The organism is Streptomyces sp. NPDC058195 (genome assembly GCF_042883525.1).
Classification (GTDB): Bacteria; Actinomycetota; Actinomycetes; order Streptomycetales; family Streptomycetaceae; genus Streptomyces.
This window is the reverse complement of record NZ_JBHVVM010000042.1, coordinates 1-46,879: the sequence shown is the minus strand read 5'-3', so window position 1 is coordinate 46,879 and position 46,879 is coordinate 1. Positions and strand designations below refer to the sequence as shown.

33 protein-coding genes and 1 pseudogene are annotated in these 46,879 nt (G+C 70.6%); 16 read left to right on the top strand and 18 right to left on the bottom strand.

Features of this window, described 5'->3' with window-relative positions; translation table 11 throughout:
* The coding region (locus ACFVWY_RS33325) for an alpha/beta fold hydrolase (protein ID WP_389878660.1) at positions 1 to 1,715 on the top strand (1,715 nt) is incomplete at its 5' end.
* Between the two features lie 817 nt (positions 1,716 to 2,532).
* On the opposite strand, the gene ACFVWY_RS33320 is transcribed toward ACFVWY_RS33325, so the two are convergent.
* The 7 genes from ACFVWY_RS33320 to ACFVWY_RS33290 form a co-directional block, all read right to left on the bottom strand.
* On the bottom strand, positions 2,533 to 3,219 hold the full coding sequence (locus ACFVWY_RS33320; protein WP_389878659.1) for a hypothetical protein: 687 nt from the start codon (positions 3,217 to 3,219) through the stop codon (positions 2,533 to 2,535).
* Between the two features lie 404 nt (positions 3,220 to 3,623).
* Positions 3,624 to 4,631, bottom strand: coding sequence for a 2,3-diaminopropionate biosynthesis protein SbnB (sbnB, locus tag ACFVWY_RS33315; RefSeq protein WP_389878658.1), 1,008 nt, complete (start codon positions 4,629 to 4,631; stop codon positions 3,624 to 3,626).
* A 25-nt stretch (positions 4,632 to 4,656) separates the two neighbouring features.
* Positions 4,657 to 5,604 (bottom strand): 2,3-diaminopropionate biosynthesis protein SbnA, encoded by a 948-nt coding sequence (gene sbnA / locus ACFVWY_RS33310; protein ID WP_389878657.1) that lies wholly within the window; start codon positions 5,602 to 5,604, stop codon positions 4,657 to 4,659.
* Positions 5,601 to 6,827, bottom strand: a complete 1,227-nt coding sequence (locus ACFVWY_RS33305; RefSeq protein WP_389878656.1) for a glutamate synthase-related protein — start codon at positions 6,825 to 6,827, stop codon at positions 5,601 to 5,603. The genes sbnA and ACFVWY_RS33305 overlap by 4 nt, the downstream gene beginning before the upstream one ends.
* Complete coding sequence (locus ACFVWY_RS33300) at positions 6,824 to 7,837, bottom strand: asparagine synthetase A (protein ID WP_389878655.1); 1,014 nt, start codon at positions 7,835 to 7,837, stop codon at positions 6,824 to 6,826. The genes ACFVWY_RS33305 and ACFVWY_RS33300 overlap by 4 nt, the downstream gene beginning before the upstream one ends.
* A gap of 85 nt (positions 7,838 to 7,922) precedes the next feature.
* Positions 7,923 to 9,206, bottom strand: a complete 1,284-nt coding sequence (locus ACFVWY_RS33295; RefSeq protein WP_389878654.1) for a methylaspartate mutase — start codon at positions 9,204 to 9,206, stop codon at positions 7,923 to 7,925.
* Positions 9,193 to 9,663, bottom strand: coding sequence for a cobalamin-dependent protein (locus ACFVWY_RS33290; protein WP_389878653.1), 471 nt, complete (start codon positions 9,661 to 9,663; stop codon positions 9,193 to 9,195). The genes ACFVWY_RS33295 and ACFVWY_RS33290 overlap by 14 nt, the downstream gene beginning before the upstream one ends.
* Positions 9,664 to 10,037: 374 nt before the next feature.
* Between ACFVWY_RS33290 and ACFVWY_RS33285 the strand changes: the two genes are divergently transcribed.
* A complete protein-coding gene (locus ACFVWY_RS33285) occupies positions 10,038 to 18,893 on the top strand; it encodes an amino acid adenylation domain-containing protein (RefSeq protein ID WP_389878652.1) in 8,856 nt (2,951 codons plus the stop codon).
* Between the two features lie 84 nt (positions 18,894 to 18,977).
* On the opposite strand, the gene ACFVWY_RS33280 is transcribed toward ACFVWY_RS33285, so the two are convergent.
* Both ACFVWY_RS33280 and ACFVWY_RS33275 read right to left on the bottom strand, forming a co-directional pair.
* The gene (locus ACFVWY_RS33280; protein WP_389878651.1) at positions 18,978 to 19,973 is read right to left on the bottom strand and encodes a LuxR C-terminal-related transcriptional regulator; all 996 of its coding nucleotides are present in this window, start codon (positions 19,971 to 19,973) and stop codon (positions 18,978 to 18,980) included.
* 945 nt (positions 19,974 to 20,918) lie between these two features.
* Positions 20,919 to 21,902 carry a LuxR C-terminal-related transcriptional regulator gene (locus tag ACFVWY_RS33275; protein ID WP_389878650.1) on the bottom strand — a complete coding sequence of 328 codons (984 nt, stop codon included), beginning with the start codon at positions 21,900 to 21,902 and terminating at the stop codon, positions 20,919 to 20,921.
* A 291-nt stretch (positions 21,903 to 22,193) separates the two neighbouring features.
* Here ACFVWY_RS33275 and ACFVWY_RS33270 point away from each other — a divergent pair, with 291 nt between their 5' ends.
* The 8 genes from ACFVWY_RS33270 to ACFVWY_RS33235 all read left to right on the top strand — a co-directional run bounded on the left by ACFVWY_RS33270 (position 22,194) and on the right by ACFVWY_RS33235 (position 28,035).
* Positions 22,194 to 22,409, top strand: coding sequence for a hypothetical protein (locus ACFVWY_RS33270; RefSeq protein ID WP_389878649.1), 216 nt, complete (start codon positions 22,194 to 22,196; stop codon positions 22,407 to 22,409).
* A complete protein-coding gene (locus ACFVWY_RS33265; RefSeq protein ID WP_389878648.1) occupies positions 22,402 to 23,091 on the top strand; it encodes an SDR family NAD(P)-dependent oxidoreductase in 690 nt (229 codons plus the stop codon). The genes ACFVWY_RS33270 and ACFVWY_RS33265 overlap by 8 nt, the downstream gene beginning before the upstream one ends.
* A complete protein-coding gene (locus tag ACFVWY_RS33260; RefSeq protein ID WP_389878647.1) occupies positions 23,084 to 23,920 on the top strand; it encodes a helix-turn-helix domain-containing protein in 837 nt (278 codons plus the stop codon). The genes ACFVWY_RS33265 and ACFVWY_RS33260 overlap by 8 nt, the downstream gene beginning before the upstream one ends.
* Before the next feature lie 124 nt (positions 23,921 to 24,044).
* Positions 24,045 to 24,230, top strand: coding sequence for a hypothetical protein (locus ACFVWY_RS33255; RefSeq protein WP_389878646.1), 186 nt, complete (start codon positions 24,045 to 24,047; stop codon positions 24,228 to 24,230).
* Positions 24,231 to 24,516: 286 nt separating this feature from the next.
* Complete coding sequence (locus ACFVWY_RS33250) at positions 24,517 to 25,113, top strand: MauE/DoxX family redox-associated membrane protein (protein WP_389878645.1); 597 nt, start codon at positions 24,517 to 24,519, stop codon at positions 25,111 to 25,113.
* Entirely contained in the window at positions 25,101 to 25,643 is a 543-nt protein-coding gene (locus ACFVWY_RS33245; RefSeq protein ID WP_389878644.1) for a redoxin domain-containing protein, read from the top strand. Before ACFVWY_RS33250 ends, ACFVWY_RS33245 begins: the two co-directional genes overlap by 13 nt.
* Complete coding sequence (locus ACFVWY_RS33240) at positions 25,640 to 27,490, top strand: ABC transporter ATP-binding protein (RefSeq protein ID WP_389878643.1); 1,851 nt, start codon at positions 25,640 to 25,642, stop codon at positions 27,488 to 27,490. The genes ACFVWY_RS33245 and ACFVWY_RS33240 overlap by 4 nt, the downstream gene beginning before the upstream one ends.
* Positions 27,487 to 28,035 carry a S26 family signal peptidase gene (locus tag ACFVWY_RS33235; RefSeq protein ID WP_389878642.1) on the top strand — a complete coding sequence of 183 codons (549 nt, stop codon included), beginning with the start codon at positions 27,487 to 27,489 and terminating at the stop codon, positions 28,033 to 28,035. The genes ACFVWY_RS33240 and ACFVWY_RS33235 overlap by 4 nt, the downstream gene beginning before the upstream one ends.
* Positions 28,036 to 28,277: 242 nt before the next feature.
* Here the strand turns inward: ACFVWY_RS33235 and ACFVWY_RS33230 are convergent, their stop codons facing one another.
* The 5 genes from ACFVWY_RS33230 to ACFVWY_RS33210 form a co-directional block, all read right to left on the bottom strand.
* Entirely contained in the window at positions 28,278 to 30,707 is a 2,430-nt protein-coding gene (locus ACFVWY_RS33230) for an endonuclease/exonuclease/phosphatase family protein (RefSeq protein ID WP_389878641.1), read from the bottom strand.
* 510 nt (positions 30,708 to 31,217) lie between these two features.
* On the bottom strand, positions 31,218 to 31,919 hold the full coding sequence (locus tag ACFVWY_RS33225; RefSeq protein WP_389878640.1) for a sulfite exporter TauE/SafE family protein: 702 nt from the start codon (positions 31,917 to 31,919) through the stop codon (positions 31,218 to 31,220).
* A 2-nt stretch (positions 31,920 to 31,921) separates the two neighbouring features.
* Positions 31,922 to 33,259: an MFS transporter gene (locus ACFVWY_RS33220; RefSeq protein ID WP_389878639.1), complete on the bottom strand. Its 1,338-nt coding sequence runs from the start codon at positions 33,257 to 33,259 to the stop codon at positions 31,922 to 31,924.
* On the bottom strand, positions 33,256 to 34,101 hold the full coding sequence (locus tag ACFVWY_RS33215) for an SDR family NAD(P)-dependent oxidoreductase (protein ID WP_389878638.1): 846 nt from the start codon (positions 34,099 to 34,101) through the stop codon (positions 33,256 to 33,258). Before ACFVWY_RS33215 ends, ACFVWY_RS33220 begins: the two co-directional genes overlap by 4 nt.
* Positions 34,098 to 35,447 (bottom strand): flavin-containing monooxygenase, encoded by a 1,350-nt coding sequence (locus ACFVWY_RS33210; protein ID WP_389878637.1) that lies wholly within the window; start codon positions 35,445 to 35,447, stop codon positions 34,098 to 34,100. Before ACFVWY_RS33210 ends, ACFVWY_RS33215 begins: the two co-directional genes overlap by 4 nt.
* A gap of 132 nt (positions 35,448 to 35,579) precedes the next feature.
* Here ACFVWY_RS33210 and ACFVWY_RS33205 point away from each other — a divergent pair, with 132 nt between their 5' ends.
* Positions 35,580 to 36,245, top strand: a complete 666-nt coding sequence (locus tag ACFVWY_RS33205; protein ID WP_389878636.1) for a TetR/AcrR family transcriptional regulator — start codon at positions 35,580 to 35,582, stop codon at positions 36,243 to 36,245.
* 113 nt (positions 36,246 to 36,358) lie between these two features.
* Here ACFVWY_RS33205 and ACFVWY_RS33200 read toward each other — a convergent pair whose 3' ends face one another.
* Entirely contained in the window at positions 36,359 to 37,159 is an 801-nt protein-coding gene (locus ACFVWY_RS33200) for a DUF6585 family protein (RefSeq protein WP_389878635.1), read from the bottom strand.
* A gap of 449 nt (positions 37,160 to 37,608) precedes the next feature.
* Positions 37,609 to 37,998 carry a hypothetical protein gene (locus ACFVWY_RS33195; protein ID WP_389878634.1) on the bottom strand — a complete coding sequence of 130 codons (390 nt, stop codon included), beginning with the start codon at positions 37,996 to 37,998 and terminating at the stop codon, positions 37,609 to 37,611.
* A 1,606-nt stretch (positions 37,999 to 39,604) separates the two neighbouring features.
* Here ACFVWY_RS33195 and ACFVWY_RS33190 point away from each other — a divergent pair.
* Entirely contained in the window at positions 39,605 to 40,267 is a 663-nt protein-coding gene (locus ACFVWY_RS33190; RefSeq protein WP_389878633.1) for a pyridoxal 5'-phosphate synthase, read from the top strand.
* A 375-nt stretch (positions 40,268 to 40,642) separates the two neighbouring features.
* Here the strand turns inward: ACFVWY_RS33190 and ACFVWY_RS33185 are convergent, their stop codons facing one another.
* Entirely contained in the window at positions 40,643 to 42,967 is a 2,325-nt protein-coding gene (locus tag ACFVWY_RS33185) for an NACHT domain-containing protein (RefSeq protein WP_389878632.1), read from the bottom strand.
* A 600-nt stretch (positions 42,968 to 43,567) separates the two neighbouring features.
* On the opposite strand from ACFVWY_RS33185, the pseudogene ACFVWY_RS33180 reads away from it, so the two are divergent.
* From ACFVWY_RS33180 to ACFVWY_RS33170, 3 genes and pseudogenes are all read left to right on the top strand, one after another.
* A pseudogene (locus ACFVWY_RS33180) lies at positions 43,568 to 43,798 on the top strand (IS630 family transposase); the annotation flags it as partial.
* Between the two features lie 99 nt (positions 43,799 to 43,897).
* Complete coding sequence (locus ACFVWY_RS33175) at positions 43,898 to 44,257, top strand: hypothetical protein (RefSeq protein ID WP_389878631.1); 360 nt, start codon at positions 43,898 to 43,900, stop codon at positions 44,255 to 44,257.
* 83 nt (positions 44,258 to 44,340) lie between these two features.
* Positions 44,341 to 45,474 (top strand): IS630 family transposase, encoded by a 1,134-nt coding sequence (locus ACFVWY_RS33170; protein WP_389878630.1) that lies wholly within the window; start codon positions 44,341 to 44,343, stop codon positions 45,472 to 45,474.
* A 24-nt stretch (positions 45,475 to 45,498) separates the two neighbouring features.
* On the opposite strand, the gene ACFVWY_RS33165 is transcribed toward ACFVWY_RS33170, so the two are convergent.
* Positions 45,499 to 45,792: a DUF6225 family protein gene (locus tag ACFVWY_RS33165; RefSeq protein ID WP_356087207.1), complete on the bottom strand. Its 294-nt coding sequence runs from the start codon at positions 45,790 to 45,792 to the stop codon at positions 45,499 to 45,501.
* A 130-nt stretch (positions 45,793 to 45,922) separates the two neighbouring features.
* Here ACFVWY_RS33165 and ACFVWY_RS33160 point away from each other — a divergent pair.
* A protein-coding gene (locus tag ACFVWY_RS33160) for an IS5 family transposase (protein WP_389878661.1) occupies positions 45,923 to 46,773 on the top strand; the annotation gives its coding sequence in 2 pieces (ribosomal slippage) (positions 45,923 to 46,262 and positions 46,262 to 46,773; 852 coding nt in all).
* Positions 46,774 to 46,879: the final 106 nt, after the last annotated feature.

Genomic DNA, 46,879 nt, shown 5'->3' with positions numbered 1-46,879 from the left:
CCGTGGCGAATGTGATGAGCCTGACGACGGTGCCTGATCCGCATGGGGGGACGACGACGCTGGGGCGGCCGATCACGAATACGACCGCGTATGTTGTCGATCATCATAATCAGCCTGCTCCTGTCGGTGTTCCGGGGCATGCGCTGCTGGGCGGGATCTGTCTGGCCCGGAATTATCACAACCGGCCTGATCTGACGGAGCAGCGTTTCACTCCCAATCCTCTTTCTCCGCCGTTTCCTGATCCGCGTACGTATCACACGGGGGATCTGGTCAAGTGGCGGGCTGACGGCACGCTTGAGTTCATCGGCCGGATCGACAACCAGGTCAAGCTGCGGGGCTACCGGATCGAGCTCGGAGAGATCGAGGCCGCTCTCGGTACCCACCCCCATGTCCACGCCACCACCGTCACCACCCGCGAAGACACCCCCGGGGACAAGCGCCTGGTCGCCTACGTCGTGCCCACGGCGGGACACAGCCCCGCCACGCACGAACTGCGTGCTCATCTGAAGCGGCAGCTTCCCGACTACATGGTTCCCAGCACCTACGTCCCTCTCAGCCAGCTGCCGCTGACCCCCAACGGGAAGGTCGACACCAAGGCACTCCCCGCACCGGACCACCACCGTCCCGAACTCGCCACCACCTACACCGCCCCCCGGAACTCGACGGAAGAGACCATCGCCGGTGTGTGGTCCGACGTCCTCGGCATCGACACCGTCGGCATCCACGACAACTTCTTCGACCTGGGCGGACAGTCGATCAGTTCGGTGCGCGTGGTCTCCCGGCTGCGGGAAGCCGGACTGGGCGTCTCCCTCCAGCAGTTCGTGCGGCACCCGACGGTCGCCCAGCTGGCGGCCGAGCTGGACGTCCCGCAGTCGGCGTCGGCCGGGCTGGTCGTGCTCCTGTCGTCCGTGGCGGACCCGGAGCTGCCCGTCCTCTTCTGTGTGCATCCGGGCGGCGGCAGCACTCACCCGTACCGGGCTCTCGCGCAATGCCTGAAGGGCAGGTTCACCGTGTACGGCGTCCAGGCGCCGGGACTGAACGCGGATGAGGTGCCGCTCGTCGGGATCGAGTCGATCGCGGACCGGTACTGGCGGGAGATCCGCCGCGTGCGGCCCGCGGGCCCGTGCGCCATCCTCGGATGGTCGACCGGCGCGGTGATAGCACACGCGATGGGTGCGCAGGCCCCGGAGGAGGTGGCCGGTCTGTATCTGCTGGAGCCGGCGGTGACCGGCGACGGTCAGCGGGACCGCTTCCAGCGGCACGCCGAGGTGTACCACCGGGTGAACGAGCTGTGGCGCCGGGGCCAGAACGAGCGCGGCGCCGAACGGGCCGCGACGGAGCGGGAGCTGCGGCGTCTGGCCCCGGAGATGAACCTCGACGAGAGCCTGGTCACGCTCGACGAGTGGCTTCCCTTCGCGGTGCTGGAGGCCGAGGTGCGCTCGCTCGCCGCCTACCGGCCCGGCCGCTCGGCAGCCAGGGCGACGCTGTTCGTCAGCGACACCGTGCGCGACGGCAGCGGCGACGAAGTACCGGAAGCCCAGTACCTCGCCCACTGGCGCGGGCTGTACCCGGCAGGTCTGGCCCAGCGGGCGATGCCGGGACGCCACCAGGAGATGGTCAGGGGCGCCGAGCAGCTCAATGCCGTGCTGTCCGTGTTGAAGGAATCGGCGACGGCCGACGCCACCTCCCGGAAAGGGGCGTTGCTGCAGGTCTGACCGTAGCTCGCCGCTGGAGCACGGGAGGCGACAGAGCCGACGAGGGGCCCACCACTGGAACCCAGGAAACGTGGTGGGCCCCTCGTCATGTGCGTGGGGCCCCGGCAGTCTTGCCGAAAGTGCAACGCCACGGGCTGAGCCGCAGGTCAGAGCATGGATTCCATGGAGCAAGCGGCTGTCTGATCGTCCTGCTTGCGCAGCGTGCGCGTCTGCGTGACGGTGGCGGGGCGAAGGGTGCTCGCCCTCGTACGTGCCGGTGGCGATGACAAGCCGCTCGGCGACGCCGCGCAGGCTCACCTCCTTGCCGCTCAGATGGTGGGCCATGGACAGCATGGAAGCGCTGGTGGCTCCGTCCGCGCCGCCGATGGTTCTGCCGCGCTTGCGGGCGGACTCGTGGCTTCGGGGGTGTGGCCGCGGATGGTCCTCACGCACCATCCCGGGCATGGCCGCCAGCACGGTGCACACGATGCCGGACGGGGCGGTGCGAGCCCATCGCTCCCGGTGCGGAAACTCCGGGACGACGCCGCTCGCCTTGAGCTCCCCGGCGGTCAGGGTGAGTTCGATGCCGGGGCTGAGTCGCGTGCGCTCGTGGACGACGAGGGAGACGGCCATGCCGGAGACCCGTTCTCCCCGGCGAGCGTCACGGCGGCCTCCAGCTCGGGACGTTGGGGCGCGGGTGGAGACCTTCTCCGAGAAGACGCGGGTGACTCCCGGCGCCGCTGAGGTGGTCGGGCGGTGCGCCGGAGGACTCCCGGGCGGCCGAGGAGCGGGCGCAGCCGAGTGGTGTCAGTCGTCCGGTCGCGTGACGTGTCATCAGTCAGCTCGTAGAGCGCGGCGCCATCCTGGTCCCGAACGCCGGGCGGACTGGCCGTCCCACCCGTAAGGGAAGAGGATTGCGGAGCCGGGCCACATATCGCCGGTACGCCCGCGCCTCGGCCGAAGTGCTCGTGATGAGGGCATGGTGGTCAGGGAACAGGGCACTTCCCGCGTCCAGTACGGGGGTGTTCGTTCCGAACTGGTTCCCCTGCAAACGGGTGGCTGTCAGTCGGCTCCGGCTCCGGGGAATCAACGTGCTCTGGCCGACTGTGACCGGGCCGCGGTTGACCTGGAACCAGACCTCGCGCCGGTTGCCGAACAGTACGACGCTCTCGCGAAGGTCGCGCGCGTGGGTGTACACGTCGAAGTCCCAGTCGCCCCGAACTCCCCCTGAGGCGTAGTGCGCACGAAAGTGGTGCATAAGCCGGGGCAGGTCGACCGTGGCGCCGAATGGAATCACCGCGTCACCGAAGGGCTCGCCGGCGATGAAATAGATTCTGAACTCCAAGCCGTACAGCCGCCCGCGGACCTTCCTCTTGACGTACAGCGAGAACGTGTCCGTGTCGTCATGGTTCCACCGGCTGGCTCGGACGTGCTGACGTGTGAGGTAGGCGAATGACAGGAACTCCCGATCGGCCAGCAGGCCAGGGACGTGTTCGACCGAACCATGGAGCAGATAGAGGCACATCAGGTCCACCGGATGCGTCTGGTGTGCCAGCCTCGTGAAGAATCCATCGGAAGAACTGTCCCGCAAAGGTGTCTCCAGTCGTCCGGCCCTCTGCTATTCCCTGAGTATGGGGCACATCTACGGCCTGGGGATTTTCGGAACGGCCAGTATCAACGAGATTGATCTTGGCGCCTTGGCGGCAGCGGCCCGCGGCGGGGAAGCGTTCCTCGTCGTCGGAACCTCGAGGTCTCCCTGCCGGGCGCCGACCCGGGCCCCTCGGGCGATGACGTCTGCGTCCAGTCCGCACTCCCTCTCTCTCTGCCCCGCTCGGCACACAGACCGGCGCCCCGGTCTCGTGGCCCCACCGTGTGTGCGGTGGGAGCCTGAGACCGGGGCGCCGGAGGTCGCGGCCGGTGCCGCCTGGTTCACCAGCGCTTCAACTCGGGGAAGAATCCCGGGATTTCGGTGGCGCGGCCGGTGCGCAGGGCAGTCCGGTAGATGTGGTGGCCGACGGCCAGGTCGAGGACGCCGAGGCCGAACGGGGAGAAGACGGTGGGGCGGTCGTGGGTCAGGGAGACCTCGCCGCGCAGCACGTCGGCCAGCGTGCCGTTGATGAAGTCGCGCGTGCCGTACTCCATCTCCGTCAGATGGGGCGAGGTCTGCGCGGTGAGGCAGTGGTCGATGTCGTCCAGGACGTTGTGGCACTTGATCATGACGGTGGGATGGATGTCGCGCAGGGAGAGGTTCAGGATGAGCTGGCCCGGCAGGAGGGTCTGCTGGTCCGACAGCCAGGGCGCCGACGCGGTGGTGGCGAGCACGACCAGGTCGGCGGTGGCCAGGGCCGCGTCGATCTGTGTCACGGCGCGGGCCTGCCAGCCGTGCGTGTCGGCGGTGTAGGAGGCGAAGGTCTCGGCGTACGCGTCGACGTGGTCGTGTACCAGGCATTCACGGACGTTGGTGCCGCGTGCCGCGAGGAAGTCGGAGACGGTCCGGCCGATGACACCGGCGCCGACGAAGAGCACGGTCTTCGGGCTGTCGCCGTCGGCGAGGGTCTCCGCGGCGAGCGCGGCGGACGCCGCGGTGCGGGCGGCGCTGATGCCGGACGCCTCCAGGCAGGCGAACGGGTAGCCGGTCTCGGCGTCGTTCAGCAGGAGCACGGCGGAGGCGCGCGGCAGGTTCTGGCTCACGTTCTGCGGGTAGCTGGCGATCCACTTGAGGCCGGAGACCGGTGTGTCGCCGCCGAGGTGGGCGGGCAGGGCGATGATCCGGGCGCCGGGATCGTGCGGGAAGCGCAGGAAGTGGCTGTTGGGGTTCACGGTGGCACCGCGGCTGTGCTGGAGATAGGTCTCCCGCACGAGGTCCAGGACGTCCGACGGCGCGGAGCCGATGACATCCTGGGCGACGGAGCCGTCGATCACATGGAAGGTCGACATCGGTGGTTGCCTTTCGAGGGCGGGATCAGGTGAGGATGCCGAAGTTCCGCTCGACCCAGTCGTTGTTGTAGACCGTGCCGAGGTAGCGCTCGCCGAGGTCGGGAGAGATCGCGGCGATGCGGGAGCCGGCTGGGATGGTGTCGGCGCGGCGGCGGACGGCGGCCAGGACCGAGCCGGTGGAGCCTCCGGTGAGCAGGCCGTGGGTGCGGGCGAGCAGCCGGCACTCACGTATGGCGTCCTCCTCGGCGACCAGTACGACGTCGTCGGCGAGGCTGGGTTCGAACAGTTCGGGGATGCGGCTGGCGCCCAGTCCGGGGATGCGCCGCGGGCCGGGTGCGGCGCCGAAGATGACGGAGCCGAGGGCGTCTACGGCGATGATCCGGGTGTGCGGCGAGAACTCGCGCAGGTGCTGCGCGCAGCCGACGAACGTGCCGGTGGAGCCGACACCGATGAACAGGTAGTCGAGATGCTGGACCGTCTTCAGCAGGGTGCGCGCGGTCTGTTCGTAGTGGGCGCGCGGGTTGGCCGGGTTGGCGTACTGATTGAGCCAGACCACCGTTGGGTCCGCCTCGATGTGGCGCCGGATGTGGGCGATGCGGGACTGGAGGAAGCCGCCGTTGGCGTCGACGGTGTCGACGACGACCACCTCGGCGCCCAGGGCGCGCATGTGATCGATGCTGGCGGCGTTGGTGTTCGGGTCGACGACGCAGGTGAAGCGGTAGCCCTTGGTGGCGCAGATGGAGCTGAGGGCGATGCCGAGGTTTCCGGACGAGGACTCGATGACGCGGGCACCCGGCCTGAGGACACCACGGTGCTCGGCGTCCTCGATGAGGCTCAGCGCGGTCTTCAGCTTGACGGAGCCGGCCGGGTTGAGGCCCTCGATCTTCAGGAAGAGGTCGGAGCCGGGTACCACCCGGGGCAGCAGGACGAAGAGGTCGTCGGTGACCAGCTCGTAGGTGTGCTCGTAGATCATGACCTGGGCTCCCAGAGGTCTTCGGGGCCGGTCTCCTCCGCCGCGTAGCGGCCCAGCGCGCTGACGGCCATTCGCAGTTCCAGTGCCATGGCGTCCAGCAGGCGCTCAAGGCCGTACTCGGGGTCCTCGTCGACGGCGATCAGCGCGGCGCGGCCGAGGCCGACGGCGCGGGCGCCGAGGGCGAGCAGCTTCACGGCGCGGATGCCGTCCCAGACCCGTCCGCTGGCGAGGAGAGTGTGGCCGGCGGGGTCGACGCGGCGCAGGCATTCGGCGAGGGGCAGTCCGACGTGGCCGAGGAAGCCGGTCGGTGCCCAGCCGGTGCCGCCCTCGGCACCGTCGACGGCCACGGCGTCGGCGCCGGCGTCCCAGGCGATGGCGGCGGCCTGGCCGATGTCGCGGCCGGGGAAGAGCTTCACCCAGCAGCGGGCGCGCGGGTAGTTGTTGCGCATGAGCTGGATCTGCCGACGGAAGATCTCGTCGGTGAAGGTGCCCGGACTCGCGCAGCGCAGGACCGAGGAGGAGTGGGGGCCCAGCCGTTCGACGGCGTACTGTCCGGCGAGATCGGCCGCGACCGTTTCGCTGATCATGGTGAGGCCGCCGAGGCCGGGCTTGGCGCCCTGGCCGACCTTGAGTTCGAAGCCGAGGCGGCCGGTGGTCAGGAGGCCGGTGACGGCGGGGTCGCTGTAGACATGGTTCCAGACCTCGGAGTCGGCGTCCTCGGTGCTCTGCTGGACGCAGATGCCGCCCACGCCGTCGGGGAGTTCCTCGCAGTACGCCTGGACGCGTTCCAGCAGGCCCTTGCGGTGGTCGTCGCCGCTGGAGCGGAAGCCGTTCATGGGGGCGACGTTCTCGCCGATGACCATGGGGATGCCGAGCCGTCCGGCCTGGCGGCTGAGGGCGAGGCCGGTGCCGGTGACGCGGGTGGAGCCGAGCGCCGACAGGTAGACCGGCAGCGGGGAGGTGAAGCCGCCGAGGGCGGTGTCGAGACGGACGTCGGAGTAGAGGGGTTCACGGCCGAGGTCGATGAGCTTGGCCAGGCGGCCCGGCATGAAGACGGGCGGGGCCAGGCGCAGTCCGTCGATCTCGTCGCCGGTGGATTCGAGGTCGGCGCCGAAGACGACGGTGCCGTAGCTGTTCAGGGGCGGGAAGACGGCGGCGGCGCCGTCGCGGGCCCGGACACGGACGGATTCCTCGGGCAGGCCGGGTGCAGCCAGCTGGGTCACGGCGACACGACCCCCGCGATCTTCGGGAAGGCTGTGGTCCGCCAGACGGAGTCCAGGCCGGTGACCCAGCGGGTCAGGCGCTCCAGGCCGATGCCGAATCCGGCGCTGCTGGGGATCCCGTGCCGCGCGACATCGAGGTACCAGGCGTACTTGGAGGGGTTCTCGCCGGTTTCGCGCATCCGGGTGACCAGGGCCGCGTAGTCGTACTCGCGTTCGCTGCCGCTGCACAGTTCGCCGCAGCCCTCGGGTGCGATGAGGTCGAAGTTGAGCAGGGTGCCCGGCTCGTCGGCGCTCTCCTTGTCGTAGAAGCCGCGGGAGCCCTTGGGGTAGCCGACGATGAAGAACGGGGCGTCGGCCTGGCGGGAGATGCGCTCCTCGGCTTCCCACTCGATCTCGGTGCCGGCGGCCTGCGGGTACCCGTCGCGGTGCAGGCCGTCCACGACCTCGCCGTGCGGCACGCGGGCGAACGGCCCGGCCACGCGGCGGCGCAGGGCGTCGGGGTCGCGGCCGAGGACGGCGAGGTCGTCGCCGCACTCGTCGACGACGGCGGTCACGGCGTGGCGGACCAGCCGCTCGGCGATGCCCATGGCGTCGTCCCGGGTGGCCCCCGCGTACTCGACGTCGATCTGCCGGAACTCGGTGAGGTGGCGGCGGGTGCTGCTGGTCTCGACGGGTTCGAGGCGGACGTTGGGCGTGATGAGGAAGATGCGGTCGAAGGCCAGCAGCGACGCCTGCTTGTAGAGGATGGCACTGGTCATCAGCTTGTAGCGGTGGCCGTAGTAGTCGACGTCGACCTGCTTGGCACCGCGCGAGCCCGGGTCGGTGACGGGGCCGATGACGGGGTGGGCCATCTCCACGGCGCCGTCGGAGCGCAGGAAGGAACGGGCACCGGCCATGAGCGCCTGCTGGATCCGCAAGGCCGCGTGAGTGCGCGGGTCGCGCAGGTGTTCCAGCGGTGAGGGCAGTGCGACGGCCTCGGGTGCCGACGGGAGGTCTGTCTGGAGTGTCATGTCTGTCGTGTCCTGTCCTGTCATTGCCGGTTCGGGGGCACCAGCCACCGGTGGCGGAGGGGCGCCGGGACGAGGGCCGCTCGGATCAGCTGGCCCTGTCGAGGCGGGCGGCGGGGTCGTCGTAGCGGTCCTTGACGTGGTTGAGCGCTTTCAGCAGTCCGGACGAGGTCAGCCGCCGGGACGGCTGTGCGGCGGTCGGCCGGCCGAGCGGGAGCGACCCGGTGCGGGACCACTCCAGGCGGCCGTGGTCGGAGATGAAGCTGCGGGTGCGCCCCGCGTTGTCGGGGTGCAGACAGAAGGGGACGTCGAGGTATCCGTGGGCGAAGGCACGGATCAGCGCCTGGCCGAGGTCGTCGTGCAGATGCAGGACGGCCTCGACGAGGGAGCGGGCCTCCGCCTCGACGCCGGTGGACGGCGGCGGAGCGGCCGGTCGCGTGGTGCGGGCGGCAGCGGCGGCGGCTTCCAGCGCGATGACGTTCTCCTCGACGGAGGGGATACGGGCCGACTCCGCCGGTGTCTTGACGATGAGCCGGGCGGCGCCGGTGCGCACGGCGAGCCGTGCGGCGTCCGCCCCGAGCCGCAGCGCGCCGTCCCAGGTCTCCGGGTAGACGCCCATGTACGCGTAGACGACCACATGCCAGGAGGTGTCCGGGAGATGGTCGGCGGCGAGGGCGCGCAGCGCGTGGACGGCCTCCTCGTCCTGTTCGCGGCTGGTCTGCTGGGTGTAGCTGAGGGAGACGCTGCGCAGACCGTGCTGGCGGAAGAACATGGCTTCCAGGACGGAGAGGGCGACGAGCAGGGAGGGCGGACAGAGCTGGCCCAGCATGCAGCCGCCGAAGGTCTCCAGGTGCGGTTCGGTGCCGGTCTCGCGCAGGGCGGCGAGCGTGCGGCACGCTTCGGCCCAGGCGTGGACCGAGGTGGCCAGCGGGGTGCGGCCGTAGGGCAGGCAGTAGGAGACGGGCCCGCCCTCGGTGGCGTCGAGTCCGGCGGCGATGAGGGCTTCGACGATCCGGCCGGGCTGCGCGGAGCCGTGCCGTACCTGGACGGGGAATGCGGGGCCGTGGACGCCGTCGAGGAGACCGGTGGTGGTCTCCAGGGGCATGCTGACCAGCGGATAGCCGTTGAGGTGGTGGCCCTGGGCGACGGCGCGGGCAGCGGCGGCGTGATCGCCGACGCGGGTGAAGCTGTCCAGGGTGAGCGTGCCGACGGTGGTGGCGTCGGCGGCACGGGTGGCGATCAGGCCGGTGCGCATCCGGGCGGGGTCGGCGAAGCCCATACGGGGCTGTACGACGAGGCGGCCGGTGCGGGCGGCGTCGGCGACGAAGCGGTGGAAGGAGCCGCCGGAGGGGGCGGGTTCAGCGGACGGCATCGACCTGGGGCCTTCCGTGCCGGTGCTCGGGCAGGGTGTCGAGCAGGGCGAGCAGTCCGGGGATGGCGTTCGCGCCGGTCAGGACGGCGTCGAAGCCGGCCTCGGTGAGCGAGGCGTGGACGTCCGGGGCGAGGGTGCCCGAGGTGTCCAGCTTGCCTCCGACGACGAGCGGCACCCTGACCAGCGCCGGTACGGCGCGGACCGCGCGGGCCAGGCCCGCGGCCTCCTCGGCTCCGTGTCCGTTGACCGTGCTGACGACGATGAGACCGGGCGTGCGGGCCGTGGCCTCCTCGATCAGGACGTCGACCGGGACGCACGCGCCGAGATTGGTGACCTCCCAGCCCTGTTCCTCGAGCAGGAGTTGCAGGAAGAGCAGGTTCCAGGTGTGTGAGTCCGAGGCGATGGTGGTCAGGACTGCGTGGCGCGGGCTGTCCGGGGGCTGGCGATGCGGGTACACGACCGGGCTTTTCCTCTCGACACCGATGGGGCCGCGACCGCTGCGATCGGGCCGGGTACCCGTGAAATCGCCCTCCATGGGGGCGTCCGGGCTGTGCGCTCATGACGCCGTCCATGGTGGCCAGTGGTGATCGTGGGCGGCACTGGGCAGTTGTGACCATCCCGAGGGGCGTCATTTGTGTCCACTGGGGTCGCTCGTCCCCGCGCCCTAGCCTGCTCGTCGCGGACATTCGGCGCCGACGGCCGCGGTCGTGTCGGCGGCACGGTCCCCGGCCCGCCCGGAGGCCTCCGCCCTGCCCTCGCCGCGCGCCGTACGGCGTGCCGCCCGTGAACCTCTTGTAGCGCTGACGATGTCCTGATGATGGGGAGTGAACGGTGGCTGATCACCAGCTGGGGGAGTGGCGGCACGCACTGGAGGGCCTGGAGCCGCTGGAACTGCCGTCGGACCACCGGCCCTCGGACGACGGACCGGGCCTCGCGGACCAGATCCCGTTCGACGTGCCCGCCCGCACCGCCGACGCGCTGGCCGCCCTGGCCCGCGACCGGGGCGTGGAGCTGCCCGCGGTCATGCTGACGCTGTTCCACACGCTGCTCGCGCGGCACGCGGGCCGGGGCGACGTCCCGGTGGCGGTGCCGGCGGACGGCACGCGGGACACGGAGCCGGCGGCCGTGGTGCGGGGCCCGGTCGGTGACCCGGCGTTCACCGAGGCCCTGGCGCACGTCGCGCGGGGCATGGCGGACGCCGTCGCCCGCGGGCCGGTACCGCCCGCGCTGACGGCGGACGCGGCCGACGGCACGATGGCGGCGGCGTGGTTCGCGTGGCGCACGGGCGGCGGGGAGACCGCGGCATTCCCGCCGGACGCGCACGTCACGCTGGAAGTCGTCGCGGACGGCGGGGGACTGAGCGGCGTCCTCGGCTACCGGACCGATCTGTTCGAACGGGCCACGGCGGAGCGGATGGCGGGGCACCTCGCGACGCTCGCGCGTTCCGCCGCCCACACGCCCGGGAATCCGCTCAGCGCGCTGGAGATGCTGACGGAGCCGGAACGCCACCGGATCCTGACCGAGTGGAACGGGACGCGGTCCGCGTTTCCGGACACCGCGACCGTGCACCAGCTGGTGGGGGAGCGGGCCGCGCTCCAGCCCGACGCGGTGGCCCTGGAGCACGGTGGGCAGCAGCTGACCTACCGGGAACTGGACGAGCGGTCCGAGGGGCTGGCGAGGCACCTGGCGGAGCGGGGCGTAGGCCCCGGCGCCCTGGTCGCGGTGTGCCTGGACCACGGACCGGACCTGGTGTGCGCGCTGCTCGGCGTGCTCAAGTCGGGTGCCGCCTACGTGCCGTTGGACCCGGTCTACCCGGCCGAGCGGCTGCGCTACATGGTCGAGGACAGTGCCGCCCCGGTGGTGGTGACGCAGTCCGCGCACGCGGACCTGTTCACGCCGGGCACCGCGCTGCTGCTGGCCGACCGGGAGTGGCCGACCGGCACCGGCACCGTCCCCGTCGCCGCCGCGGGACCTGACGACGTGGCGTACGTCATCTACACCTCGGGCTCGACGGGCCTCCCCAAGGGGGTGCGGGTCGGGCACCGGGGTGTCGTCAACTACCTGCACTGGTGCGACCGGAACTATCCTCCGGCGCCCGGTGCGCGGATCGGGTCGCTGCTGTGCTCGTCGGCGGCCTTCGACCTGACGGTGACCGCGCTGTTCCTGCCGCTGGTGCAGGGGCTGTGCCTGGTGGTGCCGCGGCCGGAGCCCGGACGCGGCGTGTTCGACGCGGCCGTGGACATCATCGCGACGGGTGTCCCGGTCAGCTTCCTGAAGGCGACGCCCTCGCATCTGGAGCTGCTGACCGCCCGGCTGGAGCAGGACGGCGTCCGGCACGGCATTGCCACGGTGGTCGCGGGCGGCGAGGACCTGACACCAGCGCTGGCGCACCGGGTGCTGGCCCTGGGCACCGGGGAGAGCGCGATCGTCAACGAGTACGGGCCCACCGAGGCGACCGTCGGGAACGTGGTCAGCCGGGCCGTGTCGGTGGACCCGGAAGCGGACCACGTGCCGATGGGCCGGGCGATCGACAACACCGAGGTGTACGTGGTCGGGGCGCACGGTGAGGTCCAGCCGGTGGGAGTGCCCGGCGAGCTGCTCATCGGCGGTGTCAACGTGGCTCTCGGCTATCTCGGCCGGAACGATCTGACAGCGCGGCGGTTCGTACCCCACCCGTTCTCGGCCGATCCCGAGGCACGGGTGTACCGCACCGGCGACCTGGTGAAGTGGCTGCCGGACGGGCGACTGGTCTACCTGGGCCGTATCGACGACCAGGTCAAGCTGCGTGGGCACCGGGTGGAGCTCGGAGAGATCGAGAACGCACTGCTGTCCCGGCCAGCCGTAGCGGCGGCCACGGTCGTGGTCCGCGAGGACGTCCCGGGCGACAAACGGCTGGTGGCGTACCTGGTGTCCGCCGACGGCACGGCCGTGGCCGTGGCCGGGCTGCGCGCGGCACTGGCGCGGGAGCTGCCCGCGCACATGCTCCCCGCCCGCTACGTGGTGCTGGAGCGGCTGCCGCTCACCCCGAACGGCAAGGTGGACCGGCGGTCACTGCCCGCGCCCGAGGGCCACCGCCCGGACGTGACCGCCGCGTTCGCCGCGCCGCGCACACCCACGCAGCGGGCGGTCGCCGCCATCTGGGCCGAGTTGCTGGGCGTCGGCGAGGTCGGCGCGGACGACGATTTCTTCGAGCTCGGCGGTCACTCCCTGCTGGCCGCCCGGGTCGCCTCCCGGCTTCGCCGGGACCTCGGGGTGGACGTGGCGTACCGGACGCTGTTCGACGCGCCGACCCCGGCGCTGCTGGCTGCGGCCGTGGACGCGCTGGACCCGGGGACCTGCGCCGCGATCCCGCGGGCCGACCGGTCGGCGGGCGCCCTGCCGCTGTCCTTCGCACAGCAACGCCTCTGGTTCCTCGATCAGTTGGCTCCGGGCCGGGCCGAGTACGCGATCCCGGTGGGACTGCGGGTCGAGGGGGACTTCGCGCCGGACGCGTTCGGCGCCGCGCTGACTGCCCTGGCCGCCTCGCACGAGATCCTGCGGACCCGGTTCCTCGCGGACGCCACGGGGCGTCCGTTCCAGGTCGTCGACGCGGTGCGGGAGGTGGCGGTGGACCTCCACGACGCCCGGCACCTCGGTGCCGACGCCGCGCGCGAGATGCTGCGCGAGGCGGCGGGACAGCCGTTCGACCTGGCCGCCGGGCCGCTGCTGCGGGCGATGGCGGTGCGGGTGGCCGACAGGCAGTGGCTGCTGCTGCTCACGGTGCACCACATCATCTCCGACGGATGGTCGGAGGGCATCCTGGCTAGAGAGCTGGGCGAGCTGTACCGCGTGGCGCTGGCGGGCCAGCCGTGCACCCTGGCCCCCCTCGACCTCCAGTACGCGGACTTCGCGAGCTGGCAGCGCGAGGTGCTGGACGGTCCGGCGCTGGCGGGGCAGTCGGCGTACTGGCGGGAGCGGCTCGCCGGAGTACGGCCGCTGGAGCTGCCGACCGACCACCGGCGGCCGGCCGAGCGGTCGGGCCGGGGCGGCACGGTGTCCTTCTCGGTGCCCGCCGACGTGGCCGGCGCGGCCCGGCGGCTGGCAGCGGGGCAGGGGGCGAGCCTGTTCATGTCGCTGCTGGCGGTGTTCCAGCTGCTGATGGCGAAGTACAGCGGTCAGGACGACATCGCGGTGGGCAGCCCGGTGGCGGGCCGCAACCGTGCCGAGACGGAGGACCTGATCGGGTTCTTCGTGAACACGCTCGTCCTGCGTACCGACCTGTCCGGTGACCCGGCGTTCACCGAGCTCCTGGACCGGGTCAAGGACACCGCGCTCGGCGCCTTCGACCACCAGGACCTCCCCTTCGAGCGCCTCGTGGAGGAACTCGCACCCGACCGGGACCTGTCCCGCAACCCCCTGTTCCAGACGATGTTCGCGCTCCAGAACACCCCCGACAGCCACGCCTGGCAGCTGTCCGGAGCAACGGTGGAGCCGTTCGCCGTCCGCGAGGAAGAGGCCAAGTTCGACCTGACCCTGATCCTCACCGAGCGGCCCGACGGCTCGCTCGACGGCGATCTGGTGTTCGCCCTCGACCTGTTCGCACCGGACACCGCCGAGCGGCTGGCCGGGCACTTCACCACGCTGCTGCGCGCGGCGGTCGTCGGCCCGGAGCGCCGGCTGTCCGAGCTGGAGGTGCTGGCCGGCAGCGAGCGGCGCCGGGTGCTGGCCGAGTGGAGCGGGACGGCGATCGCCGCGGACACCGGCGCCGGGGCGACGGTGCACCGGCTCGTCGAGGAGTGCGCCGCCCTGCGGCCGGACGCGACGGCGGTTGTCTCGGCCGACGGAGAGCTGACCTACCGGGAGCTGAACGCGCGGGCCAACCGGCTCGCCCGGCACCTGACCGTCCGCGGAGCCGGTCCCGGGGCCGCGGTCGCGGTCTGCCTGGAGCGCGGACCCGAGCAGATCACCGCACTGCTCGCGGTACTCAAGTCCGGCGCCGCCTACCTGCCGCTGGATCCGGAGCACCCCGCCGACCGGCTCGCCTACATGGTCGCGGACGCGCGGGCCGCGCTCGTGGTCACCGACAGCGCCCGGTCCGCACGGCTGCCCGCCGGGCCCGGCCGGTTCCTCACCGACCGGGACTGGCCGCCCCTCGCTGACCTGCCGGCCCACGACCCGGAACCTCAGGCGTCCTTCGACGACCTGGCGTACGTGATCTACACCAGCGGATCCACCGGCCGGCCCAAGGGCGTCGAGGTCGAACACCGCAGCCTGGCCGGCCTGGTCCGCTGGACGGCCGACACCTTCGGCGCGGCTCCGGGACGGCGTGTCGCGCTGCTGGCCGGGGTCGGGTTCGACGCGGCGGCGTGGGAGCTGTGGCCCGCGCTGGCGACGGGTGCCACCGTGTGCGTACCCGATGACACGGTGCGGCTGACGCCCGCGCTGCTCCAGCGCTGGCTGAGCGAGCGGCGGGTCACGGGCACCTTCGTCTCGACGCCGGTCCTGGAGTCGCTCGCGGCCCTCGACTGGTCGGAGCCGACCTCTCTGGAGTACGTGCTGACCGGCGGTGACGCACTGCGCCTGCCCGCCGGGCTGAGTCTGCCCTTCCGCGTCGTCAACAACTACGGGCCGACCGAGTCGACGGTGGTGGCGACCTCGGCCGAGGTCGTCAACGGCACGGCCGTGCCGCCGATCGGCCGCCCGGTGCGCGGCACCTTCGTGTACGTGGTGGACCGGTACGGCCGTCCGGTACCGACCGGGGTGCCGGGCGAACTGCTCGTCGGCGGCGCCGGGCTGGCGCGCGGATACCGGGGGCAGCCGGGCCAGACGGCGGAGCGGTTCGTGACCGCCGACGTCGACGGCACACCACGCCGCGTCTACCGCACCGGGGACCGGGTGCGCTGGCTGGCCGACGGACAGCTGGAGTTCCTGGGGCGGCTGGACGACCAGGTGAAGCTGCGCGGGCACCGCATCGAGCCCGGCGAGATCGAGGCGGTGCTGCTGACCGGCCCCGATGTCTCCGCGGCCACCGTCGTCGTCCGCGAGGACACCCCCGGCGACAGGCGGCTGGTCGCGTACGTCGTCCCGGCGGCGGGTGCCGCGGTGCGCGGCGAGACCCTGCGCGGGCGGCTGCGCCGTGAACTGCCCGACTTCATGGTGCCGTCCGCGTTCGTCGCACTGGAGCGGCTGCCGCTGACCCCGAACGGCAAGGTGGACCGACGGGAGCTGCCCGCGCCCGAGCCCCGCGCGTCCGGCGCGGGCGGTCCGGCCCCTCGTACCCCGGTCGAGCGCGCGATCGCGGAGGCCTGGTCCCAGGTACTGGGCACCGAGGTCACCGGCGTGGACGACAACTTCTTCGAGCTCGGCGGGCACTCCCTGCTCGCCACCCAGGTGACGTCACGGCTGCGGGACGTGCTGGGCGTGGAGGTGCCGGTGCGGGAGCTGTTCGCGGCACCCACCGTCGTCGGGCTGGCCTCGGCCGTGGCGGAGCTCTCCGCCGCCGGGAAGGCCGGTACGCAGCGGATCACGCCCGCCGACCGGACCGGTGGACCACTGCCGCTGAGCTTCGCCCAGCAGCGGCTGTGGTTCCTCGACCAGCTGGAACCCGGGAGCGCGGAGTACGTCGTGCCCTTCGCGCTGCGCGTGAGCGGTGCGCTGGACACCGATGCCCTCGACGCGGCGCTGACCCGCATGCTGGCACGGCACGAGATCCTGCGGACGAGGTTCGTCGCCGACGACGATGGTGAGCCGACGCAGGTCGTCGGTCCCCCGGCGCCGGTGCGCACGGCGCTCCACGACCTGCGGCACATCGCCGACGAGGAGGAACGCCTGGCGGCGGCCCGGAACCTGTCCCGCGCGGAGGCCGCCCGCCCCTTCGACCTGGCGGCCGGACCGCTGCTGCGCGCGCACCTGGTGCGGCTGGCCGACGAGGAGGCGCACCTGCTGCTGACGGTGCACCACATCGCCTGCGACGGCTGGTCGGAGCCGGTCATGGCGCGCGAACTGCGGGAAGGATACCGGGCGGCGACGACCGGCGTTCCGTCCCAGGAGACAGAACTTCCGGTGCAGTACGCGGACTTCTCCGTGTGGCAGCGACAGCAGCTCACCAGTGACGTGCTGGAGGAACAACTGGCGTACTGGCGGGACCGGCTCGCCGGGGCGGAACCTCTGGAACTGCCCACCGACCACCGCCGTCCGCCGGGGCGGACCGGAGGCGGCGACACCGTGACGTTCGAGGTGAGCGCGGCAGTGGCCGCCGGGCTGAGGAACGCGGCCAGAAGCGGCACCGCGAGTCTGTACATGGTGCTGCTGGCCGCCTTCCAGGTGCTGCTGGTCAAGTACACGCGCCAGGACGACGTGACCGTCGGCAGCCCGGTCGCGGGCCGCAACCGCGCCGAGACGGAGGACCTGATCGGGTTCTTCGTCAACACGCTCGCCCTGCGCACCGACCTGTCCGGTGACCCGGCCTTCACCGAACTCCTCGACCGGGTCAAGGACACCGCGCTCGGTGCCTTCGACCACCAGGACCTGCCCTTCGAGCGCCTCGTGGAGGAACTCGCCCCCGACCGCGACCCGTCCCGCAACCCGCTGTTCCAGACGATGTTCGTGTTCCAGAACACGCCGGACAAGCACGGCTGGAGCCTTCCCGGGCTGGACGTGGAGCCGTTCACGGTCACGCTGCCGGACGCCAAGTTCGACCTCACCCTGATGATGTCGGAGGACGCGGGCGGCGGACTGCGCGGCACCCTGGAGTACCGGACGGACCTCTTCGAGCGCGACACGGTCACCCGGCTGGCCGGCCACCTGGGCACACTGCTGGGGCAGGTGGCCGTTGAGCCCGCGGCACGGCTGTCCCGGCTGTGCCTGCTCACCGCCGAGGAGGGACGGCGGACGGTGGTCGAGTGGAACGGCACCGCGGCCCCCTTCCCGGACACCGCCACGGTGCACGGCCTGTTCGAGGCACGCGCCGCACAGCAGCCGGACACGGTGGCCGTCGAAGGGCCGCAGGGCACGCTGACCTACGGTCAGCTGAACGCGCGCGCCAACCGGATCGCCCATCACCTGCGCACTCGGTACGGAGTGCGGCCGGACACGCCGGTCGCGGTGTGCCTGGAGCGCGGCCCCGACCTGATCACCGCTGTGCTGGGTGTCCTGAAGGCGGGGGCGCCGTACGTGCCGATGGACCCGGACTATCCGGCGGAGCGGCTGGCGTACATGGTGCGGGACACCGAGACCCCGGTCGTCCTCACCGGCTCCGCGCACACCGGCCAGCTGCCCCCGGACGTACCGTTGCTGCTGCTCGACGAGGACACCGCGACGCTGGCCGACGAGCCGGACACCGATCCCCGGGCGGTCGCCGCACCGGACAGCCTTGCCTACCTGATCTACACCAGCGGTTCCACCGGCCACCCCAAGGGTGTGCAGGTCGAGCACCGCAGCCTGGTCAACCTGGTGGACTGGACGGCGCGTGAGTACGGGCTGGAACCCGGGCAGCGGATCGCGCTGATGGCCGGGATCGGTTTCGACCCTGCGGCGTGGGAGCTGTGGCTCGGCCTGATCCGCGGCGCGACCTGCTGCGTCACCACCGAGACCATCCGGCTCACCCCGCATCTGCTGCGGGACTGGCTGTGCGAGCAGCGCATCTACACCACGTTCCTGTCGACACCCATGCTTGAGGCCCTGGCGGCGCTGCCGTGGACGTCGGACAGCACCCTCGACTACGTGCTGACCGGCGGCGACCGGCTGCGGATGCCACCGCGGGCACGGCTGCCGTTCCGCGTGGTCAACAACTACGGACCCACCGAGAGCACGGTCATCGTCACCTCGACGGTGATCGAACCCGGCGAGGTGGTCCCGCCGATCGGACGGCCCATCGCCAACACCCTGACGTTCGTGGTGGACCAGCACGACCGGCCGGTGCCCGTCGGGGTGCCCGGGGAACTCCTCGTCGGAGGCGTTCCGGTGGCCCGCGGCTACCGCGGCAGGCCGGAGCTGACCGAGGAGAAGTTCGTCGCGTACGAGGCCGAAGGGGTGAGCACCCGGGTCTACCGCACCGGTGACCTGGTGCGGTGGCGGGCGGACGGGCAGCTCGAGTTCCTGCGGCGGATCGACAACCAGGTGAAGATCCGGGGCAACCGCATCGAACTCGGCGAGGTCGAGTCCACCTTGCTGACCCACCCCGGCATCGGCGAGGTCTGTGTGATCGTCCGCGAGGACACACCCGACGACAAACGGCTCGTGGCGTATCTCGTGGCCGCCGGAGCGGACGCGCCGAGCACCGCGGAGCTCCACGCCCATCTGGGACGCTTCCTGCCCGACTACATGATCCCGGCGGTGTTCGTCACGCTGGAGCGCCTCCCGCTCACCGCCAACGGCAAGCTGGACCGGGCGGCCCTGCCGGTGCCGGACCACCAGCGGCCGGATCTGGGGAAGGAGTACACGGCGCCGCGCAACGCCGTCGAACGGACGGTCACCGCCGTGTGGGAGGACCTGCTGGGCATCGACCGCGTCGGCGTGCACGACAACTTCTTCCAGCTGGGCGGGCATTCGCTGCTCGCCACACAGGTGGCGTCCCGGCTGCGGAAGGCGCTGCGGGTCGACGTACCGGTGCGATCCGTGTTCGACTCTCCCACCCCGGCGAAACTCGCCCAGGGCATCGCCGACCTGATGATGGCGGCGATCACAGCCCAGTTCGCGCCGTCCAGGTGACCGCACCCGGGGCCACACCGTGAAGGAGCCGGACCTCGTCGCCGAGGTCCGGCCCCTTCACGGCCCGGTGCGCCGGGGGACGGCTCAGGCCATGTCCTCGGCGCGGATGCCACCGCTGGCGAGCGCGAGGGCGCCGAGCTGGAAGCGGCTCTGGGCGCCGAACCGGTCGGTCAGCTTCTCCGAGAGCCGGCGCACCGTGCGCAGGGAGACGTCCATCCGGCGGGCCGCCGCCGCGTCCGTGAGCCCTTGGGCCCACAGCCGGAGCACGTGCTGTTCCTGGAGGGAGAGGTTGCCGCGCGTACGGGGGCGTGCTTCCGCGAGCGGCAGGGCTTCCTTCCACAGCCGGGCGAACAGGGTCGCGAAGGCTTCCGTGACCGACTCGACGCCGCACGCCATCGCACCGACCACGCTGGGGCCGCTGGTGACCGGCACGACAGCGTGCCTGCGGTCGGAGACGATCATCCACACGGGCAGCGACGGCAGGGTGCGGACGGCGCCGCCGTACTCCTCGTTCCGGCGCAGGCGCTCCGTAGCCTCGGGGTCGTTGCGCACGCTCTCCAGCACGATGGCACGGGCGGGCGTACCGCGTCGCCGCAGGATCTCGTCCAGCGAATGGCCGGCCTCGAAGGCCGCCGAGTCCGGCCGCTCGGCCGGTCCGACGGTCAGCCATTCGTTCGCGCACTCATCGGCGAGAGAGGTGACGTGCCGCCACACGGCGTCCGCGCCAGCCAGCCACTTGACATCCGGAACGCTCTGCCTGCCACCGCGCCCGCGCTCCGACAACAGCCGCGTCACCTCCAGGCGGCTGCCCTCCACCTGGAGCCGGTGGCGGGCCAGTTCGTCCTGCTGCCGGGTGAGTATCGCGGCCAGCCCGACCTCCGGATCGACCGGCCGCCAGCCGCTGGCGGAGTCCCCCGGAACGATGAGCAGCAGGGCGGACAGCCGCTCCAGCCCGTCCCGGACCGTTTCCTCGGTCTCCTCCAGTTGCGTGGCCAGTTCGGCCACTTCCGCGCTGGGCTGGTCGACCATCGAGATGTACACACTCCGTGCGACGGAGTCGATATCCAGAGAGGTCCGCATGTCGTGCGCTCCTGTATGTCTTGTCGTACGGCACCTGTTGACTGTGGGACATGAGTTGAGTGCGGACCGGCGGCGCTCCCTGCGGGGCGTCACCGCGGGAACCCGTCGGCCGGACACCAGTAGATCGGCTGCCGCAGCGACGGCGGATGCGGGGTGATCCCCCAAGTTCCTTCGGGGCACGCACCCATGGAGCGGGTGAGAACGCTCTCGCGGATGGCTTCCGGGCCTCAGTGGGCCGGTCTCCCGTGGCCGGAGCACACCGGATCGGACCGTTTCACGCACGGCGCCCTGTTCACAGGCTGCCGAAGCGTTTCCTTCCGTGCTCGTCGGCGGACGCGACCAGGCGGAGGCCGCACAGGCATAGCGGTGCGATGTGGTGTGAACGGACGGCCGGCCAGGCTTCCGGGTGTCCACGGCAGCCGGGTGACCAGCCAGGTCCCGGGCCCGCACGACAAGTGAGCGGGCAGACAGGGCCGTGCAGCGGCGGCCGGGGCGCGTGTGTCCCCCAGGGCACGTCGCGTATGCCCCCCACATGCCCGCCGAGCCCACCACCTGGGCACCCCCGTCGCCCGGACGTACCCGGCCCCGCCGTCAGCCACGTACGGCGCTGACCTGCCTCGTCGGGCGCCGCGGCCGCGACCGGTCCTCCGCTGACGCCGCCGTGCTCCGTGCACCCCGCTGCCTCACCGGCCAGGGAGCCGAGGATATGGGGGACAGTCCCCCATGCGGGAGCTGCGGCACACCTGTGCTCTCGGTTCCGTGGCCGATTCCAGCCGCACACGCGACTCCGCCGACCGTGCCACCCGGTCCCGTCGAGAGCCGTGAGCAGCTCCTGAGCCGTGACGGACTCCGCGGGGGAGACGCGGATGCCCCTGGGACATGGCCTCAAGGCATCCTGAATCCGGCCGTCGGCGCGAGGGGCGCCTCAGGAAGAGGAGTGGCCGGTCAGACCCAGTTCATCCGGGCGGCCTTGACCCCCAGCTCGAACCGGCTGCGCGCATCGAGCCGGGAGAGCATCTCGGCGACCATCCGGCGCTCGGTGCGCACGGAGATGCCGAGCTGCCGGGCGACGGCCTCGTCCTTCTCACCGTCAGCCAGCAGACGGAGCAGCTCCCGCTCCTGCGAAGTGATCCCGTCGAACGGTCTTCCAGGGGGTTCCTCGAACAGCTCGGCGTCCTTCCAGTGCGCCTCGAAGAGTGCGAGCAGGGCGCGGACCACCGGAGCGCTGCGGATGACCAGCGCGGTGGCCCGCGCCGCCACCAGATCGCCCGGGATGACGGCGATCTCACGGTCGACGACGAGGAGGCGCATGGGGAGGGCGGGGGCCAGCCGGACGTCGCTGCCGAGTTCCCGCGCCCGCCGCACGTACCGGTACGTCACACGGTCCTTGGTGACGCTCTGCAGATAGAGACTGCGGAACCTGACTCCGCGCAGCATGGCCTTCTCGTTCAGCGGCTGACCCGCCGCGATGGCCTCGGTGGGAAGAGTCCCGCCGGGGAGGAAGGAGAGGACCTCCTCGGCGCACTCGCTGGCGAGTGTCTCCAGATACGTGCGAATGCGGTCGATGCCCAGCAGCAGTTCGCTTCCCTCGTAACCGCCGCTCTCCTCGCAGGCGGAGTACTCCGCGGCCAGGGCGTCCAGGGCCGCCCGCGTCTGGCCGATGCGTTCCTGCCGTAACGCCAGTTCCTGCTGCTCACGCTGGAGCACCAGCTCCAGACCGATCCGAGGGCTCACCGCCCTGACCGTGTCCGGGTGTTCCCAGGAGGGCCTCAGCATGGAGAAGCCCACGAGCCTCTCCACCGAGGCCCGGACCTCGGCTTCGGACACGGAAAGCCTCTCCGCGAGGCGTCCCACGTCGTGCTGCCGGTGAAGCAGTATGGCGCGATAGACGGCGAGGTCCTCCGCGCTCAGTGCCGAGGGCTCTGCCATGTGGACGCGTCCTTCCCGTGCCTCCAACAGCTCCGTCTGGGCGGTCATGCTCCCACAGGGCACGGACCAGCACCTGCCAGGAATCGGACACTCCCTTCCTTGTCCGCATTCCGTCGCCCCGCCTCTTCGTCGCCCCGCCGTCCTGCCGCCCCGCTGACAGGAAACTGCATGGCATCTGTATGCCGCACACATGGGCTTACCGGCTCCGGCACCCGCTGCTTGACTCCCTTCTCGATGAAACCGGCATCACCGTGCCCCACCGTTGCCGGTCCGGTACTCCGAGGAGGACTCATGAGAGCGTTCCGTACCCGCACCGCCACCGGTGGCCTCACTCTGGTCGCTGTGCTGGTCATCGGCCTGTCCTTCGGCGAGAGGGCCTCCGCTCCCGGCTCCGGCCCGCACGACACGCGTGAGCACGTCACCCGGACGACGACGGTGGACTTCACCTGGCCGGCGCCCACACCGGCCCCCGGCACCCCGGTAGCCCCCGTCACAGCCGGTGTTTGAGCCGCTGTCCGGCCCGGCCCGCAAGGTGGCGCTGGTGGTCGGTGGCTACAGCCCGGTGGGGCGGATCCTGTGCGAGCGGCTGGTCAGCGACGGCTTCACGACCGCCGTGGCGGGGTCCACGACGGACACCGCCCGGCTGTACGGCGAGTCGCTCGCCGGTGAACAGTCACCTGTCCTTCCCTACGTCGCCGACCTGACCGAAGGCGCCAGTGTGGACAGGGCCGTTGAGGACGTCCTCACGGACCTGGGCCGTATCGATGTGGTGGTGGGCCTGACGGCCGCCGACGCAGAACCCGCGGCCACCGCCTCCAGCCCGGCCGGGCCCGAGGCCACCGGTTTCGGCATGGGGGAGACGCACTACCCCGAACTGGCCGGGATGTACCGGCTGGGCCAGACGGCCCTGCACGCCCTGCCTGCCCCGCTCCGGCCCGCCCGTATCGTGCTGCTCACCACTCCCACACACCGCCAGGGCGCCTGGTGGCCCGCGGGGGCGGTCCTCGCCGGCGGCACCAGCTCCTTGGTGGCGGGCTGGTCCGCTCTCCTCCCACCGGCCGGAACGACGGTCAACGCCGTCGTACCCGGACGGAACGCGAGGGCTGACGCCATCGCCGCGGCCATCCTGCTGCTCCTGCGCCCGGACGCGCACGGCATCACCGGTCAGTCGGTCCAGGTCCATGGTTAGCCCCTCCCGGGCCGGACCGCGCGGCGGTATCTGGGGCTACCACGACCTCCCGTACGCGGGGGCCGACAGCACTCCGCGCCTCCTGCTGCCGACGGGAGCCGTGGCCCTGGGCCTCGCCTTCACGGGAAGCATCCACCTGACCGGCGCCACGGTTCGAGGCCCCACGGCCGGGTTCACTTCCTTCGTGGCCGGTTCGCACAGCGGGGCCCTGGTGTACGACCACGACGACGCACTGACCGGGATCGGGGTGTTCCTCGCCCCCTGGGTCGCGTACACCCTGTTCGGAATCCCCATGGACGGGCTGGCCAACACGGTCGTCCCCGCCTTCGAGGTTCTCGGCCCCAGGGTCGACACGCTGGTCCGGGAGCTGCGGGAAGCACCGGACCGGCAGGCCCGGTTCCGCCACTTCGACGGGGTCCTGGCGCGGTGGATGTCCGAAGGCCCGGCACACGCGGAGCCGGTGGAACAGGTGTGGTGGCGGCTGGCCCGCAGCCGTGGTGACACCCCCATGCCCGGTCTCGCCCGCGAAGTCGGCTGGTGTCAGCGGCAGCTGGAACGACGCTTCCGTGAGCAGGTAGGACTTTCCCCCAAGGTGGTTGCCCGCATCATGCGCCTGCAGTACACCGTGCGGCTGCTCCTGGAGGGCTGGCTCGTCTGCGACGCGGCGGCAGAGGCCGGCTATCACGATCAGTCCCACCTCAGCCGCGAATTCAGGAAGATGACCGGCCTCAGCCCGCGCCGTTTCACCGCTTGCGCGAGAAAGGGCGAGAACAGCCAATCGTACGGTTTCCTCGCCGACCGGCCGGACTTGGCTGCCGCACTCCGCTGAGCAACGGGGCGATTTTTTACAAGACCGGGCCGCAAGCTTTCCAGGAGAATCGAGTCAGCGGGAAAGTCATCGGACGGGAAACTCCTCGTCCGAAGAATCCCGGAAGACCATTCGGAGGAGAAAGATGTTCAGCAAGCTGGAAGCGATAGGAAGCCGGCTCCTCACCCGTCTGGTGCCGGGCACCGAGGCATCGGCGGCCACCACGGCCTGCGGCTGGAAGTACTTCCCGCAGTGCATGGAGTGCAACTACGGTCCCTGCCGCGGCTACTGCTGCGACGGCTCGGGCTGCTCCGAGGTGCGCTGCTCCTGATCTCCGCCCTCGGTGCCGGACGGTTCCCACGGGTGCCGTCCGGCACCGGACCTGCTGCACGCGCAGCACACCTCCCGGGACAGAACCGCCAGGGCCTTTCGCCCGGACCACCGGACCAGGAAGCGGAGTCCGCTCTCCCCTGCCTGAGTGAAGCCGAGGGCTCAGGGCAGGACGACGTGGCTTCTCCGGCCCGTGCCGCGAGCGCGCGCCGGGTGACGTGACAGGAAAAAAGTTGCCGGGAGCCGCATGAGGAATGGGCTCCACGTGCGTGATTGAGGAGTAAACGGTGCTGTATCTGGCCCTGATGCTGCGGTTTCTCGTGGGGGGCGTTTTCCTGGTCTCTTTTCTCACCAAGGTAAGCCGTCGCACTTCGTTTGGGGAATTCGTTGCCTCGGTACGAGGTATGCGTATTCTGCCGGACACACGTGTCGCTCCGGTCGCCGCGGCGGTCGTCGCATCGGAATTTCTTATATGTCTGCTGCTCGCCGTTCCGGGGCAGCGCGCCACCCTCGTCGGCCTGGTGCTGGCGGCCGGGGCGCTGTTGTCGTTCGCGCTCGGCATCGCCGGAGCCGTACGCCGGGGCGCACGCGAGCCGTGCCGGTGCTTCGGCGTCTCGCGGACACCGCTCGGCCATCGGCACGTCGTACGGAACGTGACGCTTGCCGCGCTCGCTCTCGCCGGGGCCGCGGCCTGCTCCGCCGATGGCCGTATGAGCACCGGCGGAACGGCCGTGGCACTGGCGGCCGGTCTGCTGCTGGCCTGGCTGGTGGTGGCCTCCGACCCCATTCTCGACCTCTTTTGGCCCGCGCCTCCCCCACCGGGGAGTGCAGGCGGGCGCCGCCTGTCCGCCGCATCGAAGAAGGAGACGTCATGGCTGTTCTGACCGCCGTTCTGGTACTTGTGGGCTTCATCGCCTTCGTCGACCTGGTCCTCACCCTCGGCGTGGTCAAACGCCTGCGGGAGCACACCGAACTTCTGGCGGGTGCCGGCGGAATGCCCGTCACCGTGGCCGTCGGCACGGAGGTCGGCGACTTCACCGCCGCCTCGGTCGACGGTGATGTGGTGAGTTCGGAGCTGACGCCGACGGACACCGTGGTGGCCTTCTTCTCGCCCACCTGTCAGCCCTGCAAGGAGAAGCTGCCGAAGTTCACCGCGTACGCACGGTCCCGGCCCGGAGGACGAAGCCAGGTGCTCGCCGTCGTGGTGGGCAGCGCGGAGGAGGGGGCGGAGTTCATCGAGCGCCTCTCGCCGGTAGCGCGGGTCGTGGCCGAGGACCGGCAGGGCCCCCTTCACACGGCCTTCGGTACCGCCGCCTACCCGACGCTCCTGAGGGTGACGGCCGAGGATGACGGGCGGCTCGTCGTCGCGGAGAACCAGATCGACCTGGACCAGCCGTTCCCGGCGCTGACGTGAGTCCGGCTTCCCGCCCCGGGCTGGGACATGGGCTCGCCGCCTGCTCCCTCGCCCTCGCGGCGGCCCCCGGCACCCTGGCGCTCTACGCCCTCCTCACCCTGACCGCGGGCGGGCTGCCGGTGGCCCTCGCATGGCTGACGAAGGCCCTGCTGGACGGTCTGCTCCACGACGCCCCCGCCGGGGCCCTCGTGGTGATGGGTGCGGGGCTCGCCGGGGTGGGGATCGCGGCGGCCTTGATTCCGCAGGCGGCCCAGTACCTGCGGGCGGAAATGGACCGCAGGGTGGGTCTGCTCGCCCAGGACCGGCTGTTCGCCGCGGTGGAGCGGTTCTCGGGCATCGGCCGGTTCGAGGACCCCGAATTCCTGGACCACCTGCGGCTTGCCCAGCAGACGGGCCGGACGAGCCCCAGCCAGACGGTGGACGGCCTCCTGGGCGTGGCCCGTTCCCTCCTCACGGCCTTCGGCTTCGTCGGATCCCTCGTGCTGATCAGTCCGCTGATGGCGATCCTGGTGATGCTGGCGGGGCTCCCGGCGCTGACCGCGGAGATCGCGCTCGCGCGGCGGAGGGCGAGGGTCTTCTGGGACATCGGCCCCGCCGAGAGACGGGAGTTCTTCTACGCGAACCTGCTGTCCGACGTCGAGGCGGCCAAGGAGATCCGGCTGTTCGGCACCGGTGCCTTCCTGCGCGGACGCATGCTGGCGGAGCGCCGTACGACGAACGCGGCGAAACGGCGCCTGGACCGCAGGGAACTCGTGACACAGGCCGCCCTCGGCTTCCTCGCCGCCCTGATGGCGGGCGTGGGACTGCTGTGGGCCGTCCGGGAAGCACGGACGGGTGCGCTGTCCGTGGGCGATGTGACGGTCTTCATCGCGGCGGTCGCGGGCGTACAGAGCGGCCTCGTCGCCACTGCCAGGGAAATGGCCCGCTCGCACCAGGCCCTGCTCATGTTCGAGCACTATGCCGTGGTCACCTCGGCGGGCCCGGACCTGCCCCCGCCCCCCGACCCCCGTCCGCTGCCCGCCCTGGCCGAGGGGCTGCGCCTGCGGAACGTGTGGTTCCGGTACTCCGACACGCATCCGTGGGTGCTGCGCGGCGTCGACCTCCACGTTCCGCACGGCAAGACCCTGGCCCTCGTGGGCCTGAACGGAGCTGGCAAGTCCACTCTGGTCAAGCTGATCTGCCGCCTGTACGACCCCACCAAAGGGGCTGTTCTCTGGGACGGCGTGGACTTCCGGGACGTTGACGTGAAGGAGATCCGCGAACGGGTCAGCGTGGTGTTCCAGGACTACATGGAGTACGACATGACCGCGGCCGAGAACATCGCCCTCGGGGATCTGACGGCGCTGTCCGACCCCCGGCGCATCCGCGCGGCGGCGGAACGGGCCGGGATGCACGGAACACTCATGGGGCTTCCCCGGGGGTACGACACACTGCTGTCCCGGATGTTCTTCATGGAGGCGAACGGCGGGGACACGGAGACGGGCGTGCTGCTGTCGGGCGGCCAGTGGCAGCGCCTGGCCCTCGCCCGTGCGCTGCTGCGCGACAACCGGGACCTGATGATTCTCGACGAGCCCTCCGCCGGTCTCGACGCACAGGCCGAGGAGGAGATCCACAGCACGCTCGTACGGCATCGCCGAGGGCGCACCAGCGTGCTCATCTCCCACCGGCTCGGCGCCGTGCGGGACGCGGACATCATCGTCGTCCTCCGCGACGGCCGTGTCGCCGAACAGGGGGACCACGCTTCCCTGATGGCGGCCCGGGGCGAATACGCACGCCTCTTCGCGCTGCAGGCATCCGGCTACCGGCCCGCGGAGCCGGCCGCCCCCTCCGTGACGGGTGCGGCATGAGGCGCGTCCACGAAGCGCCCGCCGACGGTGTCCGCGCCCAGTGGGCCGTCGCGTGCGGCCTGCTCGCCTCACTGACCCTGGCCGGGGCGGCCCTGCACACGGTGCTCGGGCGGCGGCTGGTGGTCGTCACCGTACGCGGCGAGAGCATGGAACCGCTCTACCACGACGGCGAACGGGTGCTCGTCCACCGGCGCTCTTCCCTGACGCCGGGGCAGGTGGTGGTCGTCGAGAAACCGGTGCCCGACGCCACGAGGTTCCTCGCGCCGCCGCCCCTGGCGGCGTCCTCCCGCGTCGTCACCGGCCGCCACTGGATGATCAAACGCCTGGTCTCCCTGCCGGGCGGTCCCGTACCCGCGACTGGCTTTCCCGCGCTCGCGGGACAGACCGGAGAACCGGTGCCGCCAGGGCGAATCGTCCTGGCCGGGGACAACGCCACCGTCAGCGTCGACTCCCGGCAGCTCGGCTTCTTCCCGGCTGACCGCTTGCTCGGAAGCGTCGTGTGCAGACTCTCCCCGACGGCACGCCCCTCGCCACCGGAGGGGTGAGGGCGGCGGAGCGTTCCGGGCCCGTCGGCGGACCATCGGCACGTCCCGGGCGGAACGGTCCCCGGGAGGAGCAGAGGCCGTGGCGGCCAACTACCGGGCCCGTCCCGGTCGTAGACGGTGGCGTCCATGGGGAGCTGTGGATCGCGGTGCCGTCTCCGGACCAGGTGAAAGCACACGCCGGCGGAACAGCGAGCCCCCGCCCGGTCGGGACCGGACGGGGGAGACACGGTGCAGGGGCCGGGTCAGGGCTTGACGCGGACCACCTGCGGGTCGTGGTCGGAGGCCTGGGAGGCGAACTCGCTGTTGATGTGGACGACGTCGTAGCGAGTCTGCTGCGGCTTGAACGCGGGACTGACCAGGATGTGGTCGAGCACCTGCGAGTTGCCCTGGTAGACGTACGAGTAGCGCTCGGACGCGGGCAGTTCGTTCACCAGGTCGCGCAGGACGCCGTCCTTGGTGAGGGTCCGGAGCGCGGGTGAGAACTGGTAGTCGTTGAAGTCCCCGAGGGAGACCACCCGGGCGCCGGGGTCGGCGGCCAGGAGCCTGGCGACGAAGGCCTGCTCGACCTCGGCCTGCTGGGCGCGCTGCACCTCGGAACCGCGTGCCGGGTTCTGGAAGCGGCTGTCCAGGCCCTGGTCGCCGCCCTTGCTGTTGAAGTGGTTGGCGATCACGAAGACCGGCTTGTTGTGGAAGGTGAACTGGCCGACCAGCGGCTTGCGGCTGCTGTTCCAGGCCTCGTTGGCCGGGTCGATCCGGCCCGGGGAGGCGGTCAGGGAGGTGCGCTTGCCGGTGCCGGTCACGCCCACGGCGGTGGTGGAGTCGCCGCCGGGTATGTCGGTGAAGGAGACGCGGCCGGGGTTGAACAGGAACACCTGGCGGATGTTGCCGCCCGGCTCGCCGCCGTCCTTGCCGTTCACCGGGTCGACGGAGCGCCAGTCGTAGGCGGGGCCGCCAGCCGCCTTGATCGCCTCGACGAACGTGGCGACGGTCGCGTCGGAGGTGACCGTGCCGTCGTTGACCGGGCCGTTGTCGTCCTGGACCTCTTCCAGGGCCAGGATGTCGGGCGAGCGCAGGTTGGTGACGACACCGGCCGCCAGCTCGGCGAACTTCTCGTCCGGGTCGCCCGGGTCGAGATTCTCGACGTTGTACGTGCCGATCGTGAGCTCGCTCGGCAGGCCGGACCGGGTGACCTCCCGCTTCAGCCCGCCCGCCTGCACGGAGCCGAGCCGGGTGGCCTGCACCGCGTAACCACCGAAGCTGGTGTAGTCCAGCGGGCCTGCGGTGGCGCCGGTGAGCCGGTCGCCGACGTCGGCGACCGGGAAGTCGGCGGCCGCGCCCAGCGACTGGACCATGAGACGGCCGGAGTTCTGCTGGTCGTAGCCGAGGTACACGGAACCGCCGCGGGACGAACGCGGGTCCTGCTCCCGGGTGTTCACCCACAGCTCGTGGTACGCGTTGCTGGCCTGTGTCACCGGTACGTCGCGGACCTCGACGCTCATGCCCTCCAGCGACTCGTACAGGTCGAGCGCGTAGTTGCCGGGCCGCAGCGGGAGGGACTCGATCGAGCCGCCCGCCGCGTCCGGGACGTACGCCGCCGGGACGGCCGAACCGTCCAGCACCACCGGGGCGGGCACCGGGTTGTCCGAGGAGACCACGGTGAACTTCGGGCTGGACAGCTCGGTGAGGGACTGCGATCCGCCCGAGCTGTTCGGGTAGTACTCGGTCACCTTGGCCGTGACCAGGACCGAGTCACCGACCTTGACGGCCGGTCCGGCGCCGCCGGTGTAGACGAAGACGCCCTCGCTGGTGGCCGGGTCGGCGTCCGGGTTCGGGTCCTGGATCCAGAATCCCTTGGTGCCGTACGTGCGGACGCCGGTGACAACGCCAGGAACACCGGTGACCGTCTTGCCGGCCATCGGCGAGAGGCGGGTGGCGCCCTGGATGTCGTGGACGCGCACCGTGCCGGGCTCGGTCGGGCCAGTGTCGCCCCCACCCGGGCCGCCGGGGGTGGTCTCGCCCTTGCCGTTGACCGGGGTGGGCTCGCCGGGACGGAAGTCGGCGGCGTTGTCGTCGGTGTCAGCGAGGGACGCGGCGCGGGCCGCCGAGGCGCTGTTGGAGGCGCCGGGGGCGGCCCCGGAGCCCTCGTGGACCACGGCGGTGCCGAAGCCCACCAGGTCGACCACGCGCGGGTCGGCGGCGCAGTCCGCAGCGGTCTTGCAGGTCAGCGCGTCGGCACCCTGGACAAGCGCGACCGTGCCCGTGGTGGCGGACAGGGCCAGGCTGCCGGCGGCGTCGGCGGTCGGCAGGTCCACGGTGCCGCCCGTGCCCGCCGCCTCGGCGACCAGGTAGCGGGCGCCGGCGGCGACCGTGCCGCTCAGCGGGGTGACCCCCCACTTGCTGCTGGCGCCGGGGCTGCCCGGCAGGTACTGCACGCTGTATCCGGCCAGCCCGAAGGCGGCTCCGGACGGGTTGGCGAGCTCGATGAAGTCGTTCTTCAGCGTCGCGCCGGAGTTGCCGCCACCGCCGTACACCTCGGCGATGACCACGCCCGTGGACGGGACGGCGACCGCGCCGGGCAGCGGGACGAGCACCAGCGACGCGGTGACCGCGGCGGGCAGAGTGGCGCGCAGCAGCGTGCGGCGGGAGCGGCGGGCGGGGAGGGGACTGGGCACCGTTGCGGCACTCCTTCATGGCAGGACACAGCCCGGTCGCCGCGGCGGCGCCAAGGCCAGTGAGGGATCGTCAAAGTGGTGGCGAGGGACGCTTGAGAGCGTCTCGCACAGATCCAGTGGCTGAAGATACGCGCGTAGAAGATGGCGTATCAAGGCTTCGGACATGAACTTCCTGTCACCATTCCTGCCTGTCCGGTCGCTGTTCCCGCAGGTCGGGCCCGGCTGCGCAGCGCAGTCCTGCCATCGTCACGCGAGGCCCCCGGAATTCGGCTTCGGTGGCCAGGATGGTTTCGGACAGGATGGGGCACACGTGCGGGAGCTTCAGCTCGCGTGTGCCGACGCGATCGACGCGTCGCGAGCGGCGCCGGAGGCCGCGCGGCCGGGGCCTGGGCTCGGGGACGCGGGACGGGACCGGGCGAGGGAGAGGCCGGACCGGCAAGGATGCTGGCGGAGGCTCTGACGCGCCTCGGCCCGTCCTGATCCGGCAGCGCCGCGATCCTCCTTCAGGACTCAGGTGGTCAGAGCGCTGCCCATCAACGTCAGTCCTCCGACGCAGGACACCGTCAGGACTCCGAGACGTGCCGCCCTCGCGGGCAGCCGGGGCGCCAGCGCCACGCCCGTGACCGCGCCGCCGACGAGAGCGGCCACCGCGGGCCAGGACGGGAGGACGAAGCCCAGGACGGCGGCGGTGACCAGGTTCTGGACCAGGAAGAACGCGTGCAGCGTGGCCCGGGTCTCGCGTGCGGGCCAGTCGGCGTTGGCGGCGTACAGGCCGATCGGTGGCCCGCCCACGCCGCCGATGACGTTGAGCCCGGCGCTGCCCAGGCCGGCCAGCCAGGCGCCTGCCGGGCTGCTCAGGAACGACGAGCGCACGCCCCGGGCCAGCAGCGCCACGCCGACGAGTACCCCGCACCCGGCGGCGACGGCCAGCAGCCGCGTGTCCATCGCGCCCAGCAGCCAAGCCGCCACCGGCGTTCCCAGCACCGCGGGCACCAGCAGCCGCCCGGCGTCGCGCGGCCGGGCGTGCCGCCAGTCGCGCGACAGCGGCAGCAAGGAGGCCAGCACCGCGAGGACCAGGACCATCGGGACACCCCGGTGCGGCCCGAATGCCGCGATCAGCGCCGGAGCCGCCACCAGCGAGAAGCCCATCCCCGTCGCCGCCTGGGCGAACGCGCCGAGCGCGACCGCGGCCACGGCCACCTGCTCGGTCATGGTCACGAAGCGCCGTCCAGGGTGTAGCGCCGCTGGAGCCACAGGGCGGCGGACATCAGCACGGCCGGCACGCCGGTGAAGCCGACGAGCAGCGCGGTCAGCGCCGTGCCGGACTGCACGGCGGGCGCGCCCGCCGTGCTGGAGACGAAACCACCCATCGCGAGAACCGCCGAGTACACGTACGGGCCGACGGCGGTGCCGGTCGCCTCGGTGGCGGTCCACACCCCCGTGTACGCCCCGGCCTTCGACGATCCCGCCGACGCGATCGCATCGGGCACCATCGAGAACGCGAACAGCTGGAGCCCCGCGAACGCCACCCCCATCACCATCACCACACCGGCGGTGACCACGACACCGACCGCCCCGTCGAGAGCCGAGCCCGGCAGCAGCGCCAGGGATCCCGCCGCGAACACGCCCTGGGACAGCAGCAGCCCACGCTGCTTCCCGTGCCGCCGGGACCAGGCCGTCCACACCGGACCCGCGAAGAGCGCCGGTCCGAGGAACAGCCCCATGAACAGCGCGGTGAGCCGCGGCTCGCCGAAGACGTACTCGGTCACGTACGGCAGTGCGGCGAGGAAGAGATGCGTGGTTGTGCCCGTGAACAGATACGACAGCACCAGCGCCCGGTAGTCCCGGTCCCTCCACGCGACGCGCAGGTCGGCCAGGGGCGAGTAGCCGGCCTGCGCGTCGGGCGTCCGGAAGCCGCATTCCTCCGTGAGCCGCCGTACGCCGACCACCGCGACGACCGCCGATACGGCCATGACCGACGCGAGCAGCAGCGCCATGCGGGCGTAGTCGCCCCGACCGCCCGCCGTGGCCAGCGCCGGTGCGGCGACGCCGGCGCCCAGGAGCCCGACGGTCAGCAGGACCATGCGGAACATGAAGACCCGGGTCCGCTCGTGGTACCCGACCCGCAGGTCGGACGGTGTCGTCAGGTACGGCACCTGAAAGGCGGCGAACAGCAGGTTGCCCACCACGAACCAGCAGCCCACCCACAGCGCCGCCGCCCCGCCGGTCAGCCCCGGCGGCACGCTGAACATCGCCACCATGGCCAGGCCGAGCAGCACCCCGGCCCGCATCATCCGGCGCCGGTGCCCGGACCGGCGCGCCTCCCGGTCCGAACGCGATCCCAGCAACGGGTGGACGACGATGTCGACCACCTTGGGCAGCAGCAGAGCCAGACCGGCCGTGAACGCGGGCACACCGAGGACGTCCGTCAGGAAGTAGAGCAGCAGCAGCCCCGGCACGGTGACCCACACACCCATGCCCACCGAACCGGCCGCGTACGCGGACAGCGCTCCCCGGCCCGCCCGCGGCGAGGCGTGCTGAGCGGCCGTCATGTCCCGCTCCGGTGCCGCTCGACCACGCCTTCGGCGAGCGCGGCCCCGTCGAAGACACCCGCGCGGGCCCGTGCGGCGAGCGTGCGGGCCACGACACGGTCGGTGAGCGCGGGCAGATGGCGTGCCAGGAAGAACTCCACCGCACCCCGGCGGGTCGTGGTCACGTCCCGCCGCGGCCGTTTGGCCAGCGCCGTTCGGGAGAGCGCGTCGACCACGCCGTCCAGCGGCTCGTACACGCTCATGCCCTCCAGCGACAGGCCCGCCGCCTTCGTCGAGTCGTGGATCGGACTGCGCACCGCGGACGGGTACACGCAACTGACCGAGACATGTGTGCCGAGTTCCAGGCGCAGTGCGTCGGCGTAGGCGACCATGGCCCGCTTGGAGGCGCCGTACGCCGCGGCGAGCGGGAGCTGCATGACCGCCATCCGCGAAGCCACCATCACCACCCGGCCGCGCGCCGCGACCAACGGGCCGACGCAGGCGGCTGTCACCCGCCAGGTACCGAGCAGATTGAGCTCCAGCTGCCGGCGCACCTCGGCGCCGGGCGCGAACTCGGCCGGCGCGGGCCCGCCGGCTCCGGCGTTGTTCACCAGGACGTCGAGCCCACCGAGCACGGCGAGGGCGTCCGCGACGGCCGACGTCACACTGCCGTCGTCGGTCACATCGCAGCGGATCACGTCGAACGGCTCGTCGCCACGGGGTCGCAGGTCGAGGCCGACCACCTGCGCCCCGGCGCGCGTCAGCCGCTCGCCCAGGGCCCGGCCAAGGGTGCCGGAGGCGCCGGTGATGAGGACCCGTCGTCCACGGGCATCGTGACGGCGGTCGAGGAAGGAGATCGTCACGACGCGTGTGCCTTCGAGGTCGGAGTGTGGACGGCGGCGCCGCGAGCCGCCCGGCGGGCGCCTGCCCGGATCTCGCGGGGCAGGGCGGCGACGTACCGGTCGAAGTCGATACGCATCGCCGGGCGTCTGTCACCCCACCGTTCGACCGCCGCGGCATGGGCGCGCCGGACCGCGGTGCGCTGATCGGCCGGTGACGGCAGGGCATACCGGCCGGAAAGATGCGCGGCCACAAGCTTGGCCTGCGCCTCGACGACCGGCAGAGCTGCGCCGGTGGACTGCATCAGGCCGACGAAGGACAGCGTCGGGTCGTCCAGGTGGAAGACCCGCTGGTACAGCGGCATCGCCTCGGCGTCGTGACCGAGCCAGGTGCTGTCCAGGAAGGGCATGGTCACGTGGTAGCCGGTCGCCCACACGATCACATCGACGTCTTCGGCGGTGCCGTCGGTGAAGACCACCCGGCCTCCGTCGAGCCGTTCGACGCCAGGACGGGCGATGACCTCACCGTGGGTGAGCCGGTGCAGGATCGTGTCACTGACCGTCGGGTGATTCTGGAAGAGCCCACCGGCCGGGCGCGGCAGCCCGTAGCTCTCCGGCGTGCCGACCGCGAGACGCAGTACCGCCTCCGCGACCTTCTGCCGGACGCGCCACGGCAGTACCGCGAGTGCTCCGCCGGTCGCGTCCGCGGGGCGGCCGAAGAGGTACTTCGGGACGATGTGCGTGCCGTGCCGGGCCGACAGCAGCACGGGCCCCGAGGAGACGTACGAGACGTCCACGGCGATGTCCATCGCGGAGTTGCCCATGCCCACGACGAGCACCCGCAGCCCGGCGAACGCCTCCGGGCTGCGGTAGTCGTGGGCATGCAGCTGCGTGCCGTCGAACGCGCCCGGGTAGGCGGGCGCGGGCCATTTCGGCTCGCGGTTGTGCCCGTTGGCGACGACGACGGCGTCGTACGCCTCCGTCGTCCTGTCCGTGCCGCGCAGGGCTGTGACCTCCCACCCCGCGTCACGGTGGCGCACGGCGCTGACCGTGGAGCCGAACCGGATGCGCCCGGTGACCCCGAAGGTGTCCGCGTACTCGGCGAGATAGCCGCCCACCAGCGCGGCCGACGGGAAGTCCGGCCACCGCCTCGGCATCGGAAAGTCCGCGAACTCGGTACGGCCCTTGCTGGTGTTGAGGTGCAGGCTGTCGTACGCCGGAGACGTCCCGTCGCCGTCCGGCGCCCACAGGCCGCCGGGCCGGTCGCCCCGCTCCAGAACCGTGACGTCCAGACCGTCGTCGAGCAGCGCCTTGGCCGAGGCCAGTCCCGCCGCCCCGGCGCCGATCACCGCAACCCTCGTCGCACCCATGCCACGCCCTCCCTTCCGTGAGGGCGCTCATTCAATCGAATGATGGAGAGGAGCACAATCCCTTCTGACCTGCCCTTTCGTCATCCAGCAGTTGATTGAAACCGTTCAGGCGTGTCGGGTAGCCTCGGGCGTATGAGCACCCATGCCGACGACGGAACCAGCCGCGAACGCATCCTGGAGGCTGCCACCCGGCTCTTCGCCGAACGTGGGTACGACGCCACAAGTACCCGCGCGATCGGGGAGGCCGTCGGCCTCAACATCGCGACGGTCGCCTATCACGTGGGCGGGAAGCCTGATTTGTACCGTGCGGTGATGCGTCGCGCCCACCTCGCCCAGCGGGACGTGGCCACTGCCGCACTGGAGCAACTGCGTGCCTGCGGCCCATCGGCTGACGAGACCCGCGCCGCGCTGCTCGGCTTCGTCGACACGTATCTCTCCTTCTGCCTGAGCCACCCCGAGGTTCCCGCGCTGTGGATGCGTCGCTGGCTCTCCGAGGGGGCCGAACTGAAGGAGATCGAGACCGAGTTCGCCGGTCCACTCGTCGCCGAGGTCGCCGCCGGGGTCCGCACGGTGCTCGACCGCGCCGGTATCGGCGCCGGGGTCGACGTCGAGATGCTGGTCTTCACGATCGTCTGGACCGCTCACTCCTTCGGGCAGGCCGGAGTCATCGACCCCGCCGGACGTCGGCTCGGCCCACGCGACCTGGCCTCACTCGACCGCTTCCGCCGCCACCTGTACGCCGTCGTGACCGGGGTGCTGGACTGCGGCGGAAGCGCCCCGAGCGGGCTTCGGGGCTAAGGGCTGCGGCGTCCGGGGCCTCGGGCGTCATCGCAGGCAGCGCCACTGCGTGATGCCGTGTTCCGGTCGGGTCGTGGCACGGTTGACGTCGGCCTTCGCCGGATCAGGCCGGATCAGTCCGGGCCGTCCGGCCGCCGTCGATTTCCGGCCGCCTCCTGGCTCATCCTTGTGGCGAGGGCCAGGAAGACCGAGAGGTTCTGCACCATCTCCACGGGGAGCCTGGCCCACGGCTTACCGCGGCCGTGCTGATGGATCTCCAGCCAGCCCTTCTTCACCGTGACCCGGTCGACCTCGGGCCAGCCGAGCCGGTGGTCGAGGTGCCCGACACCGGCGGGATCGAGGTAGGCCCCGAAGAAGTCGATCCGCTCGCCCGCCTTCAGCCGGTCGCCGTCCTGCGCCAGGCGGACGCGCGTGAATGTCTTGTCCAGCTCCTCGGTGAACCGGACAGCCCCCTTGTACGCGTCAGTCACCGTGATCTCGGCGCCCTCACGGGGACGCACCCAGAGTTCGTGTGTGGTGGTGCTGGTGATCCCGGTCGTCACTTTGGTGGTGCGCCACCGGATGCCGTCGATCTCGTCCCACGAGTATGCCTCCGGCACGTGGCCGGCGACCTCCCGGACGATGCCGTGCCGGTAGTGGCCCACCCAGACCTGCGGCTGCCGCCTCGCGAGCGCGAGAAAGAGGAAGTACCCGGCTGCGGCGACAATGGCGGCCCCCAGCGCCAGCAGTGGCAGAGCGTAGTACCAGGCGCCCTGGCTTCGCTGTTGCTCCACCGCGGACGAGATGCCCAGCCAGAGCACCGGGAGACCTACCAACGCCGGCAGCAGGACCACGATCCAGGGAAACCGATGGGACTCGGTCCACACCAGCCCCTGGCGCGAACCCAGTTCGAATTCCCGCGCGACTCTGCGCATAGAGGACGGAACAGGATCGGAATGGTGATCTGACACAAGCCCCCCAAGGCCAGACAGTTGAGGACCATTGTCAGGGAGCGGAGCCCGTACGGGAAGAGCCTTCCGGCTCCGCACATCTCGCACACGGAGGATCCCGCGCCCACGGGCCGGGACAGTCTCCTGGATTCTGGCATCCGCGCGAGAGCGTTCCCCGGGCCGCCGCGGCCCCGCTCTTCCCCTTGCGGTCGTTGTGGATTCTGGCGGGCGGTCGGCTGACCACGACGATCAGGCGCGTGCCGGCGCGGGTCGCGTCTGCACCCTCGCGCCGCGGAACCGCCATGAGCTTCCCGGACTGCTGCGGACCGCTGCGGACGCGGCCCGGCGGACGGGTCTCCAGGACGGCGCCCACGCCGTGAGCACACCAGCCGTCCCAAATAATCCCCCCAGCGGCCGGTGTGCTGAAGCCCGGCTCAGGGCTCGGGGATGAAGGCGGGGTCGATGCCTAGTGCACCAACACCTGCGCGCACGGACTGCACGAACTTCCTGATCTCCTCCACCAGGAGGCTCCACGCCACGGGGGTGGTCCACACGTCCGGCTCAAGGACGGATCCCACACGCCACCCCTCGTCGGACCCCGCGATCCGGATCAGCCCGGGATCCGCGGACATCGATTCGAGCTCGAAGTCCCCTGCCCCGGCATCAGGACTCTGCAGCCACTGGGTGAGCCGGTAGGCCAGCTCGGCGACGGGGAACATGTCCTCGCACAGCAGCCGGTACTCGTCGTCCCAGAGACTCAGCTCCGCGTGGATGTCCAGGAGCAGGACCTCCAGCGGGGCCTCGCACGGTATGAGTCCACGCATCGGGAGATCGGACACACCAAAGTTCCGGCAAGCGAGTCGCATCGCGCGGCCTCCATCACAACCGAGGCCCCGCTCCATGCGCAGGCCACCCCAAGCTGATCAACCCTACCGGCAGGGTGCCGGGACTCGGCTCAGCGCAGGACTGCGGGGCAGCCCTCGCCTCTCACCGATCGCACGGCAATGGCGGAGAGGCCGACGCCGAAGAGCAGCGCCAACGCCGCATGGGGCAGATCGTGCCGCAGAGAATCAGCGTGGCCACGAGCCGCTCGACGCACACCAGCCGGTATCGGGCACCGGCTCCTGCCTCGCGCTTCCTGGCTCCGCTGCCAGCTTCGTGACGACGACCCTTGGCCCCAGACGGTCAAGGCCCCGCCAACTCCTCCACCGGGGAGGCCAGATGCCCCGTAAGACCTCTGTGAACACCTGACGCGTGAGAACCGTCCGACTGAGCGCGATCGCCACATCCGGATCGTGTCACCCACCAGCAAGAACATATCACCCGCTATCATGCACCAGCTCGTCGTGGGCGCACTTCCCGGCACCTGACCATGAGGAGCGATCACGAACATGAAAGAAGCCGATTCGGATCAGCTGGCACGGTTGTGGCGTGAGTTCAGGTCCATGGGCTTTCCCCCGGGTCTCTACCAGCGAGAGCCTGAGGGCGAATGCATGGTGATGATGGACCTGATGCTCGCTAACTGTGTCTCCTCAGTCTTGAGCGGCCCCTTGGGCGACCGGGACCAGGGCATACTGCGGAAGCGCATCGCGGTCCTCGGGAATCCTTCCGTCCATCGACGATGACGAGTACGCAACCACGTACTTCACCCACTTGCACGGGATGGCCGTGCTGGCGTCCAAGCTCGACAAGGCTCGAAGCGAGTACTGAACATTGATGGGCTGATGCCGGAGCCGTTCACCTGACGGCTCCCGGTCGGCTCCGGTAGCCCTGGACTGTGAGATACGCGAAGGGCGACATGGTGACCGACGTCGGGAGGGCCTCGCGGGAACCGGGCTGACCTTGGACGACTGACCACGATCACCCCGGCATCGCGCATTCAAGTTCAGTACAAGCGGGCATGATGCGCCTCCTGGCCTTCCACGGAGGGGGTGGCGGCGCGGCCCGAGGCACCGGTGCGTTCCCGGTGTAGGACGCCTGCGACATCGGGATCTGCATCGAGTCCGCGTTCGAGAAGGTGTACGCGGCGAAGTTCCCCCAAGGCCGTCAAGAAGATCACCGGCGAGGCCGACGCGCAGCTGGCGTTCTACGGCTTCCCCGCCAGGCACTGGATCCATCTCAGGACGACGAATCCAGCCGGGTCGGCCTTCTCCGCCGTGCAGCCTCGGACCACGGCCCCCCCGCGGCACCGGCAGCCCGGCCGCGGCCCTCGCGATCGTCTTCACACTCCTTGAGTCGGCCCAGGCCCGCTGGCGAGCGGTCACCGCACACCGCCTCGTCGCCCTCGTCCGTGCTGGAGCCCGCTTCGTCAGCGGTCACCTTGCCGAACGCCGCTGGATTGCGGTGGCGTGATCAGCCTCAATCAGCTTATGCGTGAGGCGGATTGGTAGGTTCAGGTCGACGTAGTGATCACGACTGAGGGAGTGGAACGTGACCGATGCGGCCAACTTGCGTCAGACACTGCGGGACATCGAGGTCTTCGCTGGCGAGCTTCCCGAGTTCGACCCATCGACTGCGCCAGACACGCCGTTCGAACTGTTCACCGAGTGGTTGCTCAACGCGTTGAGTGCCGGGGTGAAGGAGCCGCACGCCATGACGCTGGCCACCGCGGACGCCAGCGGTGAGCCAACCGCCCGCGTACTCATCCTCAAGGACGTGAGCCCGGAGGGCTGGCAGTTCGCCTCGGACGCGGGCAGCCCCAAGGGCCGCGACCTCGCCGCCCGCCCCTATGCGGCGCTGACCTTCTACTGGGCATCGCTTGGCCGCCAGGTCCGGGTGCGCGGACCGGTTGTACGAGCGGCCCCTGAACTGTGCGCTGCGGACTTCCTCGCCCGCAGTGCGGGTGCACGGGCGGAAGCTCTGCTCGGTCGGCAATCGCAACCACTCGCGGATCTGTCCGTGAGGGATGCGCAGGTGGAGGCATCCCTCACGCGGATCACGAGCGAGCCGGACCTCGTGGCGCCGGGTTGGACGCTGTACTCGGTGTGCCCGGAGGCGGTGGAATTCTGGCAAGGCGACAAACAGCGCCGCCACACCCGGCTCATCTACCTGTCTTCATCCGACGGGTGGACCAAGCAGACGCTGTGGCCCTGATTGCTGTCCTGTGCACGGGCAATGCGCAGGGCTGGTGGATCCGTGCGGGGCGGGAAGCGGGGGAGTACCTTCGCGAGTGATCCTCAAGGCCTCCGGGCAGGGCTTGCTCTGCTGCGGCACCGGGCGAGCGGCGAGTCCGTCGAGCCGACCCGCCCGGCCTGAACATCCCACCGGTACACGCAAGGGACAGCGCCTTTCCGCCGCCGCCATCCCGCTGGGTCGGGTCCGCCACCCCGGCGGCGGGCGAAAGAGGGCCGCCGCGGCGGATCCGGGGCCGCCGCGCACGGCTGATGAGGTGGCGGGTTCTGCAGTCCTTGAACGAGCGCGCCGCGCGGCCCGTGTGCTCGCGCAGTCAAGGGTTGGGTGAGCCGATGGTCAATGCTGTCTGCCGAGGTGGCGCTGCAGGTCGATATGGCGGAATTGGTAGACCGGGCCCACTTGGCGCAGGATGCCGCGGTTCTCGTGGGCGTCTCGCAGGAATTCCATCAGGTCGCGGGGCAGGTGTCCGCGCAGGGCCAGATAGGTGCGCGCTATCACGAAGTGGGGCCAGGTCGCTGATACGACCCCCATCACGAGGGCGGTCGCCAGTCCCGTGACAACGCCGAGGGCGATTCTCAGGCCGAGGCCGACCTCGCCCATAGCGGACCCCAGGCCGAACTCGTCCCCGATCGGGGTGTTGTACACGGACGCGAACACGGTTCCGGCCATCAGGGCAAAGGTGACGCTGACGAGAAGGAACTCGCGTCGGTCGAGCGCCAGGAGCTTCGACGCCCCCGGATTGGACGTCGGGCGAGGAGCCCGCGGTGTGATTCCGCGGCCGGGCCAGAACATGCTGACCACAAGCCCTGCCAAGGACCCGAGGGTCAGCAGCGCTTCCAGCCCTCCTCCGGTGAGGACATGGCCCACAGCCACGGCCAGGATGACCGCGAGCCCCCAGAGCCCGCCTCCGAGCACTTCGCGCAGTTGCCGAACCGTGCTCGGGACGACGAAGCGGCCAAGGGGGTGGAACGTCAGGCACCCCAGCACGACCCCGGTGACGAAACCCTCGGGCACGTACTGTGCCGTCGGTGATGCGAACACTGGGGAAAGGAAACCCAGAACAGCCCCGAGTACGAAAGCGAGGCCGCCCACCACGATGCCGATCGCCCCGAAGAGACACGTACGGATGGCGCTTCCGTACGTCCGCCATCCCATGATCGCTCCTGCGGCGCCCCCCACGACCGGGCTCAGTACCTTGAGTGCGGAATACCCTCCGATGAAACCCAGAATCCCGAACAGGATGCCCAGCAAAAGCCCGCCCAGAAGGCATGGAATGCCTTTCGGGACCGTCCCTCTCAGTTCCCACCAGGCCAGATCGGGGCTGCCCAGGCGGCGGGATTCCTGGAAGCGGGCGAGGAAGGTGAAGGCCCGTTGGGCCTCGGCGGCGCTCCAGCGGGGCGGCCGGGGCCCGTCGGGTGCGTAGGCGGCGTGAACGAACGCCTGGAACAATTGCCGGTTCACGGCGGTGCGGTCCGGGAAGTCCTGTCGTTCGCAGAGCTCGTCCGGGTGCGGTGCCGTCCCGCGGGGGCCCGGGCCGGGGCGGGGGTTGTAGATGGTGCGGGCGAGGTAGATCCCCAGCGGAGTGCTCAGTGCCTGCCCGACCGGACTCTCGGTGCCCAACTGGTCGATCACCGCGTCCCACCGGCTCGCTCCGGAGGAGTGCGGGCCACCCGCGTCCCGTCGCAGATGGGCGGCGGCATGTTCGCGGGCCAGGGGCAGAAGCTCGATGGCGGCGGCGCCGTTGAGGCGGAGCGTGGGTCCAGGGCCGTCGACCGCGGCCCGGTAGGCGGCGAGGCGCGAGGCCAGCACCAGCGGGCTGCGGGCGGGCAGGGCTCGATTGAGGGAGTCCAGGGCAGCGGCCTGGAACCGCTCGGGAAGTTCGTCGAAGCCGTCCAGCAACGGAAGGATGCGTCCGCTCTCCCACAGCGCTCCGGCGAGATCGCCGAGCGTGCCGCTGATGGGCGACCTGACGGTGTCGCGCAGTCCGGGGTAGTGGTGATGCAATTGACCGACCAGCCATGTCCGCAACGCCTGATGCGGATCCCAGGAAGCGAGGGAGAAGATGACGGGTACGGGCCCGTCCCGGTCACGGTCGGACAAGAGGTCCTGCAGAAGCCGGATCAGCAGCACGCTCTTGCCCGCGCCGGGCCCGCCGAGAACCACCAGCCGACGGGTGGGGATCTGGTCGGTGAACACCTTCTCGATCGCACCGTCCTGGCGGCCGAGAGCTGCCGGGTCCTGCGGCCAGAGCGCCGGATCCCCAGGCGGTCCACCCGGCCAGGAAAGGGCCAGCTCGCCCAACTCGTTCCAGGGCGCCACCAGTTCCTCGTCCGCGGCCCGCCAGGCGACCGGAAGGGGATACGGGTCGTTGATCCGCCGCAACGCGGACTCGGCATCCCATTGGTTGCGTACCGCTACCTTGAGCTGTTTCGCTGCCTCCTCCAGGACGGCGGTCGACTGCTCGGCCGTGCGTTCTCCCCGCCACATCAGCCACAACGCCCGCGCGGCAGGCGGGACACCGAGGAGCGCGATCAACGCACCGATCACGCTGGCCTTCTGGTCGGCCAGTTCCGGACCCGCGTACTGGAAGTAGACGAGTATGCCTGCCAGGAAAGCGATATAGACGGCAGCGACCAGTCTCTTCATTCCTCGATGACGCATCGGATCAGCATGGGGCATAACGGCGGACGGCAAGCAGTTTCAGGCCGCACACGGGGTCCGCCAATCGAGCGATGCGAGCCGCCGGGGCCGCGACCGCACAGGCCCCCTTGCCACAGAGCGTGACGACGACCCTGGTGCCCCTCCCGGGGCGCGCGGCAGCTGGCGGGGACCGCGTGGCGGCGACGTGTCGGCAACGGCCCCTCCGGACATCGCCGAAGAACGGAGGTACGACAGGCGCGGGACGCCGTTCGCTGGGGTGTGGTGCACAGTGTCGCACCGTGGCAGGAAGATCCCGCTGACGGGTTTTATCCTGACCGCATTCCGGCGTGGATTCTGCCGCGTGCGCGCGCCGGGCTGGTCAGAGCATCCACGTGTTCTTCCAGTGCTGGGCCAAGTTCCTGGACGGTCTTCAGGGGCATTCCATCCGGCTCATCAAGGAGTCGGTGCAGGAGTGGAGTTGACGCAGCGGGGACGGTAGTCCCAAGAGCTGATCCGCAATCTAGTGCCGCATCAGGCAACGTTCGCCCTGTTGTGACATGACGCGTCGCTTGAGTCCGGTCTCGTGAGGCGTGCGGCCGTCAAGCCCGTCAAGCTGAGCGGGTGGCTGAACGGGTACGCGTCCGTGAGATCGATGACGATGAGGGTCGGCGGTTGCTGCGGATCATCCGCCGTGGCACCGGTTCGGTGGTGACATGGCGCCGGGCCCAGACGGTGCTGCTCCGCGCAGGGTATGCCTGTGGCGAAGACCGCCGAGGTCACCTTCACCAGTGCGGATCGGTCCGGGACGTGAGCCACAACTTCAACACCGACGGCTTCGCATCGTTCTTCCCCGACGGCCCCTCGTGGAGCCACGAAACCCCTCCCGACTCTCGGATAAACTGAATAACATCTCTGATTGCCGCCACGGGGGGCATTGTGTACGAAAAGCAGTTGATCGAACGTATCCGGGAATCGCAGGACGGCTTCGGACTGGACGGTCGGTACTACACGACCGCCATGTTGCTGAACGGAATGAACCTGGCAATGTCGGGAGGGCTACTCCGCGGCTTCGAAGAATGGTTGTGCGTCCAGAAAAGCGAACTGTCCAGCTTCATCTGGTTCAAGGAAATCTTTCGTGAAGCCGTCCCCGAGGTACGGCCAGGCGAGTGGCGGGAACCCATGGAGTCTGAGCAGGAACAGCGAGCGGTTGACCACCTGTTCACCCAGGTCCTCGATTTTCTGGAGGTGCGCGACAGCCGAGAGGATATGGCTCGCATGTACGTGGCCTATCAGCAAATGAGACGCAGCTAGTGCCGCATCAGGCAACGTTCGCCCCGTCGTGACGTGTCGCCCGGTTGCTGCGCCGGGCGGCACCGGACGGCCAGAATGATCACGTGGCTGAACGCGTGCAGGTCCGTGAGATCGATGACGACGAGGGAAAACGGCTGCTGCGGATCGTCCGCCGGGGCACTGGGTCGGTGGTGACCTGGCGGCGGGCCCAGATGGTACTGCTGTCCGCTCAGCGCATGCCAGCGGTGAAGATCGCTGAGGTGACGTTCACCAGCGCGGATCGGGTCCGCGACGTGATCCACAACTTCAATGCCGACGGCTTCGAGTCGCTCTACCCGAAATACAGGGGCGGGCGGCCGAGGACGTTCACCCTTCCCGAGCGCCGGGAGATCAAGAAGATCGCGAAGTCCAAGCCGGCCGAGCACGGCCTGCCGTTATCGACCTGGAGCATGGCCAAGCTGGCCGACTTCCTGGTCGCCGAGGGGGTGGTCGACGACATCAGTCACGAGGGCCTTCGGGTCCTGCTCCGCGAGGAGGGCGTCTCCTTTCAAAGCGTGAAGACCTGGAAGACCTCCCGCGACCCGGACTACGCGGCCAAGAAGGCCCGTGTCGAGCACCTCTACGCGATCGCCGACGGCGAGGTCATACCCGAGGAAGGTGAGCCCGAAGTCGTCTTCTGCCTGGACGAGTTCGGGCCGCTCAATCTCCAGCCCCACCCCGGCCGGCAGTGGGCCGAACGCGGTGGACGGCACAAGGCCCCCGGACGTGAAACCCGGACCCGCCGACGGGCGACCTACACCCGCCCGCACAGGGTGAGGCACCTGTTCGCCGCCTACGACCTCGCCAAGGACCAGCTCTACGGCCACATCAAGAAGACCAAGAACCGGTCCAAGTTCCTGGAGTTCTGCCGCTACCTGCGTTCGCTGCACCCGGCAGACGTGCGCATCGCGATCGTCTGCGATAAATACTCCCCGCACCTGACCACCAAGCGGTGCCAGTGGGTGGCCACTTGGGCGGCGGCGAACAACGTCGAGATCGTCTACACCCCAACCAACAGCTCCTGGCTCAACCGGATCGAGGCACAGTTCACCGCCCTGCGCTACTTTGCCCTCGACGGCACCGACCACCTCAGCCACAAGGCCCAGGGCAGCATGATCCGCCGCTACATTATCTGGCGGAACAAGAACGCCGCCGATCAGCGTCTACGCGAGGTCATCAGCAGGGCCAACGTCGCCTGATCTGCCACTACGGCGCCGGCCAGGTCACGCCTCGTCGCTCGGCTCGACCGGACGGACGTACCACTCCGAGGAGAAATCCGCCTGAAGGACGACCTCGTCCTGCCTGAGGTAGTCAGCGTCATGCAATACGACTCCGCTCACCACGAAGTGGTGACACCCTGAGTCGACCGAGTCCCGCATCTCTTCTGACCTTGGACTCAGCGGCACATCGATCCGTACCGGCGCCTCGGCAGGCAACCCGATGAGAGCTTCGCGCAGTTCCCCCACCGTCAGCTCCACAGTCTCATGGCGGTAGCGCTCGATATTCATGTCAGCCATGCGACACAGGATACGAGCACAGATCCTTGATCAACTGGTGCCGTCAGCTCTTGTCCAGCAGCATCAGAGCAGGGCAAACGTTGCCTGGCGCGGCGCTAGGGCGTTTCGTTTGGATCAGCTGGTCGTTGTTCTGGATGTGCCGTTGACTGATGCGCAGTGGGCGCGGATCGAGCCGTTGCTCCCGGACCGGACGCCGAAGCGGGGTGGCCGCTGGAGGGACCATCGTGAGGTGGTCGACGCGATCGCCTTCAAGTTCCAGACCGGTACCCAGTGGGTGCATCTGCCGGAGAAGTACGGCAACTGGCGGGGTGTCTACAACCGGCTGCGGATGTGGGCCGTCGACGGCACGTGGGAGCGGGTGTTCACCGCCTTGGTGGCCCAGGCAGACGCGGACGAAGACGTCGGCTGGGCCGTGTCCGTGGACTCCACCATCGTGCGCGCTCATCAGCATGCTGCCGGAGCCCGCAAAAAGGGGCCCCGGACGACGAGCCGGACGATCATGCCATCGGACGGTCCCGCGGCGGACTGACCACGAAGATCCACCTGGCGGCCGACGGCCGGTGCCGGCCGCTGGCGTTCGTCCTCACTGCCGGTAAGGCCGGCGACGCACCCGCCTTCACGGACGTCATGGCCCGCCTGCGTGTTCCCCGCCCTCGTGGACGGCCCCGCACCAGGCCGGACGTGGTCCTGGCCGACAAGGCGTACTCCTCCCGCGCGATCCGCAGCCACCTGCGCAGACGCGGCATCCGCACGGTGATTCCGGAACGGGCCGACCAGCAGGCCAACCGGCGGCAGCGCGGACAGGCAGGCGGCAGACCGCCATCCTTCGACCGCAAGGCATACAAGCAACGCAACACCGTCGAGCGATGCATCAACCGCCTCAAGCAGTGGCGCGGCATCGCCACCCGCTACGAGAAGACCGCCACCAACTACCTCGCCGGACTTCACATCGCAGGCATCTTCCTCTGGTCTGCCCGCTGATCCAAACGAAACGCCCTAGGAGTTGTCGTCAAAGTGTCAGGCCCACATCAGGATTGATGCGAGGGTGACGGCCGCTTTGTAGGACTGGGCGGTCTTGTCGTAGCGG

Excerpts from the sequence above, each read along its gene's own strand:
- ACFVWY_RS33320 (WP_389878659.1), bottom strand. The coding sequence starts at position 3,219 with ATGTGCCTCTATCTGCTCCATGGTTCGGTCGAACACGTCCCTGGCCTG.
- sbnB (WP_389878658.1), bottom strand. The coding sequence starts at position 4,631 with ATGTCGACCTTCCATGTGATCGACGGCTCCGTCGCCCAGGATGTCATC.
- sbnA (WP_389878657.1), bottom strand. The coding sequence starts at position 5,604 with ATGATCTACGAGCACACCTACGAGCTGGTCACCGACGACCTCTTCGTC.
- ACFVWY_RS33300 (WP_389878655.1), bottom strand. The coding sequence starts at position 7,837 with ATGACACTCCAGACAGACCTCCCGTCGGCACCCGAGGCCGTCGCACTG.
- ACFVWY_RS33295 (WP_389878654.1), bottom strand. The coding sequence starts at position 9,206 with ATGCCGTCCGCTGAACCCGCCCCCTCCGGCGGCTCCTTCCACCGCTTC.
- ACFVWY_RS33280 (WP_389878651.1), bottom strand. The coding sequence starts at position 19,973 with ATGCGGACCTCTCTGGATATCGACTCCGTCGCACGGAGTGTGTACATC.
- ACFVWY_RS33275 (WP_389878650.1), bottom strand. The coding sequence starts at position 21,902 with ATGGCAGAGCCCTCGGCACTGAGCGCGGAGGACCTCGCCGTCTATCGC.
- ACFVWY_RS33270 (WP_389878649.1), top strand. The coding sequence starts at position 22,194 with ATGAGAGCGTTCCGTACCCGCACCGCCACCGGTGGCCTCACTCTGGTC.
- ACFVWY_RS33260 (WP_389878647.1), top strand. The coding sequence starts at position 23,084 with ATGGTTAGCCCCTCCCGGGCCGGACCGCGCGGCGGTATCTGGGGCTAC.
- ACFVWY_RS33255 (WP_389878646.1), top strand. The coding sequence starts at position 24,045 with ATGTTCAGCAAGCTGGAAGCGATAGGAAGCCGGCTCCTCACCCGTCTG.
- ACFVWY_RS33245 (WP_389878644.1), top strand. The coding sequence starts at position 25,101 with ATGGCTGTTCTGACCGCCGTTCTGGTACTTGTGGGCTTCATCGCCTTC.
- ACFVWY_RS33235 (WP_389878642.1), top strand. The coding sequence starts at position 27,487 with ATGAGGCGCGTCCACGAAGCGCCCGCCGACGGTGTCCGCGCCCAGTGG.
- ACFVWY_RS33225 (WP_389878640.1), bottom strand. The coding sequence starts at position 31,919 with ATGACCGAGCAGGTGGCCGTGGCCGCGGTCGCGCTCGGCGCGTTCGCC.
- ACFVWY_RS33220 (WP_389878639.1), bottom strand. The coding sequence starts at position 33,259 with ATGACGGCCGCTCAGCACGCCTCGCCGCGGGCGGGCCGGGGAGCGCTG.
- ACFVWY_RS33210 (WP_389878637.1), bottom strand. The coding sequence starts at position 35,447 with ATGGGTGCGACGAGGGTTGCGGTGATCGGCGCCGGGGCGGCGGGACTG.
- ACFVWY_RS33205 (WP_389878636.1), top strand. The coding sequence starts at position 35,580 with ATGAGCACCCATGCCGACGACGGAACCAGCCGCGAACGCATCCTGGAG.
- ACFVWY_RS33200 (WP_389878635.1), bottom strand. The coding sequence starts at position 37,159 with ATGCGCAGAGTCGCGCGGGAATTCGAACTGGGTTCGCGCCAGGGGCTG.
- ACFVWY_RS33195 (WP_389878634.1), bottom strand. The coding sequence starts at position 37,998 with ATGCGTGGACTCATACCGTGCGAGGCCCCGCTGGAGGTCCTGCTCCTG.
- ACFVWY_RS33185 (WP_389878632.1), bottom strand. The coding sequence starts at position 42,967 with ATGCGTCATCGAGGAATGAAGAGACTGGTCGCTGCCGTCTATATCGCT.
- ACFVWY_RS33165 (WP_356087207.1), bottom strand. The coding sequence starts at position 45,792 with ATGGCTGACATGAATATCGAGCGCTACCGCCATGAGACTGTGGAGCTG.